This is a genomic window from Sphingobium sp. (genome assembly GCF_035511395.1).
Lineage (GTDB): Bacteria > Pseudomonadota > Alphaproteobacteria > Sphingomonadales > Sphingomonadaceae > Sphingobium.
This window is the reverse complement of sequence record NZ_DATKFP010000102.1, coordinates 1-49,068: the sequence shown is the minus strand read 5'-3', so window position 1 is coordinate 49,068 and position 49,068 is coordinate 1. Positions and strand designations below refer to the sequence as shown.

The 49,068-nt window shown below is 62.8% G+C and carries 56 protein-coding genes; 29 read left to right on the top strand and 27 right to left on the bottom strand.

Going from position 1 to position 49,068, the window contains the following annotated elements; all coding sequences use genetic code 11:
- The 3 genes from rplI to rpsF all read right to left on the bottom strand — a co-directional run.
- Positions 1-437: 50S ribosomal protein L9 (rplI, locus tag VMR39_RS06795; RefSeq protein ID WP_325415226.1), on the bottom strand; the 437-nt coding region annotated here is incomplete at its 3' end.
- 12 nt (positions 438-449) lie between these two features.
- The gene (gene rpsR / locus VMR39_RS06790) at positions 450-674 is read right to left on the bottom strand and encodes a 30S ribosomal protein S18 (RefSeq protein ID WP_009821298.1); all 225 of its coding nucleotides are present in this window, start codon (positions 672-674) and stop codon (positions 450-452) included.
- A gap of 13 nt (positions 675-687) precedes the next feature.
- Positions 688-1,134 (bottom strand): 30S ribosomal protein S6, encoded by a 447-nt coding sequence (gene rpsF, locus VMR39_RS06785; RefSeq protein ID WP_325415225.1) that lies wholly within the window; start codon positions 1,132-1,134, stop codon positions 688-690.
- A gap of 258 nt (positions 1,135-1,392) precedes the next feature.
- Here rpsF and VMR39_RS06780 point away from each other — a divergent pair, with 258 nt between their 5' ends.
- Complete coding sequence (locus VMR39_RS06780) at positions 1,393-2,793, top strand: GntP family permease (protein WP_325415224.1); 1,401 nt, start codon at positions 1,393-1,395, stop codon at positions 2,791-2,793.
- A gap of 54 nt (positions 2,794-2,847) precedes the next feature.
- Here VMR39_RS06780 and VMR39_RS06775 read toward each other — a convergent pair whose 3' ends face one another.
- The 7 genes from VMR39_RS06775 to VMR39_RS06745 all read right to left on the bottom strand — a co-directional run bounded on the left by VMR39_RS06775 (position 2,848) and on the right by VMR39_RS06745 (position 9,633).
- Positions 2,848-3,225 carry an RcnB family protein gene (locus VMR39_RS06775; protein WP_325415223.1) on the bottom strand — a complete coding sequence of 126 codons (378 nt, stop codon included), beginning with the start codon at positions 3,223-3,225 and terminating at the stop codon, positions 2,848-2,850.
- A 350-nt stretch (positions 3,226-3,575) separates the two neighbouring features.
- Positions 3,576-3,743, bottom strand: a complete 168-nt coding sequence (locus tag VMR39_RS06770; protein ID WP_325415222.1) for a hypothetical protein — start codon at positions 3,741-3,743, stop codon at positions 3,576-3,578.
- Between the two features lie 161 nt (positions 3,744-3,904).
- On the bottom strand, positions 3,905-4,225 hold the full coding sequence (locus VMR39_RS06765) for a hypothetical protein (protein WP_325415221.1): 321 nt from the start codon (positions 4,223-4,225) through the stop codon (positions 3,905-3,907).
- Between the two features lie 280 nt (positions 4,226-4,505).
- Positions 4,506-5,711: an ABC transporter permease gene (locus VMR39_RS06760; protein WP_325415220.1), complete on the bottom strand. Its 1,206-nt coding sequence runs from the start codon at positions 5,709-5,711 to the stop codon at positions 4,506-4,508.
- A gap of 198 nt (positions 5,712-5,909) precedes the next feature.
- Positions 5,910-6,611, bottom strand: a complete 702-nt coding sequence (locus VMR39_RS06755; RefSeq protein ID WP_325415230.1) for an ABC transporter ATP-binding protein — start codon at positions 6,609-6,611, stop codon at positions 5,910-5,912.
- An 18-nt stretch (positions 6,612-6,629) separates the two neighbouring features.
- The gene (locus tag VMR39_RS06750; protein ID WP_325415219.1) at positions 6,630-8,171 is read right to left on the bottom strand and encodes an efflux RND transporter periplasmic adaptor subunit; all 1,542 of its coding nucleotides are present in this window, start codon (positions 8,169-8,171) and stop codon (positions 6,630-6,632) included.
- Positions 8,161-9,633 (bottom strand): efflux transporter outer membrane subunit, encoded by a 1,473-nt coding sequence (locus VMR39_RS06745; RefSeq protein ID WP_325415229.1) that lies wholly within the window; start codon positions 9,631-9,633, stop codon positions 8,161-8,163. The genes VMR39_RS06750 and VMR39_RS06745 overlap by 11 nt, the downstream gene beginning before the upstream one ends.
- 160 nt (positions 9,634-9,793) lie before the next feature.
- Between VMR39_RS06745 and fabD the strand changes: the two genes are divergently transcribed.
- From fabD to fabG, 3 genes are read left to right on the top strand one after another with little or no spacing between them, the layout of a single operon-like run.
- On the top strand, positions 9,794-10,729 hold the full coding sequence (gene fabD / locus VMR39_RS06740; RefSeq protein WP_325415218.1) for an ACP S-malonyltransferase: 936 nt from the start codon (positions 9,794-9,796) through the stop codon (positions 10,727-10,729).
- Positions 10,730-10,768: 39 nt separating this feature from the next.
- The gene (locus tag VMR39_RS06735) at positions 10,769-11,200 is read left to right on the top strand and encodes a GxxExxY protein (RefSeq protein WP_325415217.1); all 432 of its coding nucleotides are present in this window, start codon (positions 10,769-10,771) and stop codon (positions 11,198-11,200) included.
- A gap of 2 nt (positions 11,201-11,202) precedes the next feature.
- Entirely contained in the window at positions 11,203-11,955 is a 753-nt protein-coding gene (gene fabG, locus VMR39_RS06730; protein WP_325415216.1) for a 3-oxoacyl-[acyl-carrier-protein] reductase, read from the top strand.
- A gap of 56 nt (positions 11,956-12,011) precedes the next feature.
- Here the strand turns inward: fabG and VMR39_RS06725 are convergent, their stop codons facing one another.
- Together VMR39_RS06725 and VMR39_RS06720 are read right to left on the bottom strand one after the other, a co-directional pair.
- Complete coding sequence (locus VMR39_RS06725) at positions 12,012-12,596, bottom strand: hypothetical protein (protein ID WP_325415215.1); 585 nt, start codon at positions 12,594-12,596, stop codon at positions 12,012-12,014.
- The gene (locus tag VMR39_RS06720) at positions 12,593-12,928 is read right to left on the bottom strand and encodes a metalloregulator ArsR/SmtB family transcription factor (protein WP_325415214.1); all 336 of its coding nucleotides are present in this window, start codon (positions 12,926-12,928) and stop codon (positions 12,593-12,595) included. Before VMR39_RS06720 ends, VMR39_RS06725 begins: the two co-directional genes overlap by 4 nt.
- A gap of 291 nt (positions 12,929-13,219) precedes the next feature.
- Here VMR39_RS06720 and VMR39_RS06715 point away from each other — a divergent pair, with 291 nt between their 5' ends.
- The 5 genes from VMR39_RS06715 to VMR39_RS06695 all read left to right on the top strand — a co-directional run bounded on the left by VMR39_RS06715 (position 13,220) and on the right by VMR39_RS06695 (position 17,148).
- Entirely contained in the window at positions 13,220-14,347 is a 1,128-nt protein-coding gene (locus VMR39_RS06715) for a site-specific DNA-methyltransferase (protein WP_325415213.1), read from the top strand.
- 96 nt (positions 14,348-14,443) lie between these two features.
- A complete protein-coding gene (gene folP, locus VMR39_RS06710) occupies positions 14,444-15,565 on the top strand; it encodes a dihydropteroate synthase (protein WP_325415228.1) in 1,122 nt (373 codons plus the stop codon).
- Positions 15,566-15,816: 251 nt separating this feature from the next.
- Positions 15,817-16,296: a 50S ribosomal protein L13 gene (gene rplM, locus VMR39_RS06705; protein ID WP_084438944.1), complete on the top strand. Its 480-nt coding sequence runs from the start codon at positions 15,817-15,819 to the stop codon at positions 16,294-16,296.
- Positions 16,296-16,835, top strand: a complete 540-nt coding sequence (gene rpsI, locus VMR39_RS06700; RefSeq protein ID WP_325415212.1) for a 30S ribosomal protein S9 — start codon at positions 16,296-16,298, stop codon at positions 16,833-16,835. Before rplM ends, rpsI begins: the two co-directional genes overlap by 1 nt.
- Before the next feature lie 130 nt (positions 16,836-16,965).
- Positions 16,966-17,148 (top strand): CsbD family protein, encoded by a 183-nt coding sequence (locus tag VMR39_RS06695; RefSeq protein ID WP_325415211.1) that lies wholly within the window; start codon positions 16,966-16,968, stop codon positions 17,146-17,148.
- Between the two features lie 184 nt (positions 17,149-17,332).
- Here VMR39_RS06695 and VMR39_RS06690 read toward each other — a convergent pair whose 3' ends face one another.
- The gene (locus VMR39_RS06690; RefSeq protein WP_325415227.1) at positions 17,333-18,700 is read right to left on the bottom strand and encodes an amino acid carrier protein; all 1,368 of its coding nucleotides are present in this window, start codon (positions 18,698-18,700) and stop codon (positions 17,333-17,335) included.
- 134 nt (positions 18,701-18,834) lie between these two features.
- Between VMR39_RS06690 and glmM the strand changes: the two genes are divergently transcribed.
- From glmM to VMR39_RS06660, 6 genes are all read left to right on the top strand, one after another.
- Positions 18,835-20,175 (top strand): phosphoglucosamine mutase, encoded by a 1,341-nt coding sequence (glmM, locus tag VMR39_RS06685; RefSeq protein WP_325415210.1) that lies wholly within the window; start codon positions 18,835-18,837, stop codon positions 20,173-20,175.
- A 39-nt stretch (positions 20,176-20,214) separates the two neighbouring features.
- Entirely contained in the window at positions 20,215-20,439 is a 225-nt protein-coding gene (locus VMR39_RS06680) for a DUF1272 domain-containing protein (RefSeq protein WP_325415209.1), read from the top strand.
- A complete protein-coding gene (gene thiD, locus VMR39_RS06675) occupies positions 20,436-21,323 on the top strand; it encodes a bifunctional hydroxymethylpyrimidine kinase/phosphomethylpyrimidine kinase (protein ID WP_325415208.1) in 888 nt (295 codons plus the stop codon). Before VMR39_RS06680 ends, thiD begins: the two co-directional genes overlap by 4 nt.
- The gene (locus VMR39_RS06670) at positions 21,316-21,915 is read left to right on the top strand and encodes a ribonuclease HII (protein WP_325415207.1); all 600 of its coding nucleotides are present in this window, start codon (positions 21,316-21,318) and stop codon (positions 21,913-21,915) included. The genes thiD and VMR39_RS06670 overlap by 8 nt, the downstream gene beginning before the upstream one ends.
- A gap of 101 nt (positions 21,916-22,016) precedes the next feature.
- Positions 22,017-22,667 (top strand): L,D-transpeptidase family protein, encoded by a 651-nt coding sequence (locus VMR39_RS06665; protein WP_325415206.1) that lies wholly within the window; start codon positions 22,017-22,019, stop codon positions 22,665-22,667.
- Positions 22,668-22,734: 67 nt separating this feature from the next.
- Positions 22,735-24,003, top strand: a complete 1,269-nt coding sequence (locus VMR39_RS06660; RefSeq protein WP_325415205.1) for an MFS transporter — start codon at positions 22,735-22,737, stop codon at positions 24,001-24,003.
- Between the two features lie 56 nt (positions 24,004-24,059).
- Here VMR39_RS06660 and VMR39_RS06655 read toward each other — a convergent pair whose 3' ends face one another.
- The 5 genes from VMR39_RS06655 to VMR39_RS06635 all read right to left on the bottom strand — a co-directional run bounded on the left by VMR39_RS06655 (position 24,060) and on the right by VMR39_RS06635 (position 29,173).
- Positions 24,060-24,608 carry an rRNA large subunit pseudouridine synthase E gene (locus VMR39_RS06655; protein WP_325415204.1) on the bottom strand — a complete coding sequence of 183 codons (549 nt, stop codon included), beginning with the start codon at positions 24,606-24,608 and terminating at the stop codon, positions 24,060-24,062.
- A 4-nt stretch (positions 24,609-24,612) separates the two neighbouring features.
- Positions 24,613-25,758, bottom strand: coding sequence for a cupin domain-containing protein (locus VMR39_RS06650; RefSeq protein WP_325415203.1), 1,146 nt, complete (start codon positions 25,756-25,758; stop codon positions 24,613-24,615).
- A 225-nt stretch (positions 25,759-25,983) separates the two neighbouring features.
- Positions 25,984-27,564 (bottom strand): alkyl hydroperoxide reductase subunit F, encoded by a 1,581-nt coding sequence (gene ahpF, locus VMR39_RS06645; protein ID WP_325415202.1) that lies wholly within the window; start codon positions 27,562-27,564, stop codon positions 25,984-25,986.
- A gap of 264 nt (positions 27,565-27,828) precedes the next feature.
- The gene (gene ahpC / locus VMR39_RS06640) at positions 27,829-28,392 is read right to left on the bottom strand and encodes an alkyl hydroperoxide reductase subunit C (RefSeq protein WP_325415201.1); all 564 of its coding nucleotides are present in this window, start codon (positions 28,390-28,392) and stop codon (positions 27,829-27,831) included.
- 142 nt (positions 28,393-28,534) lie between these two features.
- Complete coding sequence (locus VMR39_RS06635) at positions 28,535-29,173, bottom strand: TetR family transcriptional regulator C-terminal domain-containing protein (RefSeq protein WP_325415200.1); 639 nt, start codon at positions 29,171-29,173, stop codon at positions 28,535-28,537.
- Between the two features lie 137 nt (positions 29,174-29,310).
- On the opposite strand from VMR39_RS06635, the gene VMR39_RS06630 reads away from it, so the two are divergent.
- The 4 genes from VMR39_RS06630 (at position 29,311) to mltG (ending at position 32,910) form a co-directional block, all read left to right on the top strand.
- Positions 29,311-29,784, top strand: coding sequence for a hypothetical protein (locus VMR39_RS06630; RefSeq protein WP_325415199.1), 474 nt, complete (start codon positions 29,311-29,313; stop codon positions 29,782-29,784).
- Between the two features lie 474 nt (positions 29,785-30,258).
- A complete protein-coding gene (locus VMR39_RS06625; RefSeq protein WP_007689016.1) occupies positions 30,259-30,492 on the top strand; it encodes an acyl carrier protein in 234 nt (77 codons plus the stop codon).
- Positions 30,493-30,668: 176 nt separating this feature from the next.
- A complete protein-coding gene (gene fabF, locus VMR39_RS06620; protein WP_325415198.1) occupies positions 30,669-31,928 on the top strand; it encodes a beta-ketoacyl-ACP synthase II in 1,260 nt (419 codons plus the stop codon).
- A 10-nt stretch (positions 31,929-31,938) separates the two neighbouring features.
- Positions 31,939-32,910 carry an endolytic transglycosylase MltG gene (gene mltG, locus VMR39_RS06615; RefSeq protein ID WP_325415197.1) on the top strand — a complete coding sequence of 324 codons (972 nt, stop codon included), beginning with the start codon at positions 31,939-31,941 and terminating at the stop codon, positions 32,908-32,910.
- Between the two features lie 222 nt (positions 32,911-33,132).
- On the opposite strand, the gene VMR39_RS06610 is transcribed toward mltG, so the two are convergent.
- Positions 33,133-33,555, bottom strand: a complete 423-nt coding sequence (locus VMR39_RS06610; protein WP_325415196.1) for a sugar transporter — start codon at positions 33,553-33,555, stop codon at positions 33,133-33,135.
- A 123-nt stretch (positions 33,556-33,678) separates the two neighbouring features.
- Between VMR39_RS06610 and VMR39_RS06605 the strand changes: the two genes are divergently transcribed.
- Both VMR39_RS06605 and VMR39_RS06600 read left to right on the top strand, forming a co-directional pair.
- Positions 33,679-34,182: a 2'-5' RNA ligase family protein gene (locus tag VMR39_RS06605; protein ID WP_325415195.1), complete on the top strand. Its 504-nt coding sequence runs from the start codon at positions 33,679-33,681 to the stop codon at positions 34,180-34,182.
- Positions 34,183-34,300: 118 nt separating this feature from the next.
- Complete coding sequence (locus tag VMR39_RS06600; RefSeq protein ID WP_325415194.1) at positions 34,301-34,909, top strand: hypothetical protein; 609 nt, start codon at positions 34,301-34,303, stop codon at positions 34,907-34,909.
- 96 nt (positions 34,910-35,005) lie between these two features.
- On the opposite strand, the gene VMR39_RS06595 is transcribed toward VMR39_RS06600, so the two are convergent.
- A complete protein-coding gene (locus tag VMR39_RS06595) occupies positions 35,006-36,232 on the bottom strand; it encodes an FAD/NAD(P)-binding oxidoreductase (protein WP_325415193.1) in 1,227 nt (408 codons plus the stop codon).
- 224 nt (positions 36,233-36,456) lie between these two features.
- Between VMR39_RS06595 and VMR39_RS06590 the strand changes: the two genes are divergently transcribed.
- The 6 genes from VMR39_RS06590 to VMR39_RS06565 all read left to right on the top strand — a co-directional run bounded on the left by VMR39_RS06590 (position 36,457) and on the right by VMR39_RS06565 (position 41,297).
- Complete coding sequence (locus tag VMR39_RS06590) at positions 36,457-37,932, top strand: S41 family peptidase (RefSeq protein WP_325415192.1); 1,476 nt, start codon at positions 36,457-36,459, stop codon at positions 37,930-37,932.
- Between the two features lie 382 nt (positions 37,933-38,314).
- Positions 38,315-38,536, top strand: coding sequence for a hypothetical protein (locus tag VMR39_RS06585; protein WP_325415191.1), 222 nt, complete (start codon positions 38,315-38,317; stop codon positions 38,534-38,536).
- Positions 38,537-38,667: 131 nt separating this feature from the next.
- Positions 38,668-38,889 carry a hypothetical protein gene (locus VMR39_RS06580; RefSeq protein WP_325415190.1) on the top strand — a complete coding sequence of 74 codons (222 nt, stop codon included), beginning with the start codon at positions 38,668-38,670 and terminating at the stop codon, positions 38,887-38,889.
- A gap of 449 nt (positions 38,890-39,338) precedes the next feature.
- Entirely contained in the window at positions 39,339-39,812 is a 474-nt protein-coding gene (locus VMR39_RS06575; protein WP_325415189.1) for a hypothetical protein, read from the top strand.
- Positions 39,812-40,543 (top strand): hypothetical protein, encoded by a 732-nt coding sequence (locus VMR39_RS06570; protein ID WP_325415188.1) that lies wholly within the window; start codon positions 39,812-39,814, stop codon positions 40,541-40,543. Before VMR39_RS06575 ends, VMR39_RS06570 begins: the two co-directional genes overlap by 1 nt.
- Positions 40,544-40,700: 157 nt before the next feature.
- On the top strand, positions 40,701-41,297 hold the full coding sequence (locus VMR39_RS06565; RefSeq protein ID WP_325415187.1) for a hypothetical protein: 597 nt from the start codon (positions 40,701-40,703) through the stop codon (positions 41,295-41,297).
- Between the two features lie 52 nt (positions 41,298-41,349).
- On the opposite strand, the gene VMR39_RS06560 is transcribed toward VMR39_RS06565, so the two are convergent.
- Positions 41,350-41,802: a hypothetical protein gene (locus VMR39_RS06560; RefSeq protein ID WP_325415186.1), complete on the bottom strand. Its 453-nt coding sequence runs from the start codon at positions 41,800-41,802 to the stop codon at positions 41,350-41,352.
- 812 nt (positions 41,803-42,614) lie between these two features.
- Between VMR39_RS06560 and VMR39_RS06555 the strand changes: the two genes are divergently transcribed.
- Complete coding sequence (locus VMR39_RS06555; RefSeq protein WP_325415185.1) at positions 42,615-42,797, top strand: hypothetical protein; 183 nt, start codon at positions 42,615-42,617, stop codon at positions 42,795-42,797.
- Positions 42,794-43,054 carry a hypothetical protein gene (locus VMR39_RS06550; protein ID WP_325415184.1) on the top strand — a complete coding sequence of 87 codons (261 nt, stop codon included), beginning with the start codon at positions 42,794-42,796 and terminating at the stop codon, positions 43,052-43,054. Before VMR39_RS06555 ends, VMR39_RS06550 begins: the two co-directional genes overlap by 4 nt.
- A gap of 844 nt (positions 43,055-43,898) precedes the next feature.
- Here VMR39_RS06550 and VMR39_RS06545 read toward each other — a convergent pair.
- From VMR39_RS06545 to VMR39_RS06520, 6 genes are all read right to left on the bottom strand, one after another.
- On the bottom strand, positions 43,899-44,942 hold the full coding sequence (locus VMR39_RS06545) for an SGNH/GDSL hydrolase family protein (protein ID WP_325415183.1): 1,044 nt from the start codon (positions 44,940-44,942) through the stop codon (positions 43,899-43,901).
- Between the two features lie 270 nt (positions 44,943-45,212).
- Positions 45,213-45,431 carry a hypothetical protein gene (locus VMR39_RS06540; RefSeq protein ID WP_325415182.1) on the bottom strand — a complete coding sequence of 73 codons (219 nt, stop codon included), beginning with the start codon at positions 45,429-45,431 and terminating at the stop codon, positions 45,213-45,215.
- A gap of 23 nt (positions 45,432-45,454) precedes the next feature.
- Positions 45,455-46,120, bottom strand: coding sequence for an HK97 family phage prohead protease (locus VMR39_RS06535; protein ID WP_325415181.1), 666 nt, complete (start codon positions 46,118-46,120; stop codon positions 45,455-45,457).
- On the bottom strand, positions 46,113-47,030 hold the full coding sequence (locus tag VMR39_RS06530; RefSeq protein ID WP_325415180.1) for a phage portal protein: 918 nt from the start codon (positions 47,028-47,030) through the stop codon (positions 46,113-46,115). The genes VMR39_RS06535 and VMR39_RS06530 overlap by 8 nt, the downstream gene beginning before the upstream one ends.
- Positions 47,027-48,580, bottom strand: coding sequence for a terminase large subunit (locus VMR39_RS06525; protein WP_325415179.1), 1,554 nt, complete (start codon positions 48,578-48,580; stop codon positions 47,027-47,029). The genes VMR39_RS06530 and VMR39_RS06525 overlap by 4 nt, the downstream gene beginning before the upstream one ends.
- On the bottom strand, positions 48,525-48,950 hold the full coding sequence (locus VMR39_RS06520) for a hypothetical protein (protein ID WP_325415178.1): 426 nt from the start codon (positions 48,948-48,950) through the stop codon (positions 48,525-48,527). The genes VMR39_RS06525 and VMR39_RS06520 overlap by 56 nt, the downstream gene beginning before the upstream one ends.
- Positions 48,951-49,068: the final 118 nt, after the last annotated feature.

The window sequence follows — 49,068 nt, the reverse complement described above, 5'->3', positions numbered from 1 at the left end:
GCGACGTTCACCGTGATGGTGACGGCCACTTCCGGGTGCAGCGCGACCTTGACGTCGAAGACGCCCAGGGTCTTGATCGGGCGTTCCAGCACGACCATCGCCTTGGTGACGTTGGTGATGCCTTCGGCGTGCAGCGCTTCCACGACGTCGCGGACGGCGACCGAACCATAGAGGTGGCCGGCGTTCGACGACTGGCGGATCAGGACGATCTGCTTGCCGTTAACGTCTTCGGCAGCCTTTTCGGCGTCCGTGCGACGAGCGGCGTTGTCGGCCTCGATCTTCGCGCGGTTGGCTTCGAAGACCTTCTTGTTGGCGTTGTTGGAGCGCAGTGCCTTCTTGTTGGGCAGCAGATAGTTACGTGCGTAACCGTCCTTGACGGTGACGACGTCGCCGATCGCGCCCAGCTTCTCGATGCGTTCGAGGAGAATGATTTCCATGGGTCTTTCCCCTTACTTCACGATGTAGGGCAGCAGGCCCAGGTGACGGGCGCGCTTGATGGCCGAAGCCAGCTCACGCTGCTTCTTGGCGGAAACGGCGGTGATGCGGCTGGGGACGATCTTGCCGCGTTCGGACACGAAGCCCTGGAGCAGACGAACATCCTTGTAATCGATCTTCGGCGCATCCTTGGCGGCGAAGGGGCAGCTCTTGCGGCGGCGGAAAAACGGGCGTGCCATGTTTCAGATCTCCTTATTCAGCAGCCGGGGCTTCTTCGCGGTCGCGGCGCGGGCCACGATCTTCACGCGAACCGCCTTCGCGATCGCCACGGGGGCCACGATCGCCACGGGGACCACGGTCGCCACGTTCCGAACGCTCCTGCTTGCGCATCATCACCGACGGACCGGCTTCCAGCTCATCGACCTTGACGGTCATGTAGCGGATGATGTCTTCGTTGATCTGGGTCTGGCGCTCCAGTTCCGCAACGACGCCGGCGGGGGCATCGATGTTCAGCATCACATAGTGAGCCTTGCGGTTCTTGGCGATCTTGTACGCGAGCGAACGCAGGCCCCAGGTCTCGACCTTGGTCACCTTGCCGTTGTTTTCCTCGACGATCTTGGTGGCGGTTTCCGCCAGGGCGTCCACCTGCGCCTGTGCCAGATCCTGGCGCGCAAGGAACACATGCTCGTAAAGAGCCATGGGTAAGCCTCATCATGTTGGCCGATCGCTGACGCCCACCCCATGTGGAACGCCCCTCCGGCTGTCGTCTCAATGCTTCGCGGTGACGCCGAGTCACCCCGGAGCCGATGCGAAGGCGCGCCTATGACGGAAAAGCGTGAGGAAAGCAAGGACGCATCGGTGCGTCGCGGACGGGCAATAATGCCGCGCGGCCCCTGCTTGTCGCAGCCCTGTTTTTCTTCTTAAATCAGGCAAGACAAGAATAGTCCAGGAGAGTTCATGGCCGTAGCGATCGCCGCCCTGTCGCTGATATTGCTGATGATCGCCGCCTATCGTGGCATGAGCGTCATCGTCATGGCGCCGCTGCTCGCCATGCTGGCCGTGTTCCTGACCGACCCGGCCGCCGTGCCCGCCGCCTTTTCCGGCCTGTTCATGGAAAGGGTCGCGAGTTTCCTTAAGCTCTATTTCCCGGTCTTCCTGCTTGGCGCGCTGTTCGGTAAGCTCGTGGAGATTTCCGGTTTTTCCCGCGCGATCGTGACGGCGGTGATCGGCTTCATCGGCGCGAGCCGGGCGATCCCGGCGATCATGATCGTGACCGCATTGCTGACCTATGGCGGCGTGTCGGTATTTGTCGCCGTGTTCGCCGTCTATCCCTTCGCGGCCGAGATGTTCCGTCGCGCCGACATCCCCAAGCGGCTGGTGCCCGCGACCATCGGCCTTGGCGCGCTGACCTTCACCATGGATGCGCTGCCCGGCACGCCGCAGATCCAGAATATCATCCCGACCAGCTTCTTCGGCACGACGACATGGGCCGCGCCGCTGCTGGGGCTGGTCGGATCGGCCTGTATCGTGACGGTGGGCCTCGCCTATCTCGGCTGGCGACGGCGCAAGCTGATGGCGGCGGGGGAGGGCTATGGCGCGCCCGAAACGCTGGTCAACGAACCGGAGCGTCATGAGGAGGACGCGCGCATCCATCCGATGATCGCGCTGCTGCCGCTGGTGGTGGTGGGCCTCGGCAATCTGTTCCTGACGCTGGCGATCCCGCGCTGGGTGAACGGCCGGGAGGTGACGCTTTCGCTGCCCGGCATGGCCGAGCCGGTTGCGGTCAAGGTGGCGCAGGTGTCCGCGCTCTGGGCGGTCGAGGGCGCATTGCTGCTGGGTATCGGGACGATCCTGCTCTTCGCCTTCCCGACCGTGGCGAGGCGCTTTGCCGACGGGTCGAAGGCAGCGGTCGGCGGTGCTTTGTTGGCGGGGATGAATACGGCGGTCGAATATGGCTTCGGCGCGGTGATCGCGGCACTGCCGGGCTTTCTGGTGGTCAAGGAAGCGCTGCGCGCCATTCCCAACCCGCTGGTCAACGAAGCGATCACGGTGACGTCACTCGCTGGTATCACCGGATCGGCGTCGGGCGGCCTGTCGATCGCGCTGGCGGCGATGGCAGAGCAGTTTGCGGCGGCGGGCGACGCGGCGGGCATCCCGCGCGAGGTGTTGCACCGCGTCGCCTCCATGGCTTCGGGGGGCATGGACAGCCTGCCCCACAATGGCGCGGTCATCACCTTGCTTGCGGTGACGGGGCTGACCCACCGGCAGGCCTATAAGGACATATTCGCACTGACGCTGATCAAGACGATGACCGTATTCGTCGTGATCGCCGTCTATTATATGACTGGCCTTGTTTGAACGCGAAACGCCCCCGGAGGCGAACCTTCGGGGGCGTTTCGTCGATGTTGTCACTTAACGGATCGCGCTGCCGATCACTGCGCCGATGATGCCGCTGGTGATCGCGATCAGCACCGCGTCATTGCCCGAGCGGACCCACTGATAGCCGCGCGGCGGAGCGGACAGGCGATAGTCGCGATAATTGTTCACCACCCGATAGTTGCTGGCATAGCGACGGTCGAAGCGCTGGCCCTTGGCCCAGCGGCGGCCCGTGTCCTTGCGCACGACGGTCTGCTTCTTCACGACGGTGCGGCCATTCGGCTTGTGCTGGACGGTGGTGCGGGTGACTTCATGACGGCCCGAATTATAGGGCGCGGCCTGGGCCTGCGCGGTGACGATGGGGCTGGCGACCAGGGTGGTGGTGGCCAGGGCCATGATGATCTTCTTGAACATGTCTTGCTCCTTTGCCTGTGTATCTGGCGCCGTTCCGTGGCGTCGAAGACAGAGATAGGCGGCACTTGTCGCAAGCCTGTGCCAGCCGGCGGGCTAGATTGTCGGAAATTGTAACAGGATCCGATTTAGTCTGAATGCATGTTCAGAAATGTCTGCATTTCAGTGGTTTATGGTTTACCCGGAGACGTGGAGAAGGAATGGCGAGCGATGAACCCATGCCGATTGCCATCCAGCGCTGCTGACGCCCGGAGAGCAACCCTGACTTCGGCACAACTACTCCGCGCCTGCGCGCGAACAAAAAGGCCCCGCAGCAAAAGCTTCGACGCACGATATGCTCCCAAGAGCGGTGATCAGTTGGGCAGCGAAGTCGCGCTCACCACCATGCGCTGAGGCAGGATCGGCCTGTCCTTACCCTCAATGATTGGGATGGGCGTTGCGGCGGGTGCGCCGGCCAGCGCCGACAGGCTGACGCCAGGGGCCAGCGCACTGCTGGCGATGCTGAGGGCAATGGTCTTCACGGACTGATCCTTCCGGCGCCAAGGCGGGGCATGGAAGGAGCTTTGGCGCGCGATGTCACAGGACTGCGCCAAGCGAAATCCGCTTTTATCTGAAGTGTATCAGGCAGATTTGGTGGGGGGGCGGACTGGCGGCTTTTGGATCGTTTCGATGGGGAAGCGGACTATGCGCAGACGAGCGCGAACCCCTTTTCCGTCTCCATCGCGTTCCCCTCATCACGGAGTTCGCTGGCCAACTCTTGGGCCAGGACAGCGCCATAGACGTTGATCCGTGACCAATCCGGGTAATGCTCCTGAACGTTCCAGATGGACCGCAGTATCGCATCGCGCCCGATCTCCCCACCCTCCGGGAAGAATATGGCGCTTCCAGCATCAAGATCGGACTGCTTATCAAACCATCGGCGGTTTTCGTCGCTCTGAACGATCCAGACCGCGCCTGCCGCCTGGCCCTGAAATGCGGTGTCGAAGATGATAGAGATTTCCATATTGGCAATCTGCTCGATGGACGGGTGGTTCGCAACGGCAAGTATCAGGGGGGTGACGGGTCGCTATTGGGAACGGCAAAAACTGGTCTTTAGCTGCCTTTCCTCATCGTCACCCCAGCAAAAGCTGGGATCAGGCCGCGTAGCGCTTCGTCGCCTGCGACCCCAGCTTTTGCTGGGATGACGAATTATGGTCGCCTATTGCCACCCCCCTTGTCATGCCGGATTCTGAGCGGGGCGAAGGGACCGGTATGAAGCCGGCCAGATATCGCATCGCTATCCTCTATTCATGTCGCAAGGCGTCGATCGGATTGAGCGCCGCCGCCCGCCGTGCCGGGAAATAGCCGAACACCACGCCGATCGCCGCCGAGAAGAGGAAGGCGATCGCATTCACCTTCACGTCGAACAGGAAGGGCACCTGCATCAGCGGGGCGATGGCGACGGACGCGATCAACGCCAAGAACAGGCCGATCAGGCCGCCGAGGCAGGACAGCACGATCGCCTCGACCAGGAACTGCATCAGCACCTCGCGCGCGACCGCGCCGATGGCGAGGCGGATGCCGATCTCCCGCGTCCGCTCCGTCACCGACACCAGCATGATGTTCATGATGCCGATGCCGCCGACCAGCAGCGATATCGCCGCCACCGCGCCTACGATCTGGGTCAGGATGGTGGTCGTGCCGGTCAGCGTGTCGCTGATCTGCTTGGTGTCGAAGACGTTGAAATTGTCCTGATCGCCCGCCTTGATCTTGCGCCGCTCGCGCATCAGTTCCTCAAGGCTGTTCTGCACGGTGGCGCTGTCATAGGCGTCGTCCACCGCAACCATGATCTGGCTGATGTCGCGGTCGCCGGTGAAGCGACGCTGCACGAACTTGATCGGCATGACGACGACATCGTCCTGATCGCCGAAGCCGCCCTGCCCACGCGTCGCCAGCACGCCCACGACCTGGCAGGATACGCCCTTGATCCGCATCCGCTTGCCCGTCGGCTCGGCGCCCTGAAACAGGTTTGTGCGCACCGTATTGCCGATGATGCAGACGGATTTGCCGGCTTCCTCTTCCTCGGGCAGGAACAGGCGGCCGTCCTGCACCTTCCACTGCTGAACCTCCGAATAGGCGGAGGTCGTGCCATAGACGGTGGTCGACCAGTTATTGCCTTCATAGATGGCGGTGCCGCTCGACTGCACCACCGGGGCGACGGCGCGCACGCCGGTCAGCTGGTTTTCGATGGCGGTCAGGTCGGCCGGCTTGAAGTCGGGCGGACGCGGACCGCCGCCGCCCCGGCCGAAGCCTTGTCCGGGCCGCAGTTGCAGCACATTGGCGCCGAGCGAACTGATCTGCTCGCGTACGGCCGCCGTCGCGCCATTGCCCAGCGTCACCATGGTGACGACCGCCGCCACGCCGATGATGATGCCCAGCGTCGTCAGGAAGCTGCGCAGCTTGTGCCGGTTGATCGCGCGAAAGGCGAGGATGACGGTAGTGCCCAGCATCTTACTGCTCCTCCCCCAGACGAGGGGGGAGGATAGGAAGCCTTGCCTCTTTAGCGGCTAGGCGAACTTGGAGAGGGGTGATGAGCGCCGACATCCGGTCAAGGCGCTTCCCCCTCTTCCAATTACGCCTAGGCTCGTTCCTCGCCAAGGCTTCATATCCTTCTCCCCCATGGGGAGAAGGTTTTGGATAGGTGCCACTCACGCCTTCACCCCTTCCTCGATGCTTTCGACCAGTCCGTCGCGGAAATGGACGATGGTGCGGGCATAGGCGGCCATGTCGGGTTCATGCGTCACCATCAGCACTGTGATGCCGCTGTTCCTGTTGAGGTCGGTCAGCAATTCCATGATTTCGATCGATCGCTGGGAATCGAGGTTGCCGGTCGGCTCGTCCGCCACCAGCACGTCGGGCTGGGTGACGATGGCGCGGGCGATGGCGACGCGCTGCTGCTGGCCGCCGGACAGTTCGGCGGGCGTATGGTCCCACCAGTCCTTGAGGCCCACCTTGTCGAGCGCGGCCATGCCCATGTCGTAGCGCAGCTTCTTGTCCTCGCCGCGATAGAGCAGGGGCAGCTCCACATTCTCCAGCGCCGTCGTGCGCGACAGCAGGTTGAAGCCCTGGAACACGAAGCCGAGATAGCGACGGCGCAGCAGCGCTCGCTGGTCGCGGTCCAGCGTTTCCACATGATGGCCCTTGAACAGATAGGTGCCGCCGGTCGGCACGTCGAGGCAGCCGAGAATGTTCATCGTGGTCGACTTGCCTGAACCCGACGGTCCCATGACGGCGACGAAATCGCCTTGCTGGATGTCGAGGTCCACGCCCTTCAGCGCCTGGAACGCGGTCGGCCCCTCGCCATAGACTTTCGTCACGCCCTTCAAGGAAATAATGGGCGACGAGATGATGGGATTGGCGGCCACGGATCAGCTTCCGTTCTGGCGGCCGGTGCCGCGCGTTTCGGACGGGGCGGGCTGGCCGTTGCTGGGGGCGACGGGCGCGGTTTCGGGCGCGGCATCGCCCGAATTGCCGAGCTTGCCGACCGTTGCGGGCGTGCCGTCGGCGGACGGATTGCGCTGGCGGTCGCGCGCGCCCTGATCCTTCTTCGCATCGCCATTCTGGTCTTCGGCCGGCGCCTGCTGCCCCTTGGCGAGCTGGCCGGTGATGACGCGCATGCCGGCCTTCAGGTCGCCGCCGGTGATGACCGTCCGCGATCCGTCGCTGGCGCCGACCGTCACCTGAACCGCCCTGGGATTGCCATCCTCGCCCACGACATAGACGGTCTGGCTGCTGCCCGCGCCGAAGCTGACCTGACGATTGCCGCTGCCGCGCCGCATCCGGCCGGGGCCGGGCAGAACGCTGGTGATGCCGCCGCCCTGTGCCTGCGTGCTCGGCTTGAAGCGCAGCGCACTGTTGGGAACCAGCAGCACGTCATGCAGCTCCTGCGTGATGATGTCGGCCGTCGCGGTCATGCCGGGGCGCAGCGTCTCGTCCTTGTTGTCGACCGACAGCACGGCCGTATAGGCGACGACCGTCCCCGACGAGCTGCTGGTCGTGCTGCTGCTGGAGGAGGAAGAGGAAGAACTGCTGCTCGATGCGTTCGACCCCACATTCACCCGCGTGACCTTCGCCGGGAATGTGCGGCCGGGGAAGGCGTCGACGGCGAAATTGGCGGTCTGGCCTTCCTTCACCTGACCGACATCCGCCTCGTCCACCGATACCTCGACCTCCATCTGCGTCAGGTCTTCGGCCAGCGTGAAGAGTACCGGGGCGTTGAGCGACGCCGCGACCGTCTGCCCCGGCTCGATATCGCGGGACAGGACGACGCCGTTCACGGGCGACACGATCTGCGCGATCGACAGGTTGGTCTGCGCCGTGGACAGCCCCGCCTGCGACACGCGCACCTGCGCCTGCGCCGACCGCAGATTGGCGACCGCGCTCTGATAGTCGGCGCGGGCCGAATCCAGTTCGGTCTTCGCCGGCACGCGGCCACCCGAGAGTTTGAACACATTTTCCTGCCGGTCGAGCGTCGCCTTGGCCAGCGCGACCTGCGCCTGCGCCTGCGCGATGCTGGCCTGCGAAGAAGCGACCTGCGCCTGATTCTGGTTCACCGTGTCGACCAGACGGCGGGTGTCCAGTTCGGCCAGCTTCTGCCCCTTGGTCACGCGGTCGTTCACGTCGACATACACGGCAGTGATCTTGCCCGACTGTTCGGAACCGACATCGACCTGGTTGATCGGCTTCAGATTGCCGGTCGCCGACACGCTGACCGTCAGGTCGCCCTGCCGCACTTCGCGCGTCGCATAATTGGCCTTGTCCTCGCCCGAAAAGCAACGGGCGACGAGCAGTATCAGGATCAGCAGGACCACGCCGATGCCGCCACGGATAGCCCATTTGCGCCAGGGCTTCTGCGGCTTCTCGCCGAGGAAGTCGCTCAGATCCTTATCAGGGGTAACATCATTGCTCATTTGGGCGATTGTCCATGCTCTGCCAGCCGCCACCCAGCGCATTGTAAAGCTGGGCAATGGCCAGAACCTCGTCGGACTGTGCCGAAGCGAGGCTGTTGCGGGCGTTCAAGAGGGTGGTTTCGCTGGTCGACAGCGTCTGGAAGTCGGTCAGGCCTGCCTGATACTGGCTGCGTGCCAGAATCGCGGCGTTGTTCGACGCCTCATAGGCGGTGGTGAACTCGGCCTTGCGCGTGCGGGCGCTGACGAGCGCGGCCATCGCATTCTCGACATCCTCCAACGCGGTCAGCACGCTCTGCTTGTAGGCGGCGAAGGCGGCGTCGGTCGCGGCCTTCTGCGACCGGACCTGCGAGGCGAGGCGACCGCCGTCGAAGATGGTCTGCGCCACATTGGCGAAGATACCGCCGGTGATCAGGCTGAACAGATCGTTGAAGCTGTTCGACGTGGTGCCGATGTTCCCGCTGATCCCCAGCGAGGGATAGAGCTGCGCCTGCGCCACGCCGATCCGCGCGGTGGCGGCGGCCAGCGCCCGTTCGGCGCTGCGCACGTCGGGCCGCTGGCGCAGTGTGTCGGCCGGAATGCCGGTCGCGATCTGCGTCGATGCGGTGGGGATGGGGGCAGGGGTCTCCAGCGCGCGGGTCGCCTCGCCCGGCGCTTGCCCCGTCAGCACCGCGATGCGGTTCAGGCTGCCGCGCAAGCTGGCTTCCAGCTGGGGAATGCTCGCATTGGTCTGGGCCAGTTGCGCCTTGGCCTGCTGTTCGTCCAGCGAGGAGACGAGGCCCGCCTGCAAGCGCCAGCCGGCGATGTCATAATTGTCCTTCTGGACCGCCTGCGTTTCGCGGGCGACGCGCAACTGCTCCTGCGCCAGCCGCGCCTGCACATAATTCGTCACCAGTTCGGAGACGATCGTCATCCGGACATTGGCAAGGTCATAGCCGGACGCGGCCAGATCCGCGCGCGCGGCTTCGGACGTTCGCGCCAGTTCGCCGAACAGGTCGGCCTGCCAGCTGGCATTGGCGCGGATCGAATAGCTGCTCGACCAGTTGCTGGAACCGCCGCCGATCGGGTTGCCGCTGCTGTCGAGGCGTCCGCCGGCATCCTGGCTGCTATAGTTGCGACCGCCCGTTCCCGATCCGCTCACCTGTGGCAGGAAGCTGGCATTGGCCTGGCGCAAACTCTCGCGCGCCTGTCGCAGCCGCGCCTGCGCTTGCACGATATCCAGATTGTTCGCCACCGCCGCGTCGATCAGTCCCGTCAGAGCCGGGTCATTGAGGCGCGTCCACCACTGGGCGAGGTCCGCATCGCTCAGCGCACCGCCAACACCCTGGCTGTAGGCGGCCGGTACGCCCAGTGCGGCCGTCTGCGGGGCATGATAATCGGGGCCGGCGGCGCAGGCGGACAGCATGAGCGCCGTCCCGCTGATCCAGGTTATGCGATATCGCACCTTTTCCTTGCACTCCGTCATCGTTAAAGGGACCGCCACGCGCCGTCCCCGGATGGGGAGGCAGGCGTCCATGCCCTGACTGCCGCAGGGATATGTACGTCTCAATGACATTTATGTCTCAAAGTGTAACGGTTTTGGATTTCAGCGCTTTTCGGCACGCGCTTGGGCTTGGAGTTGGATGATGCGGGCATTTCTCTTTCCGGGGCAGGGTAGCCAGTCGGTTGGCATGGGCAAGGCGCTGGCGGATGCCAGCCCGACCGCGAAGCAGCTGTTTCAGGAGGTCGACGACGCCCTGTCGCAGCATTTGTTCCGCATCATGGTGGAAGGTCCGGACAGCGACCTGACCCTGACCGAAAATGCCCAGCCCGCGATCATGGCCAACGCCATTGCCACGCTGCGTGTGATGCAGGCCGAAGGCGGCTTCTCCCTCGCCGACAAGGGCGATTATGTCGCCGGTCACTCGCTCGGCGAATATAGCGCGCTCTGCGCGGTCGAGGCGTTCGACATCGGCACCACGTCGCGCCTGCTGAAGCTGCGCGGCCAGGCGATGCAGGCGGCCGTGCCGGTAGGTGAGGGCGCGATGGCGGCGCTGCTCGGCGCCGACATCGAAAAGGCGCAGGCGCTGGCTGATGCGGCGGCCGAAGGCGAAGTCTGCACCGTCGCCAATGACAACGACCCCTCGCAGGTCGTGATCTCCGGCCATCGCGGCGCGATCGAGCGCGCGGTCGCGCTGGTCAAGGATCATGGCATCAAGCGCGGCGTTTTGCTGCCGGTGTCGGCACCCTTCCACTGTCCGCTGATGCAGCCCGCTGCCGAAGCGATGCAGGAGGCTCTGGCCAAGGCCGCGATCAGTGCGCCGCTGTTGCCGGTCTATGCCAACGTCCTCGCCGCGCCGATCGCCGACCCTGAAGAGATCAAGGCGCGCCTGGTCGAGCAGGTGACGGGCCGGGTCCGCTGGCGCGAATCCGTCGCGGCGATGTGGGACGCGGGCGTCACCGATTTCGTGGAAGTCGGCGGCAAGGTGCTCGGCCCGATGGTCAAGCGCATCGCCCCCGACGCGACCGTCCGCAGCATCGTGACGATGGACGATATCGAAGCCGCGCTGGCTTCGTTCTGATTTTTTGTTCGCGCGGAGACGCGGAGACGCGGAGGGTTATTGGTCGAGATCGATCGCATCAGTGGCGATGTCCTCAACCTGGCCCTGCGCGTGCATCGCGAACTGGGGCCGGGACTGCTGGAAAGCGTCTATGAAATGATCCTAGCGACCAAATTGGCCGCCATGGGTTATGCGGTTGAACGCCAGCGCGCGATCGATGTCGAGTATGATGGCTTACGGTTCGATGCGGCCTTTCGCATCGACCTCTTGGTGGACGGCGTTCTGCTGGTTGAAATCAAATCGACAGAGCGCCTCAACGCTGCCCATGCGAAGCAATTGCTGACCTATCTTCGGCTCACCAAACAGCCCGTAGGGCTGCTAATCAATTTCGGCGGCGCCACGCTCAAGGAAGGGGTGAAGCGCATAGTCAACGACTATGTCCCCTCCGCGTCTCCGCGCCTCCGCGTGAATCAAATAGAACAAGGAGACTGAGAATGTTCGACCTCACAGGAATGACCGCGCTGGTGACGGGCGCTTCGGGTGGCATCGGTTCGTCGATCGCCAAGGCTCTCGCCGCGCGCGGCGCGACGCTGGCGCTGTCGGGCAGCAACGAGGAAAAGCTCAAGGCCTTCGCCGCCGAACTCGGCGCCAATAATCCAGAAGCTGGGCATAAGACCATCGTTTGCAACCTCAGCGACCCGGCCTCGGTCGATGCGCTGGTGCCGCAGGCGGTCGAAGCGCTGGGCAAGATCGACATCCTGGTCAACAATGCCGGCATCACCCGCGACAACCTGATCCTGCGCATGAAGGATGAGGAATGGTCGCAGGTCATCCAGGTCAATCTGGAGGCGGCCTTCCGCCTCGTCCGCGCTGCCGCCAAGCCGATGATGAAGGCGCGCTTCGGCCGCATCATCTCGATCACCTCGGTCGTCGGCGTTACCGGCAACCCCGGCCAGGCCAATTATTGCGCGTCGAAGGCCGGCATCATCGGCATGTCGAAGTCGCTGGGCCAGGAACTGGCGAGCCGCGGCATCACCGTGAACTGCGTCGCGCCCGGCTTCATCCGCTCGGCGATGACCGATGCGTTGAACGACGCGCAGAAGGGAGCGATCCTGACCAAGATCCCGGCAGGCGATCTGGGCAGCGGCGACGATATCGGTGCGGCGGTCGTTTATCTGGCGAGCAAGGAAGCCGGTTACGTCACCGGCCAGACGCTGCACGTCAATGGCGGCATGGCGATGATCTGATCGCGCTTCGTGGCGTGAAGCGAAAACGGGCCGGGCGCTGAGCGTTCCGGCCCTTTTCAATATCCGGCGCGCCTGAGTGCCTGCTTCACCGCCGCGATCGTCTTGACCCTGGCGGTCGTATCCGGCCCGTCGCGGCGACCGCAGTCACATTCATAATGTTTGAACAGCCGCTCGGCGGCCTTCACGGGCACCAGCGCGCGCTGGCCGGGCTTCCAGTCATCCAATATCCGCACGTCGTACATGGTGCCGCTGACGTCATAATGGCGAATGTCCCAAGCGAGGATGACGATCAGTTCCTTCGCCTTGTCGCGGTCCGCATTGGCAAAGCCGATGGCGGCGATCTGCGGCGCGCCGCCTTCCTGTTCGCCGACGGTGACGCGGACCGGCGGGCCATCCATCGTCTCCGCCAGCATCACCAGTTGGCGCTCTTCCTCATCCTCTTTCCCGGTCAGATAGTCGGCGAACACCTGTCCACGCCCATTCCATGTCGCGGGCGTGACGTTCACCGCCTCCGCCGGGAGGCCGATCCGCTGCGCCGCTCGATGCTGCACGCTGGCCGCATGGGCCGCATCCTCCTGCGCGCGCGCCGGCGCCGCCAGCGGCAATGCCGCAAGCAGCAGGGTCGCAGCGATCCGCCTCACGCCTCGATCCCCTCCAGCGCGGTGAAACGTTGCGACCAGAGCGCGCCATAGACCGCCATCCACTGCACCACCGGCGCCAGCCCCTTGGACCGCGCGGAATAATAGGTTTCGCGGCCCGCACGACGCGCCGTCACGAGCTTGGCCCGCTTGAGCTTGCCCAGGTGGCGCGACACCATCGGTTGCGATACGCCCGCGACCGCCGTCAGCGCATGAACGCTCTGTTCGCCCTCGCGCACCAGATATTCGAGCAGGGCGCGGCGCGTGCCATCGGACAGCGCCTTGAACTGCGCGTCGATGGTGGGGCTGCGATCATCTTGTAATGCTTCCGTCATGGTCGCGTCATAACCATATGGTTATGAATGGGGCAAGCCTTACTGCGCCGAAACGACTTTCAGCGGGGTTAACCAAAAAAAGTCCGTCGCTCCAGAGGGCTGAGTCTTTTGAGTCACACCGCGCCATATTGAGTCCGTGCGCCTTGCGCTGACTCAACATCTTGTGGGTCCACCTTTCGTTCTCCTCTTCAGACCTTGCGACTCGCGCTGAGTCCGCGAGTCCCCTACACTTGACGCCGGACTCCGGAGGACTCATCGGTGCGTCTCAAGACAGAAGGGGGTTCAGCATTTATGGGTGTCATGACACGCGTCGCATCGCCGCGGCGGAAGAAGGTGATCGAATCGGTCGAGATCGAGGCCGATCGCCTGCTGCGTGGCGACTGCATCGCGCAGATGGCCTCGCTGCCCGACAATTGCATCGACATGATCTTCGCCGATCCGCCCTATAATCTCCAGCTGGGCGGCGACCTGTTCCGTCCCGAAGGCGCGCGCGTGGATGCGGTCGACAATGACTGGGACAAGTTCGACACGCTGGGCGCCTATGACCGCTTCACCAAGGCTTGGCTGCGCGAAGCGCGCCGCATCCTGAAGCCCAACGGCTCCATCTGGGTGATTGGCAGCTATCACAACATCTTCCGCGTTGGCGCTGCGTTGCAGGATGAAGGCTTCTGGATCCTCAACGACATCATCTGGCGCAAGGCGAACCCGATGCCCAATTTCAAGGGCACGCGCTTCACCAACGCGCATGAGACGCTGATCTGGGCCAGCCAGGGCGAGGACGCCAAATATACTTTCAACTACAAGGCGATGAAGACCCTCAACGACGAGTTGCAGATGCGCTCCGACTGGGTGCTGCCGATCTGCGGCGGTCAGGAGCGACTGAAGCGTAACGGCACCAAGGCGCATCCGACCCAGAAGCCGGAATCCTTGCTCTATCGCGTCATGCTGTCCTGCACCAAGCCGGGCGACGTCGTACTCGACCCCTTCTTCGGCACCGGCACCACCGGCGCGGTCGCCAAGCGTCTTGGCCGTCGCTGGATCGGTATCGAGCGCGAGGAGGATTATATCGAGGTCGCGCTGGAACGTATCGCCGAGGCGCTGCCGCTCGATGAATCCGCGCTCAGCATCATGCAGAGCGCCAAGAGCCAGCCCAAGGTCGCCTTCGGCACGCTGGTCGAAACCGGTTATCTGAAGCCCGGCACGGTGCTGACCGACACGAAGCGTCGCTGGCAGGCGCAGGTGCGCGCAGACGGTTCGCTGGCCGTGGGTGCCGACACTGGCTCGATCCACAAGATGGGCGCCACGCTCCAAGGCGCGCCCAGCTGCAACGGCTGGACCTTCTGGCATGTCGAGACGGAAGGGAAGCTCCAGCCGATCGACACGCTGCGCCAGACCTATCTGCTCGCCAACGAGCCTTGATCACTAACCCCCGTTCGCTTCGAGCGAAGTCGAGAAGTGTGGTGCGCCCGTATCTCGACTTCGCTCGATACGAACGGCTAAGGGGTGCTTATGTCGATGCTGCCCACCATCCCCGCCGACGCGCGCCTCTATCTCAAGCCGACCTGGTATGTGCCGACCCCGATCGGCCTTGATGATGGCGCGGCGGCGCGGATGGGCAATGGGCTGATCTGGTTCCAGGCCTATGAACTGACCGCGCTCCGCGGTGCCCAGCGGATCGCGCGTCTCACGATCCCGGTCGCCGACTTTGCGGATGCCATCGCAACCTTGCCCGACGCTCTGGCGCATCGTGCGCAGCAACTCGCCGCCAACATCTCCGCCCAGCGTCCACCGCTCGCCCTTGGCGACCGCACGATCCGTTTCGACGCGCCGCAGGTGATGGCGATCCTCAACATCACGCCCGACAGCTTTTCCGACGGCGGCAAGCATATGGACGATCCGCAGGCGGCCGCCGATGCGGGCTTCGCCATGGCATCGGCGGGGGCCGCGCTGATCGATGTCGGCGGCGAATCCACCCGGCCCAAGGCACCCCGCCTCTGGGAAGGGGATGAGATCGCGCGCATCGTGCCGGTGGTGGAGCGGCTCGCCGCGTCCGGCGTCGCCATGTCGATCGACACGCGCAAGGCGACGGTGATGGAAGCGGCGCTGGCCGCAGGCGCGCATGTCATCAATGATGTGAGCGCGCTCCGGCACGACCCGCGCGCCATGGACGTGGTCGTCGCGGCGGGTTGCCCCGTGATCCTGATGCACGCCCCCTCGGCCGGCGACGATCCGCACGACAATCCTGCCGGCTATGGCGATGTCGTCGCCGACGTCTACGACCATCTGGAGGCGCGGATCGCTGCCTGCCTCGCCGCCGGCATCCCCCGCGAAAAGATCATGGTCGATCCCGGTCTCGGTTTCGGCAAGAGCCTGGCCGACAATCTGGCGCTGGTGAACAATGTCGCGATCTTTCAGGCGCTGGGCGTCCCCTTGCTGTTTGCAGGCAGCCGCAAGCGGCTGATCGGCGCGCTCTCCAACGAAGCGCCCGCCCCCGAACGGCTGGGCGGATCGGTCGCGCTCGCCTTCCGCGCGGCGCAGCTTGGCGCGCAGATGGTGCGGGTCCATGACGTGAAGGAAAGCGTGCAGGCGCTGCACCTCTGGCGCGGTCTGGCCGACGCGGGATTGAGCGCGATTTGATCGCTCGGCCTGCTTCCTCGCCCGGCCATCCCACGCATGTATATTGTGGGCGGCCGGGTGGGGGGAGCGGGCCGGTGCGGGTCTCCAAAGATGCGCCCTTCCACGCATCTTTCAAAGAACGGGTATTATTTTACCCGTCAGGAAACCCCTGCATCTCTTGACTTCCAGCGCCCCTACCGTCATTAGCGCCCCACTTCCGGGCGTCGGCAACGGCGTCCGGTTTCATTTTTTCATTCTGGAGTATTGGCACCATGAAGGCGCTGATGAAGACCACCAAGCCGGCGACCCCGGCAACGGTCGAAAAGAAGTGGATCCTGATCGACGCCGAAGGCCTCGTCGTGGGTCGTCTCGCTTCGACCGTCGCAAATATCCTGCGCGGCAAGCACAAGACCAGCTTTACCCCCCACGTCGATTGCGGTGACAATGTCATCATCATCAACGCTGGCAAGGTGAAGTTCACCGGCCGCAAGCTGACCGACAAGGTCTATTACAAGCACACCGGTTATGCCGGCGGCATCAAGGAAACCACCCCCCAGAAGATTCTGGAAGGCCGTTTCCCCGAGCGCGTCCTGGAAAAGGCCGTCGAGCGTATGATCCCCCGTGGTCCGCTGGGCCGCCAGCAGATGCGCAACCTGCGTATCTTCGCTGGTGCCGAACACGCCCATGAAGCCCAGAACCCCGAAGTGCTCGACTTCGCGTCGCGCAACCGCAAGAACAAGGTGGGTGCATAATGACCGATAACCGCCAGTCCCTGTCCGACCTCGCGGCGATCGCCGCTGAAGCCGCTGCCGCGCCGGCCGCTGCTCCGGTTTCGGACGCCGTCGACGCGCCCGTCGCTCCGGTTCAGCCCTCGGCTCCGCTGCGCGCCCAGGAAATCGACGGCCTCGGCCGCGCCTACGCCACCGGCCGCCGCAAGGACGCCGTTGCCCGCGTGTGGGTTAAGCCCGGCACCGGCAAGATCACGGTCAACGGCCGCGATCAGGAAATCTATTTCGCCCGTCCGACCCTGCGTCTGGTGATCAACCAGCCGTTCGGTGTGACCGAGCGTGAAGGTCAGTATGACGTGATCGCCACCGTCAAGGGCGGTGGTCTGTCGGGTCAGGCCGGCGCCGTGAAGCACGGCATCGCCCAGGCTCTGTCGAAGTATGAGCCGGCGCTGCGCAGCGCGGTCAAGGCCGAAGGCTTCCTGACCCGCGACAGCCGCGTTGTCGAGCGTAAGAAGTACGGCAAGGCGAAGGCCCGCCGCAGCTTCCAGTTCTCGAAGCGCTAATCGCTTCGCGACACGCGAAATTGGAAGGGGCCGGTTTTCCGGCCCCTTTTTCGTTGCGCCTGCGTTCCGGCGGCAACCTTTGCTCCGGCTGGTTGGTTGATCCTGCAACTGCAACCACAGGAGATGTTTCATGGGTGAAGCAACCGACAAGGTGAAGGCCGCCGGCAACAAGGCGGCTGGTTCCGTCAAGGAAGGCATCGGCAAGGCGACCGACAATGAACGCCTCGAAGCCGAAGGCAAGGCGCAGAAGGCCAAGGGCACCGCGCAGGACGTTGCCGGCTCGGTAAAGGGTGCGCTCGGTGACAAGATCTGATCGTCATACCCGGACATGAAAAAGGCCTCGCTCGGCAAGAGCGGGGCCTTTTTGCTTTGCTGTCCTACAGGCCGTGATCCTGCTATCTTCCCATGAAGCTGAAACGATGCCGGAAACGCGGCCACTTTCCGATAGGATCAGCCAACTGCAATAAAATGTCCGAATCTGCGGGAAATATGCGAAGTTAAGCCTCCTCCGCCAGATAGGCCTTCACGTCCCGGCGCAACTCCCCCGCACACAGATACAGGGCGATGACATTGGGGATCGCCATCAGGAAGAAGCTGGAATCGACGATTCCGACCACCCTGCCAAGGTCGATCGCGGCGGCCGGGGGCAGGGCCACGACATAGAGAATCTTGTAGGTCCACTGCGCCTTCGGCCCGTTGCCGAACAGATAGCCCCAGGCCTGCAACCCATAGAAGCCCCACGCCACCAGCGTCGAATAGGCGAACAGGAACACCACCACCGCCAGCAGCCAGGGGAACCAGGGCGACACCTTGGCAAAAGCGGCCGACGTGATTGCGATCCCCTCCAGCCCCGTACTCCACGTCCCCGCGACCACCAGTGCCAACCCGCCCAGAGCGCAGACGATCATCGTGCCGAGCAGCGGCTCCAGCAGCGCGACCAGCCCTTCCGACACCGGATGCTTCGCGCGGGCGAGGCTGTGCGCCATCACTGCCGAACCGACGCCCGCCTCGCTGGCGAAGACCGCGCGCCGCATCCCCGCGACGAACGCGCCGATCGCGCCGCCCGTCGCGGCATTGCCCGACCATGCGCCATTCCAGATCAGCGCCAGCGCTCCCGGTATCTCGCCGATATGGAGGATCAGGATCGCCGCGACACCGCCCAGATAGACCGCGACCTTGAGCGGGGTGAGGCGCTTCGACACCTCGCCCAGCCAGGCCGCGCCGCCCAGCGTCACGAGAGCGACAGCGCTGGCCAGGAACACGCCATAGGCCCAGCCATTGGTGAGGCCGGTGACGACCTTCACCTGCGCGAAGCTCTGGTTGACCTGCACCATCGGGATCGCGCCGAACAGCGCGAAGAAGGCATAGCTGCCGCCCAGAACCAGCCCCAGCTTCGGCCAGCCCCGCGCTGCGCCCACGGCCTTCAGCACATACATCGGCCCGCCATGGACATGGCCGCGGCTGTCGAACACGCGATATTTGAGGCCCAGCGTCACTTCCGCCATCTTCACCGTCATGGCGAACCAGCCGATAATGAACATCCACAGGATCGCGCCCGGACCGCCCATGGTCAGCGCCACGGCGACGCCGGCGATATTGCCGAGGCCGATCGTGCCCGACAACGCTGTGGAAAGCGCCGCCCACTGGCTGACATCGCCCTTCGCCTCGCCCTCATGCGGCTGGGTGCGCAATATGCGGATCGCGCGGCCGACATGGCGGACATTGGGGAAGCCGAGCCACAGGGTGAAGAACAGCATCGGCAGCGCCAGATAGAGCACGATCAGTTCGATCTGCGCGCCGAACAGCGGCACCTTGAAAAAGACGGCGTTCGACAGGCCGTCGACAAAGGCATTGAAATTTTCCATCACGCCCGGATGCCGCCGAGTACGCAGATTGTCGATCAAGAAAAACTTGCCGTTACCTGCCATTCCTCTCGGACCATCGACCGGCGAAAGGTTGTGGCTTGATAGAGGCCCTTGGTCCGGTGCATGGGAGGGGCATGAGCAGGCAATATTTCGGCACCGACGGCATCCGCGGGCGCACCAACCAATGGCCGATGACGGCGGAACTGGCGATGAAGGTCGGCATGGCCGCCGGCACCCATTTCCAGCGCGGCAGCCACCGCCATCGCGTGGTGATCGGCAAGGATACGCGGCTGTCGGGCTATATGGTGGAAAATGCGCTGGTCGCGGGCTTCACCGCCGTCGGCATGGACGTGGTCCAGTTCGGCCCGATCCCGACGCCCGCCGTCGCGCTGCTCGCCCATTCGATGCGCGCCGATCTCGGCGTCATGATCTCGGCCAGCCACAATCCCTATTATGACAATGGCATCAAGCTGTTCGGCCCGGACGGCTACAAGCTGTCGGACGAGGATGAACTGAAGATTGAAGCGCTGTTGTCGCAGGATATCGCGCTCGCCGCCTCCAAGGATATCGGTCGCGCCCGCCGCGTCGAGGATGCCCGTGGCCGCTACATCCATGCGGTCAAATCCAGCTTCCCCGCCGACTTGCGCCTCGACGGTCTCAAGATCGTCGTCGACTGCGCCAATGGCGCCGCCTATCAGGTCGCGCCCTCGGCCCTGTGGGAACTGGGCGCCACCGTGGTCGCGATTGGCGTCACGCCCAATGGCACCAACATCAACGACGGCTGCGGATCGACGTCGCCCCTGCTGTTGCAGGAAACCGTGGTCTCCTCCGGCGCGGATATCGGCATTGCGCTGGATGGCGACGCCGATCGCCTGATCGTCGTGGACGAACAGGGCAAGATCGTCGACGGTGACCAGATCATGGCGCTGATCGCCGCCAATTTCGCCCGCGAAGGCACGCTGCGCGGTGGAGGTCTCGTCGCGACGATCATGTCGAATCTCGGCCTCGAACGCTTTCTTACGGCCAAGGGCATTGCCCTCGAACGCACCAAGGTCGGCGACCGCTATGTGCTGGAACGCATGCGCGAAGGCGGCTTCAATGTCGGCGGCGAACAGTCCGGCCACATGATCCTGAGCGATTATGCCACCACCGGCGACGGTACGGTCGCGGCGTTGCAGGTGCTGGCCGCGCTGGTCCGCTCCGGCAAGCCTGCCAGCGAGACGCTGCACCAGTTCGACCCGGTGCCGCAATTGCTCAAGAATGTCCGTTTCTCCGGCGGCAAGCCGCTGGAGCATGACGAAGTGAAGCGCGTCATCGCCCAGGCCGAAGCGGAACTGAACGGCGCGGGCCGCCTCGTCATCCGTCCCTCCGGCACAGAGCCGGTGATCCGCGTCATGGCCGAAGGCGACCGCGAGGATCAGGTGCGCGACGTGGTCGACCGCATCTGCGCCGCGGTGGAGAAGGCGGCGGCGTGACCGTTTTTGTTCCCACCCCCGACCGGGGAGAGATATCCCATGCTTGAAATGCGCCCCGACTGCGAACGCTGCGGTACGGATCTGCCTGCCGATGAACCCGGCGCCTTCATCTGCTCGTTCGAATGCACCTTCTGTGCGCCCTGCGCTGAGGCGCTGGACGATCGTTGCCCCAATTGCGGCGGCGAACTGATGGATCGCCCGACCCGCATGGGAAAAGCGCTGGCGAACAGCCCCGCTTCGACCGAGCGCAAATATAAGGCATGACTCCGGCCCGCATCCTCATCATCGCCGGCTCCGACAGCGGGGGCGGCGCAGGCATTCAGGCCGACCTGAAGACCGTAACCCTGCTTGGCGGCTTCGGCATGACCGCCATCACGGCGATCACCGCGCAGAACACGCTGGGCGTGCAGGGAGTCCATCCGATCCCGACCGACATGGTGCTGGCGCAGATGGAAAGCTGCATCAGCGACATCGGCGTCGACGCGGTGAAGATCGGCATGATCGGATCGGCCGATACCGCCGCTGCCGTCGCCGACCGGCTGGCGCAACTCGACAATGTGCCTATCGTCTTCGATCCAGTCATGATCGCGACCAGCGGATCGGTGCTGGCGGACGATGCGACCATTGCGGCGTTCGAACGGCTGATGCGGAGCGCGACGGTCATCACCCCCAATGTGCCGGAATTGCAGGCGCTGACGGGCAGGGTGGTAAACGATCTCGATACGCTGGAAGATGCGGCGCAGGCGCTGCGCGAGCGTGTCGGTGCGGTCATCCTCGCCAAGGGCGGACATCTGCCGCAACTGCCGGAAGATGATCGACCGCTGATCCACGACCTGTTGATCGATGAGGATATGGTCGCCGAATATTCGGTCGAACGCATCGAAACGCGCAACAGCCACGGTACCGGCTGCACGCTCGCCAGCGCCATCGCAGCCGGGTTGGGCGGCGGCCTGTCACTGGCCGATGCCGTCGACCGGGCCGAAGCGTTCGTCGCATCTGCCCTTTCGGCAGCGCCGGGCCTTGGTCGGGGCCATGGTCCGATGGGCCATGCGCTGGGCCTGACACCTTTTTATCACCTGCTGGCTGCGCAGGACCAGGCCGGCTGGGATGCTGCCGCCTTCGCCGCGCGCTATTCCGATCATGCCTGATTTCGCGCACGAACTTCTGCATCATCCCGGCCTCGTCGCCGGCGTGGACGAAGCGGGCAGGGGACCGCTGGCGGGGCCGGTGGTCGCCGCCGCCGTCATCCTGCGCGCTGAGGATTGTCCCGACGGCCTGAACGATTCCAAGCAACTGAGCGCGACCAAACGCGCCGCACTGGAAACCGAGATCAAGGCCCGCGCGCTTTGCTGGGGCGTCGGCATCGCCAGTGTCGCGGAAATCGACGAGATCAATATCCTCTGGGCGACGATGCTTGCCATGACGCGCGCCGTGGAAGCGCTCAGCCACGATTGCGCCCATATCCTGGTCGACGGCAATCGCTGTCCGAAATGGCGCTGGGCCTCCACCGCGATCGTGGAGGGCGACGCCAAATGCCTGTCGATCGCGGCCGCCTCCATCCTCGCCAAGGAAACGCGCGACCGGATGATGATCGCTGCGGCGCTCGATCACCCGCATTATGGCTGGGAAACGAACAAGGGTTATGGCAGCGCCAAGCATCTGGCGGCACTCCGCGAATATGGACCGACGCCGCTCCACCGCCGCAGCTTCGCTCCGGTGGCGCAATTGACGCTCCTGTAACCCAACACGGACAAGGGGCTCGCATGTCCCAAGCCGGGACCGCTACCACATGGCCTTGCGGACAGGCTGGCGCTGATGCAAATCATGGTTAATAAAGGCTTATGCCTAAGCTTTTGCTATCCTTGCTCGCGCCCCTGTTCGCCCTGGCCCTGCCGGTGCAGGCGGCCGTCGAGACAGAGATCGCGCTGGCGCCGGGCGGCTATCGCTGGCTGGAGGAGGGGGCAGTGAACGGCCCGCTCTACATGGTCATCAGCATCGAAAAGCAGCGGGTCCACGTCTATAGCGGCGACCGGCTGATCGGCATCGCCAGCGTATCGACCGGCATGAAGGGGCACCGCACGCCCACCGGCGATTATCCGATTCTGCAAAAGCGGCAATGGCACCGCTCCAACCTCTACAGCAATGCGCCCATGCCGTTCATGCAGCGGCTGACCTGGGACGGGATCGCGCTCCATGCCGGGCATAATCCGGGCCATCCGGCCAGCCATGGCTGTATCCGCTTGCCCTATGCCTTCGCGCGGCAACTTTTTGCGCTGACGAAGATCGGTACGCCGGTCGAGGTCACGCAGGCCCGGCTCAACGCTGCACTGAAGATCGATCCGCTGGTGCTGGGTGATCCGGGCAGCACGGTCGTGAGCTTCGACGCGGGCAAGGGGCCGGCCATGACCCTTCCGCCACCCGACGCACAGGAAGACGGTGCGCCGATGCTGGAGATCGACCCGGCCATCTTCACGCCACGCCTGCGCCGATAAGCGAAACATTTGCCCTTTCCCGGCTTTCTCCGCAGGATAGCCGAACGGAACCGGGAAGGGAGCATTGATGCAGGCCAGCCGCATGTCCAACCGGTCGCTGGCCGTGGCGACGCTTTCCACCATCGTCGAATGGTATGATTTCACCCTCTACCTCTATCTCGCGACTCTTCTGTCGCGCACCTTCTATGGCGGCGGCGCGGCGGGGCTGGGGGAGACGTTGGCGGGATTTGCGGTCGCCTATGCGATGCGGCCGCTGGGCGCGATCGTCTTCGGCCATATCGGGGATCGCCATGGCCGGCGGCTTACCATGATCCTGTCGATGGGGATGATGACCGCCGCAATGCTGGCGACGGCCTTGCTTCCCACCCATGCGCAGGCCGGTCCGGCGGCGGGCTGGATGCTGCTGGCGCTGCGCTGCCTGATGGCCTTCTCTGTCGGCGGCGAATATACCGGCGTCGTCGCCTATCTGATGGAGGGCGCGAGCGCAGGGCGGCGCGGCTTCGTCACCTCACTGGCCTCGGCGGCGAGCGAGATCGGCGCGCTGCTTGCCGCCGGGATCGCGGCGCTGACCGTCGCTTCGCTGGACAATGCTGCCCTTGAAGGCTGGGGCTGGCGCATTCCCTTCTTCGTGGGGGCGGGCATGGCGGGTCTGATCCTGCTTGCCCGCTCGACCATGGAAGAATCGCCCGACTTCCTGCGCCAGCAGGCCGCCGACAGCGTGCCCCGCAATCCGCTGCGCCAGACGCTGCGTCACCATCGCCTGCCGATCCTGCGCGGATTCGCCATTTCCGCGCTGGGGTCGATCACTTATTATGTCGGCATCACCTATGTGCCGAGTTTCCTGACCGGCACCGGCGCGATGGCAGAGGGGGCGGCGCTCTGGCTGTCGACCGTGGCGGCGCTGGCGGTGATCCTGGTGACGCCCGTCACCGGACTGCTGGCGGACCGGATCGGGCGGCGGCCGGTGCTGCTGGCGCTCAGTCTGCTGGGCGCGGCGCTGCCGATCCCGATGTTCCTGCTGATGGGACAGGGGCATGGCGCGGCCTTGCTGGGCGCGATCCTGCTCGCCTGCCTGGGCGGCGGGGTGAGCGCGGTCGGTGCCGTCACCACCGCCGAGCAGTTCCCCGGCGAGGGGCGGCTGACGGGCCTTGCATTGGGCGCAACCACCGCGACCGCGCTGTTCGGCGGCCTCACGCCCTGGCTGGCGCATCTGCTGATCGAGCGAACCGGTTGGACCCTGGTCCCCGGCGCAATGATCGCGCTGGTAGCGCTGTGTGTGCTTCCCGTGCTGCTGGCGCTGCCGGAAACGGCTCCGGGGCGGCGGTCAGGTGTTTAGTGTGGGATGTCACAATCTCCGTTCGAAACGAACGGTTCTTGTTCTAGGCCTGCTCTCTAAACCCGCACCTCGCGCCATTCGCCCGGTTGCAAGCCCTCGACGCTCCACTCTCCAATCTGCCAGCGCACCAGACGCAGCGTCGGCAGGCCGACCGCCGCTGTCATCCGCCGCACCTGCCGGTTGCGCCCCTCGCGGATGGTCAGGCTGATCCAGCAATCGGGCACCGTCTTGCGGAACCGCACTGGCGGATCGCGCGGCCACAGCGCCGGATCGTCGATCCGCTCCACCTGTGCGGGCAGGGTGGGGCCGTCCTTCAGCGTCACGCCTTGACGCAACTGCGCCAGCGCCTCCTCCTGCGCGTCGCCCTCGACCTGCGCCAGATAGGTCTTGGGCGTCTTGAAGCGCGGGTTGGAGATGCGCGCCTGCAAGCGCCCATCGTCGGTCAGCAGCATCAGCCCTTCGCTGTCGAGGTCGAGCCGCCCGGCCGGATAGACGCCGGGCACGTCGATATAGTTGGACAGGGTCAGCCGCTCCGCGCCGATGCTGCGGTCGGTGAACTGGCTCAGCACGTTGAACGGCTTGTTGAACAGGATCAGGCGGGACATGGCGTCAATCCTCCTCTTCCTCGTCGACCATCAGGCTACCCTGATTGATCAGCGCCGTGAGCAACGCCATCGCCTCGCTCAGCGACGGATCGAGGATCAGATGATCCTGCGCGCAAATCCGTTCCGCCATCGCCGCTGCTACGCCGGCGCACGGAAACGCATTGCCATCAGCGAACAGCAGCAGCCCGTCCGCCTCGCGCAGGAAGGCGAAGCGGCTTGCCGGATTGCGCAACAGCACGGCGCCGTCACCGGTCAGCGCCTGCAAATCAGCAACCGTCACCGGTTCCTCCGGCCGCCAGTCGGCCTCGGCATATTTGGGCGCGCTGTGATGCTGGCCGAACCAGCGGGCAAAGGCGTCGCGGTCCAGCAGTTTCTCGATCGTCATGGTATGCAGCCGGTCGATGGCGGCAGGCGCGATCTCGCCCGGATGGACGGCGCTGGTCAGGTCCGGATCGGCATAGCGATCATCGTCCGTCATATCCTCGACCAGCTGCTCGGTCCATTCGACTATCAGGTCGTGGCGTGAAGGCGCCCGGAAGCCGATCGAATAGGTCATGCAATCCTCGCCCACGGCAACGCCGTCATGCGCGAAGCCCGGCGGAACGTAGAGCATGTCGCCCGGTTCCAGCACCCAGTCGCCCGTTGCCTCGAAATCGGCGAGCAGGCGCAAATCGGCATGCGGCCGCAGCGGCGTCGCATCGTCGCAGCGCGGCCCCACGCGCCAACGCCGCTTGCCCAACCCCTGAATCAGAAACACGTCATATTGGTCGAAATGCGGACCGACGCCGCCGCCGTCGCTGGCATAGCTCACCATCACATCGTCGATCCGCCAGTTGGGAATGAAGCGGAACGGATCAAGCAGCGCCGCGACATCGGGCGCATAATGATCGACCGCCTGCACCAGCAGGGTCCAGGGCGCGGCGCCCAGATTGCCGAACCGATCTTCGGGGAAGGGGCCATGTTCCAGCGCCCAATTCTCGCCCGTCTGGACGACCAGCCGCGATTCGACGCCCTCTTCGCAGGCGAGGCCCGCCAGTTCGTCCGGCTCGAGCGGATTTTCCCATGCCTTCCACGGGTTGCGGATCAGCAGCGGCTTCTTCTGCCAATAATCGCGCAGGAAGAGGTCGATATCGAAATCGGAGAACTGCATGGATACTCGCGGGCAAGGGGAGAGGGCTGGGAGGGCTTTGCGCCTCGGCGGCGGCGCTGTCAAAGAGGGGGTAGGAATGGGACAGTCTCGAGCATTGTTTCAAGGCCGGGGTGACGGGCGCTGGGCGCGTCGATCATCCTCTCGTCGCACCTCGCCGTCCCACAAAAAAGCGGCCGATCCGTTCCCGGACCGGCCGCTCGATCAGTTCACCTCAATCCAGCCGGATCAGGCTGCCTGCGCAGTCTCTTCGCTCTCCGGCAGGCGGATGAGGTAGTCGAAGGCCGACAAAGCCGCCGTCGATCCCGCACCCATGGCGATCACGATCTGCTTGTAGGGCACGGTCGTGCAGTCGCCCGCCGCGAAGATACCTGGCTGGCTGGTTTCGCCACGCGCATCGATCTCGATCTCGCCACGCGGCGACAAGGCGATCGCGTCCTTCAGCCATTCGGTGTTGGGTACCAGCCCGATCTGGACGAAAATACCCTCCAGCTCGACATCATGCTCGGTGCCGTGGTTGCGGTCCTTGTAGCTGAGGCCCGTCACGCGCTCGCCATTGCCGTCCACCTTGGTCGTCAGCGCAGAGGTGATGATCTTGACGTTGGGCAGGCTGGCGAGCTTGCGCTGGAGCACGGCGTCAGCGCGCAACTGGCTGTCATATTCGATCAGCGTCACATGGGCGACGATGCCGGCCAGGTCGATGGCCGCCTCGACGCCGCTGTTGCCGCCGCCGATCACCGCCACGCGCTTGCCCTTGAACAGCGGGCCATCGCAGTGCGGGCAGTAGGCGACGCCCTTGTTGCGATATTCATCCTCGCCGGGTACGCCCATCTGCCTCCAGCGGGCGCCGGTGGACAGGATGATCGTGCGCCCCTTCAGCGACGCGCCATTTTCCAGCATGACCTCATGATAGCCGCCTTCTTGCCTTGCCGTGACCAGCTTCGCTGCCTCTTGCAGGTTCATGATTTCGACGTCATAATCCTTGACGTGGGCTTCCAGCGCCGACGCCAGCTTCGGCCCTTCGGTGCGCGATACCGAGATGAAATTCTCGATGTCCATCGTGTCGAGTACCTGACCGCCGAAGCGCTCCGCCGCCACGCCGGTACGGATGCCCTTGCGCGCCGAATAGATGGCCGCCGCCGCACCAGCGGGGCCGCCGCCGATCACCAGCACTTCGAAGGGATCCTGCGCCTTGATCTTCTCGGCGGCGCGCGCTTCGGCGCCGCTGTCGATCTTCGCGACGATCTGCTCCAGTTCCATGCGGCCCTGACCGAAGGGTTCGCCGTTCAGGAACACGGTCGGCACGGCCATGATCTTGCGCGCCTCGACCTCGTCCTTGAACAGGCCGCCGTCGATCGCGACATGGCTGATCCGGGGATTGAGCACGCTCATCAGGTTCAGCGCCTGCACCACATCCGGGCAGTTCTGGCAGGACAGCGAGAAATAGGTTTCGAAGGCGAAATCGCCGTCGATATTCTTGACCTGGCTGATCAGATCCTGCGCCGCCTTCGACGGATGACCGCCGACTTGGAGCAGCGCCAGCACCAGCGATGTGAATTCATGGCCCATCGGGATGCCGGCGAAGGTTACGCCGATATCGGTGCCCGTACGGCGGATCATGAAGCTCGGCTTGCGCTTGTCGCTGCCGGTGGTCACGCTGACCTTGTCCGACAGTTCGGCGATCTCGTTCAGCAATTCACCCAGTTCATGCGATTTCGCGCCATCGTCCAGCGACGCCACCAGCTCGATGGGCTGGGTGATGTTCGCCATATAGGCCTTGAGCTGGCCCTTGAGATTTGCGTCCAACATCTTGTCTGTCTCCATGGGTTGGGCGCGCCGGCTCGGGGCACGCGACTATGATGTCGCCGGGATGGTGCGACCCGAAGGCCCGGCGTGCAGCATAGCGATGAAAATCCGTATAAAATCCTGCCGGGCCAGGGAGTATTCTCGACCCGGCCCGGCAGGTGCCTGATCAGGATATGGGTTATGTGCCGGCTGTGCCGCCCCATAACCCATTCACCCGTCAGCGCGATTTCCGAGTCGTCAGATGTTCCATCTGACTTGAAATCGCTTTTAGATCTTGCCGACGAGGTCGAGCGACGGGGCCAGGGTGGCTTCGCCTTCTTCCCACTTGGCGGGGCAGACTTCACCCGGATGGCTGGCCCAATACTGGAGCGCCTTCACCTTGCGGAGCAGTTCGGCAGCGTTGCGGCCCACGCCCTCGGGGGTGATTTCGACCAGCTGGATCACGCCTTCGGGATCGAGCACGAAGGTGCCACGGTCCGCCAGGCCAACGCCTTCACGCAGGACATCGAACTGGGTCGCCAGCGCGTGGTTCTGGTCGCCGACCATGTAATAGTTGATCTTGCCGATCGCCGGCGAGGTGTCGTGCCAGGCCTTGTGGCTGAAATGGGTGTCGGTCGACACCGAATAGACTTCCACGCCCATGTTCTGGAGGGTCGGGTAGATGTCGGCCAGGTCTTCCAGTTCGGTCGGGCAGACGAAGGTGAAGTCGGCCGGATAGAAGAAGAAGACGGCCCACTTGCCCTTCACGTCGGCGTCGGTGATGTCGACGAACTTGCCTTCCTTGTAGGCGGTGGCCGAGAAGGGCTTCAGGGGGGTGTTGATGAGAGCCATAGGCTGTCCTTTTCCTGCTTGAGAATATTGCGGTTGCGAAGTCCCATGTAGGGATGCGGTCGATTCGAGGGAAATTGCTTTTCTCGGATGTGTTAAGTGAGAAAAGCGATCAGACAGAATCTGACTGATCGATCCTATCGTCTTAAATCTGCAATGCTTTCACCATGGCTACCTCAACCATGGCCTGGGCTTCATCGGGCGAGAAAGCCGATCTGTCGAGGCACAGTTCCAGCCACAGTCCGTCGACCAGTGCGGTAAGGCTGATCGCTGCAATCCGCGTCTGCGAAGGCGACAGCGCAGGTGCGGCAGCCTTAAGGAGTTCTTCCAGTTGCGCGCGGGTACCGCGATAAACCTCTGCATGGACGGCGGCGATTTTTGAGTCGGACTTGACCAGGCTCCAGAAGGCGATCCAGGTCGCCAGCAGATCGGGGTCCAAGATCGGTTCGCGGAAATTGGCTTGCAGGCAGGCGCGCAGCCGGTCGCGCGGATCATCGCCGGCCGCCTGAATTGCGGCGTCCAGCGCCGCCGAAACGCGCGTGCCAACATCGACGTAGGTGGCCAGGATCAGCGCATCGACGCCGTCGTAATAATGGGTGAGCAGGCCTGACGATACGCCCGCCTGCGCACAGATGGCGCGGACCGACGTGCCGCCTACGCCCTTTTCAGCGAGACAGCGCGCTGTCGCTTCAATCAACGCCTGCCGCCGCACATCCGGCGCTTCGCGTACGAACCGCGCCCTTGGCCGCGAATCGCCCCCTTTATTCCCCCTGCTTGCGTTCATTATCTTTCCCCTTGGATCGACCTTTGGCCGCAGAGTGGCCGACTGGCAAGACGTGGCGAGTCGCACTTGTGAGCTGTTAGCAGGGATCGAAGCGGCAACTCGTCGGTTCGGTTGAATGATCGAAAAGGAGATTATGGATGAAGCGCGTTTCTTCGCCCGTCATTGGCCTGTCCGGCATCGCTGCCCTGATGCTGCTGGGGGGGTGCGCCAAATCGACCGAAGATGGCAATGCTGCGAACAATGGCACTGCCGCTGTAACCACCGTTGAAAATATCGAGGAACCCGATGCAGTGGGCGCGGCCGGCAATGATGTCGGGGGCCTGCCGACGGACGACTGGGTCGGCCGCTGGACCGGGCCGGAGGGGCTGTTCCTGGACATCCAGCCTTCGCCCGACGGCAAGCCGGGCCATTATGCGATCGCCAACAAGGATAATCTCGATCGGCAGGCTGATTATGACGGCGTGGCCGAAGGATCGACCATTCGTTTCGTCCGCGATGGCAAGGATCTGGCGATCCGGCCGGGCAAAGGCGATGAAACGGGCTTCAAATATCTCGCCGGTAAGCAGGACTGCCTTATCATAGCACCGGGGCAGGAGGGGTATTGTCGTTAGGATATTCCGGCGACAGGAAGCATCGCGAGGCCCTGATCTTGCATCAGAACATGTGTCGACCAGTCCCATGTCTGGGGCGTCTGGGCTTGATCGGCCTCCAACCGGTCGCTTGGAAGGCTTAAGCGGCGGTTTCTGGCGGTGGGTTATGCGAATCCGCCATCTCATGGGCTTTTAAGCGTAGGTGGAAGGGCCCGCCGGGATCGCAAGCTGTACGCCCGACGCACAGGTCTTCACGTCGCGGCCGGGTCCATGCAAAAGCGGGCAGCGATGCCGATAGCCAGGCGCAAATGGCTGAAATTTCGGTTTCTGGCGTATTATCCACCTTGTTCCGGCCTGCTTTTGTTGCATAATCCACGTTACGACCGAACGAAGGGGCTTGGCGGCCTTGCCTCTTGCCTCTATCGGGGCTTGGCACTAGGGCTGCCTTAACGGTTGTTCAGAACCATCAACGATACCCAGTAAGAAGGACCACTCATGAGTGAGACCGCGGATCGCGTAAAGAAAATCGTCGTCGAGCATCTGGGCGTCGAAGCCGAGAAGGTGACCGAGGACGCCAGCTTCATCGACGATCTGGGCGCGGACAGCCTGGACATCGTCGAACTGGTCATGGCGTTCGAAGAAGAATTCGGCGTTGAAATCCCTGACGATGCGGCTGAAAAGATCGCCACCGTCAAGGATGCCATCGATTATATCGACAGCAAGCAGTAAGGCGCTTTCCGGCCTGATCCCTCCAGGGAAAGGCTGCGCTTACGCATAAGAGACGGCTCCTCCTGTCCGGCCTTTGCCGAGCGTGGGGAGCCTTTTCGTATCTGGCGCGCCGTTCACAAGCGCGTTTCAAATGGCTACATGGGCGGCACAAAGCCCATATATTTCGGAGCTAGGATATGCGTCGTGTCGTCGTAACCGGCCTTGGCATGGTGAGCCCACTGGGCGGGAATGTCGAAACCAGCTGGAAGAACATCATCGCGTCCAAATCGGGCGCGGCCACGATCCAGCGTTTCGACGCCAGCGAGTATAAGTGCCGCATCGCCTGCGAAGTGAAGCCCGCCGACCATGAATATGGCTATGATGCATCGCTGGATGTCGATCACAAGATCCAGCGTCAGGTCGATCCCTTCATCGTCTACGGCATCTCTGCTGCCAGCGAAGCGCTGCGCGACGCGGGTCTCGACAACATGTCGGAAGAAGAGCGTCTGCGCGCCGGCTGCTCGATCGGTTCGGGCATCGGTGGCCTGCCGGGCATCGAAAGCGAATCGCTGGTGCTGGCGAACAAGGGGCCGAACCGCGTGTCGCCGCACTTCGTCCATGGCCGCCTGATCAACCTGATCTCAGGGCAAGTGTCGATCAAATACGGCCTGATGGGTCCGAACCACGCGGTCGTGACCGCCTGCTCGACCGGCGCTCACTCGATTGGCGATGCCGCGCGCATGATCGCGATGGACGATGCCGACGTCATGCTGGCGGGCGGCGCGGAAAGCGCGATCTGCCCGATCGGCATCGCCGGCTTCGCCCAGGCACGCGCGCTGTCGACCGGCTTCAACGACACGCCGGAAAAGGCGTCGCGTCCCTATGACGTCAACCGCGACGGCTTCGTCATGGGTGAAGGCGCGGGCGTGGTCGTGCTTGAAGAATATGAGCATGCCAAGAAGCGTGGCGCGAAAATCTATGCCGAAGTTATCGGCTATGGCCTGTCGGGCGACGCCTACCACGTCACCGCTCCCCATCCGGAGGGTAATGGCGGATTCCGCTCGATGCAGATGGCGCTCAAGAAGTCTGGCCTTAGCCTCGAAGACATTGACTATGTGAACGCGCACGGCACCTCGACCCCGCTGGGCGACGAGTTGGAACTGGGTGCGGTGAAGCGCCTGTTCGGCGACAACCTCAGCACTATGTCGATGTCGTCGACCAAGTCGGCCATCGGCCATCTTCTGGGCGGCGCGGGCGCGGTGGAGAGCATCTTCTGCATCCTCGCCATGCGCGACCAGATCGTGCCGCCGACGCTGAACCTCGATGAGCCGAGCGAAAGCTGCAAGGGCGTGGACCTCGTCCCGCACGTCGCCAAGGAGCGCAAGGTACGGGCGGTGCTGAACAACTCGTTCGGCTTCGGCGGCACCAACGCCTCGCTCATCATGAAGGCGATCTGAGGACATCCTCATGCGGCGGCTTGGCTGTATCATTCTCCTGATCGGCCTGGCCGTCGCCGCCTTCGTCGCCTTCCGTTTCGTCCATGGCTGGACGGAGCAGGGGCCGGCCACCGACAAGATCGCGATTACAGTGCCCGAAGGGGCGACCCTGTCCGACGCGGCGGTGCTGCTGAAACAGGCAGGCGCAGTGCGTTCGGCCGACGCCTTCCTCACTCGCGCCAAGGTCTTCGGCGCAGGCAAGTCGATCAAGGCAGGCGAATTCATCATTCCCGCCGGCGCCAGCAACAGCGACATCCTCGCCATCCTTCAGGGCGGCAAGACGCTCACCCGGCTCGTGACCATACCCGAAGGCATGCCTTCCATTCTGGTCTATGAGCGGCTGATGGCGAATGAAGAGCTGACGGGCGATATCCAGGTGCCTGAAGAAGGCAGCGTGTTGCCAGACAGCTATGCCTTCGAAAAGGGTGAGCCGCGCGCTGCCGTGCTCCGGCGCATGCAGGGCGCGATGGACAAGCTGCTGGCCCAGCTCTGGGCCGATCGCGCCTCCAAAACGATCGCGAAGACGCCGAAGGAAGCGATCATCCTTGCCAGCATCGTGGAGAAGGAAACCGGCGTCGCGTCGGAACGGCCGGCGGTGGCGGGCGTCTACAGCAACCGCCTGCGCAAGAACATGATGCTTCAGGCCGATCCGACCATCATCTATCCGATCACCAAGGGCAAGCCGCTGGGGCGCCGCATCCGCAAGTCGGAAATCGCGGCGGTGAACGATTACAATACCTATGCCATGACCGGCCTGCCCAAGGGGCCGATCGCCAATCCGGGCCGACTTTCCATCCTCGCTGTGCTGCACCCCGCAGAGACGAACGCGCTGTATTTTGTCGCGGACGGGAAGGGTGGCCATATCTTTGCCGACACCTACCAGCAGCATAATGAAAACGTGCGCAAATGGTTCGAGATCAGGCGCGCCCGCGGCGAGCTGTGACCGCCATTCTCCGTTCGATCGGGCGCATCGAGAAATGAGGCAAGGCCGGGTCCGGCGCAGCTGAACATCAAGCGCTGCGCCAGCCGTTTTGTCGACGCGCACGAAGCGGACGGATGGGGTTTGGAGTGTTTTCCAAGCAGGTGGAATTACCCGCTGACCCGGAAAACGCGGCAAAACAAAGATCTGGAGTAGCCGAGTCGATGCAATCGGATCGTTCCTGCTCTAACGGATAATCCCCTTGGTGGCCTGCGCGGTCGCATAGCGCCACTGGATGATCGCGATCACGAAGATGACGATCGGGAAGGCCGTCGCCACCACTATGCCCTTGGCCGCGATCAGATCGGTCACCAGGAAGACAAAGCCGAACTGAACCACCACCGCGATCAGCGAGAGCAGGAAGAGCGGAACCGCGCTGCGCCGACGGAGCAGCAGGGCGATGGCCCCGGCCGTGCCGCTCAGCACCGCGAAGGCATAGACCAGCCACAACCATGTGGGCATGGATGCGAAAGCCTTGGCGCCCGCCGGATCGGTCTTCGCCAATTCGTTGATGTCCATTGTATATTGCATGATGAAGGACGCGACCCCCATCAGGTTCCAGAGCAGGAACAATATGGCGATGACAATGAAGGATCGCGGTGCCGACATGATGTTTCCCTCCCATAGAGACGGCCCGGCATGGCGTGGCCGTCTTGCCGGGATGATACAGGCTGTTGATCCGGAGCGAAAGCGGGGCCGCGCGCGCCTGTGGCCTGTCGCGGGACGGGGCGGATGACTGCGCCGATCATCGTGACCGCGCTGATGGGAGCATCCGACTTCGCCTGGGCTGACGGGCTGCGGCGCGCCCATTTCCCGCCCGAGCGCAATGTCCTGCCGGCGCATGTCACGCTCTTCCACCATCTGCCCCCATCGGTGCTGGCGGAGTTGGCGGCGCGGCTGAAACGGCTCTGTGCCGGCGGGCCGCCGGATGCCCGGCTGACGGAAGTCGTGTTGCTGGGGCGGGGCGTAGCCTATCGCATCGACAGCCCGGCGCTGCTGGCGATGCGGGATGAACTGGCCGACGCCTTTTCCAGGCTGCTGACGCCGCAGGACCAGGCGAGGCCGCGCCTCCACATCACCGTCCAGAACAAGGTCACGCCGGAAGAGGCGAAGGTGTTGGCGGCAATGCTACGCCGCGACTTCCGCCCACGCCCCCTTGCGATCGCCGGTCTCGCCGCCTGGTACTATCGTGGCGGGCCGTGGGAACTCGCGACGAAGATGATGTTCCGGGGATAGCCCGGCGACGGCGGCAGAGACGTCGATACGGGCGGGGGAGAGCGGACAGTCCGGTTTGGGCGCAATCCTCGCCAATCGGTTAGGAGCGTGGTAACTCGCTCTAATGTAAGCTTTCGGCATGCTTGCTTCCATCCTGGCCATTACAATCGTCCCCGCAGTTTTCGGAGGCGGCTTTGCGCTGGCTGTATTCAGATTCGTTCGCGAGACGCGGAAGATCAATACCGATGAACTCAGTCATCGCTTTTCTTTGACGAAGCAACATCGATTAGTCATTACGCCGCGCAAGAGCACATATGTTGCTGGCGCACTGCTTGGGTTCGCCATTGCTGCACCTTTGGCGGCGCTCGTTGCCCAAGGTGTCAGTGATTACTCAGCAGTTGCGATTATGCTGCTGCTCGGCATCACCTATTTCATGGCCCACAATGTAAGAATGTTCCTTTGGAAAGGTCCATTCCTGCAAATTGATAAAAACGGCATCCAATATCGGCTTTGGTCTGACGCCGTTATTCCTTGGCAAGCTATCATCGGGCTGAAACGATACGAATACAAAGAGGGCGAGAGGATCATGATATATGTTGATCCCGCCTACCAACCCCAGACTATGACGCGTAGATTTCTCCCCGAAAGCGCAGTGGGTCGCCTGTATTTGAACCTCTCAGGCACCAGTCATCGGTTAGGCCATTTACTGGCGGCGTTTCGCCTCTACCGACCGGACCTCTACCACTAACAGCGACGCGAGACGGCAGCTTGCGGGATAAGTGACAGCGGTCTTGAACGGCAACAAATGGTCGATACCGGATCGCCCCATATCGACCTTGTCGCCTCAAGCCAGTCCCACTTCCTTGAGCGGCACGTTGGCGTCAGCCAATTGCGCCACGTCCAGCGCCGCGCCCGACAACACATGCGCGCGGCCCTGCACATAATCCTTCACCGCATTGACGCAGTCGAGCGCGATCACCTTGCCGCCCTTCAGGTAGACGACTGAAAAGCTGCGGTTGGCCGGGTCGCCGCGCAGCACCGTCTGGTCGAAACCGGTCGACAGGCCGACGGTCTGGAGCTTCAGGTCATATTGGTTCGACCAGAACCATGGCACGGCGTCATAGGCCTCTTCCTTGCCCAGAATATGGGCGACCGCGACCTTCGCCTGGTCATTGGCGTTCTGCACCGATTCCAGCCGCATCTGCGCGCCGCCGGCAAAGCGGTTGGCATGGGATGCGCAATCGCCCACGGCGTAGATATCGGGCAGCGAGGTGCGGCAATATTCGTCGACGTCGACGCCATTGCCGCCCGCTGCGCCCGCAGCGATCAGCGGGCCGGTTTCCGGAACGATGCCGATGCCCACGATCACCATGTCGGTCTCGATCCGCTCGCCGTCCGCCATCAGTACGGCCGTCGCCTTGCCGTCCTTCACCTCGATGCAGTCCATCTTCGTGCCGGTGCGCAGGTCCACGCCATGGGCACGATGCTCGGCCTCGTAGAAGCGCGACAGTTCCTCGCCCGCGACGCGTGCCAAAACCCGGTCAAGCGCCTCCAGCAGCACGACTTTCTTGCCGAATTTGGACAGCACGGCGGCCGCTTCCAGCCCGATATAGCCGCCGCCGATGATGGTGACATGGTCGATGCTGTCGATCTTGGCCATCATCGCGTCGACATCGTCGCGGCGGCGCACGGCATGGACATTATGCGCGTCCGCGCCATTGCAGGTCAGCATCCGCGGGCTGCCGCCGGTACACCAGATCAGCTTGCCATAGCCGATCTCTTCCTCGCCGACGGCGACGAACTTGCCTTCGGGATCGACGCTCTTCACGCGCTTGCCCAGCAGCATGTCGACCTTGCGTTCATCCCAGAAGGCGGCAGGACGGATCAGGATGCGGTCAAAGCTCTTGTCGCCCGCGAAATATTCCTTGGACAGGGGCGGGCGCTCATAGGGCGGATCCTTTTCGTCGCCGATCATGCCGACCGTGCCGTCGAACCCCAGTTGGCGCAGTGAAATCGCCGCCTGCGCCCCCGCATGGCCCGCGCCCACGATCAGAACGTCATAATAGCTCATCCGTCCGATATCCTCATTATGGCTTTGCCGGGTGATTGGCCCGCTTTGTCCTGATGGGCAAGCGGATATTCAACAGTTCTCCGAGGCGATGCCGGCGGGAAGGCGGTGATATTCGCGTAGGTCGCGCCAGTCCGGCGGGATATGAGCCGTTGCCCGTCTCTTCTGAAATAAACTTGTCGTCGATTTATGCTCCTGATATCCGAAGAGAAATATTGGGGGGTTTGATGAAATACAAAGTTGCGCGCATGGCGTTGCTGGCTGGAGCGCTGGCGACGATGGCAGCCTGTGGCGGGGGCGGTGATGGCAGTGCGGGCAGCGCCACTGGCGGCACGTCAGCCCCGACGCCTGCGCCGACCCCGACGCCGTCCGCTGCCTGTTCCTTGCGGGAGCGGCAGGATTGGGCGGCGGCTACGCTCAAGGAATGGTATCTTTTCCCTGACACATTGCCGGCATCGCTCGATCCCACGCCCTATGCCAGTGTGGACAGCTATATCGATGCGTTGACTCAGGGTGCGCGAACGCAGGGCCGCGACCGCTATTTCACCTATCGGACGTCGATCGCGGAAGAAAATGCCTATTATGAATCCGGCTCCAGCGCGGGTCTGGGCGTCCGCTTCGCCACGGATTCCAGCCAGACCCGGCTTTTCGTCATCGAAGCTTTCGAAAATGGCGCAGCACTCGACGCCGGCATCGATCGTGGTGCCGAAATCTTGGCGATCGGCACGGGCAGCAGCAATTTGCGCACCGTCTCCTCGCTCTTCGCGGCCGGCGGGTCCGACGCCGTGGTCGATGCCCTGGGACCGGACACGGCGGGCACGACGCGCGTCCTGCGCGTTGCCGACGCGACGGGCACGCGCAATGTGACGGTGACGAAGAAGGCGTTCGACCTGATGCCGGTGTCCAGCCGCTATGGCGCGCGAGTCATCGAGGATGGCGGCCGCCGGGTCGGCTATGTGAACCTGCGCAGCTTCATCTTCCCGGCCGAGCAGCCCCTGCGCGACGCCTTCGCCATGTTCAAGACGCAGGGCGTCACCGACATCATCCTGGATTTCCGCTACAATGGCGGCGGCCTCCTCGCGACGTCGGAACTGCTTGGCGACTTGCTCGGTGCGAACCGGGCCACGACGGACGTAATGACCCGCCTAACCTTCCGGCCGGAAAAGAGCGCGGAGAATGAGACGCGATATTTTGCGCCGCAACCCGAATCCATTGAGCCGACCCGCATCGCTTTCATTGGTGGCGGTGCGACCGCATCGGCAAGCGAACTCCTCATGAACGCCTTCATCCCCTATCTGGACGCGCGCGCCGCGCTGATCGGTGCCAACACCTATGGCAAGCCGGTAGGGCAGATCGCAGTCGATCGCTCGGCGTGCGACGACCGGCTGCGCGTGGTGGCCTTCGCGACGCAGAACAGCGCGGGCAATGCCGACTATTATGGCGGCCTGGCGACGAGCATGAAGACGACGTGCCAGGCGACCGACGATATCAGCTATCCGCTCGGCGACCCGCGCGAGTCCTCCGTCCGCCAGGCGCTCGATTTCATTGCGGGGCGGAGTTGCACCCCCATTGGCCGCGCTTCCGCAGGCGCCAGTGTCTCGACCGCGTCCACGCGGGTCGCGGCACCCGCCGGCAATGCGCGCATGCTGCTTTCGCCCGCACGGCCCAGCCCGGCCCAGAGCGAAGTCCCCGGCCTTTTCTGAGGCGGGCAGTGTCAGGGGTTGAAGCGTGACCGCGCGCCACCATCGCGCATGGTCACGCTGACGGCGAAGGGCCTTGGCCCGCGCAAAAGCCAGATGTAGGAATATTGGAAAAAGGGATGCCTGATCGCGCGCCTTGCGCTTCAGGGCATCGATCCTTTGGTAGCGGAGGAGCCTATCAATCTATCCAATTTTAGGATTGATATTGCACCATAAATTATCGAGTTATTGACGAAATACCATGGATTTTACCATGGCATAAAAATTTACCCTGCTGCGGTCTCAGAATGGGATTTGAGCAGCGGGTGCTATCCGGGGTGGTCGGGCCAGTGCGACGTGATAGCGTAGCGAATCGGATCAGCCGTTATGGGGAAGGGCGCCTCGGATGCAGACGAATGAGCAAGGCCAGACGTTCGCGGAATGGCTGCTGAAGCAAACCGGGCGTGACGACTGGATCGGCACGCTAGCCAAGCAGGCGAAGGCTGATCCGCGCTTCACCTTCAAGAGCACTCCCGACGAACTGCGCAAGCGGCTTCAGGAAGCGGGCGCGGAGGGTGACAGCTTCGAGGCGTTGGACGACGCCGAGGTCGATTGGCTGAGCGAATAGCGCCGAGCGCGAGCTGGAGGATCGGGAGCTACGCGCCTGCACGTATAGGCGGAAGGTTGAACGAGGTTGGAACCCTCGACTTCCTTGGCGAGATGACTGCATAATCAGCCGATCGAATCAGGGGGTAAGATTTGACGCCGGACCAGAAGGCCGCCGCAAAAAGATTGAACGAGCAGTTCAAGGCCGCTTCATCGTTCCTATATAATGCTTCGCTCGCCTGTTTTGTCGCGGGCTTCGGTTTGTGGTACAGTGATAATGCCGATCCATATTGGATCGTGGCAGGCGCTCTTGGCGGGATCGTTTTCGGAGGATTCGCCATTGGCATACTGCAAGAAATGAGGTCGGAAGAGTGATGGACGTGCCATCTGCAATTCAGATCGCCTTACCGCTCGTTGCTGTGGTGGTGGGAGGTATAGCTTTGTCCCTCGCTAAGCGAGCGGGCAGAGGCTTCGATCTATCGCTGGCTCATGGGAACCCTGGTGACGGCGGCGATGATCAAGGTGGCACTGCGCCCGTAGCGAACCATGACTTTGACATTATGTCCGAACGAGACGGAATGTTTGCGCTGCATGACGTCCAGATAATTTATCCGCAGTCATCCACCTACACCGGAAGTAGGGTCACGCGAGATCCAAAGACCGGCCGATTGGTACGGCAAAAGCCGAAAACTCAACAAGACTGATCGTTCATGCTTCCATGTCCCATAGACGATTGGGAGCCACGGCTTGCGCGCAGCAGCCAAGTCAATAAAGCCGGTGGCGGAAATTTCCTATCGTAGCTGTGGATAAGTGGGGGCATTCGGTTGACGGCTGAGGAAATCGAGGCGTTCTTTTCCGATCGGGCAAAGCGCCTTCCAGCATCTCCTGTCTGGCGCGATCATTCGTCGCGCGTCGGAGAACAGAAAGCGCGCCTTCCTATCGAAGCAAACGGCGTCGTTTCGCAGATCGAGTTGGAGATGACGCTGAAGTTTTCCGACCCTGATTATCTCGTTGCCGTTCTCATCGCCCCTCCCTGCATAGCCAGGATGTGCATTGGCGTGGAGGCGGAGCATAACAACCGCGTGACTGGAGAAGCCATCGAAGGGCCGCATTTTCACGATTGGTCAATGAATAGGCATCTACCAAAGCGCGAGGCGTTCAGCCTTCCTTACTGCATCCCACTACCGAGCGAAATCGTCGGCAAAGATGCCGCATTTTCTTGGTTTCTGAGCCGAGTTGGAATAGAATCGCCGGATTGGCTTCCGGTCAAATGGCCGACCCAAGGAGGTATGTTCTAATGGATTGGCAGGAGATCAGGCAGGCGCTTTGCGATGCCCGCGGCTTCAAGCCCGTCCATGATGGGCATAGCGTTCGCGCTGATACAATGATGCCGTCTGGCGCCGTGATACGTCTCCACATACAGTTCCGTGACGGAAAGATTTCTGTCCATGACAACGGCGCATCATTCGATGAACTGGCGAGGCACGGCGGCGAGTTGAAATCGAATGTAGGTGTTAAGCGGATGCTCGCGGAAACGAATTTCGAGCTGATGCCCACTGGCGAAATATTCCGTCATGGCTTCGAACCCAAACAGGTGGGCCTAGCCGTCGCCCTGGTCGCTGACGCATCGTTGCGAGCCGCCAACTTCATGCTCGCTCACGCCAAGGTGAAGACTGGCTTGCCGCTCGATGTCAGGCTGAAGAACACGATGTTGAGACGGTATCCCGCCGGTCGCGCGGATTTCAAAGTCGATGGCAAGGCCCGGCTGCAGAAGTTCGACTTTGGGCTTCAGACCGAGAACGAAGTTGTCGTATTGGAAGCCGTCAGCCCTGATCTATCATCTGTGAACGCGGCGATCGTTAAGAGCCTGGACGTTCGGCAGTCGGTAGAGGTCCGCGCCCGACCGATCATGGTGTATGACGATAGTCAGGATCATTGGCCGGCAGATGCCATGAACCTTCTGGCTATGGCTGGCGAGCGCGTATCGTTCCGTTCGCTCGATGCGGGGCAGTTTCTTCTAGCCGCCTAGTCGACATGACCTATCCGAGATGACCCCGCCCGACCAGTTCGCGGCGGGTATTATTTTGCATCACAATGCGTGATCTTGATCACGAACAGCCAGAGGAACAGCTTGATATCCTTAGCGCTGGGAAGCTATCGTTTCTTGGGGACATTCTGGGGGTTTCATGATTCGAGTAATGATTTGCGCGGCCACTGCGGTCGCGTCGACCGGGGTCTATGCTCAGACGGGAACTGCATTGCCCGCCAGCACGCTTATTACGGTGACGCCAAACGACGAGATCACGTCAAAGAAAATTGAAGTGGGAACGCAAGTCGCCTTTTCAGTGGTCAACGACATCGTGGAAGATGGCGTTGTGGCTATCCCGCGCGGATCCCAGGTTGCTGGCACCATCACATGGAAGACTGGCAAGGCGATTGGTGGGAAGTCTGGCAAATTCGAGGTGAAATTCGATAGCGTGAATGTGCGTGGCCGGGCTTACGCCCTGCGCGGCGTTCATCGCCAGGAGGGCAAAGGTAATACGGCTGCGGCGCTGCTGGGTTCGATCCTCGTCAGCGGGCGGTCAGCTCAAATGCTGCCGGGACAGATGGCCAATGCTTTCACCGCCGAGCCTATCCCATTCACCGTAGCCCGCGCCGTACCTGCCGCTGCCGAGGCATCGGTCGCTGCCGCGCCCGTTGCAGTGGCGGCGCCAGCACGTGCCACTGGGCCCGCCACTTCAAAATCGATGGTAGACTCTTCGCTGGAAATTAATCCGCGCTAAAAAACTCGCGTCGCGAGAGATGCGGCTCCGCCCGCGGGGCGGGGCCAATTATCTAGTGCCAAGTTGCACCCATTTCCTCAAGCCAATCGCTTGCGGATTCATCGGTTAGTAGGTCGACGCCCCGTAGTCCATCAGTGCCCGCGATATCTTCGTCCAGCGAGCGCTGCCGGAAGGAGTTGGCATATAGATCGAGCGCCCGGCTACCGAACTTTCTGCCGTGCTTCTCGATCTCATCAAGCGGCACCTGCCCTTCAATAACCGCGAGCATCAGCTCGGCAGCGGCATCTGCTGCAATATCGAACGGGAGGCGTGTGCCGATCGCCTGCACGACGCGATTCTGGAGAACCTCGAAATCGCGCCTCTGGTCTTTCTGACTCACCTTGCGCCGGCGAGTTCGATCCATCCCCTTACTGCTCAGCCACTGGCGGACTGTTGTGACCGACACGCCCTGATAGCGCGCGATGCTCGCCGTACTCCAATCCATGTCATAAAGCAGGTGTCGCATAGGGCCTTGAGGTGCATAGTCACCGGCGTGTTTTGCGTTTGGCGGAAGTCCCCACGTTTGACGCCATGAACGTATCGCGCTTCGATCAAGCCCAGCGCCTTAGCTATTTGAGTATCATTCAGGCCGGCGTCGTACATTTCCTGTCGATTGTCGGTCACTCGCATAATCCATCTCCTTTCGGTCGGTTGCCGGCGCAGATGCATGCGCCCCCGACGTGGAGATTGCTCGGCTCTTGTGGCCATGCGTGAACAGCAAAAGGCAAGTCGGCCCACTCGTCGCGGCGACGAGTTGATGGTGCGGCGAACGGTGAGTTGCCAGTATCGTGCGGTAGCTCTGCTTGACCAATTCACGCCGATCTGGTCATTTCATCGAGATCCCGGCGGTTAGCGCCCACCCCCCAATTCGGACTTTTCGGCCGGGATCAACCATGATGCAATGGCTTGGCAGGCATAGCCACCGAACGCTACCTGTAGCCCTCTGATACACAGCTTATGAAGCCGATCCCCGACCAACAGAGGAGATCGGCATATGCACCCCGAACAGACGCCCGACCGCGATATCGCTCAGCGGTCGCGGGAAAACCGGCTTACGCGATTGAGGCGTGCCTCGCCGTCGTCAACGTGGACCCGTGAAAATAGCCCGACCTCCTCGCGGGGGCGTTGCTAGTGGGAAGACATTCGGAACGCCGCCGGGTCGCGACAGAGAGCTACCCCTTTCCAGCGGCCGAGCGGCCTGGGGTTCACCCGCTACTGGGACCAAATTTTAACCCGTATAAGCTATGCTCGCCCTGCGTCTGACAATGAGGATATGCCATGCCCCATGATGACAGTGCCGCCCAAGTGATTTACGGCATCAAACGCGCTTCGCTTGCCACCATAGAAATGGCCGAAACGCTGCGCGACGTGTCTGATACACTCCTGCGTCTCGATGCGGCTCTGGAATGCATGGAGATGGATCTGCGCGTTGAGCCGCTTGGTCAGGATGTCGCAGTATGACGCCGCTTGAGCGGGCAGCCCGCGCCCTCGCGCGCCTACATGTATCGGGAAATGGCCGGCGCTCGGAAGAGATGATCCAACAATGGGAGGATCAACGTTGGCCGACATATCTAGACGACGTGCGCGCGGTTTTAAGCGCGATCAGAACTCCAAGCGCCTTCATGTGCGACGCAGGCTGGTCCGACCTTGTCCGTGACAAGGGCTCAATGGACATTTGGCCAGCCATGCTGGATGCTTTGCTAGAAGAAGGGGAGTGAACGGCGCTGGCCTGCGCCCCTATATTCGAGCAGATTGAGCCCTCCCAGGCACGAAGGCGAGAGCTAACCCGACCTTGCCGCACGCGACGGCGACATTTTTTCGTATCTTGTCGAATCACTTCCCAGAATATTAAATATCGTCTGTCCCTTGGGGCGCTCCCCAGGGATGGCGACCTCTCAAGGCGGTCGCCTTTGTTCAACTCAAGGAGGAGCAAAGTGCGCGATATTTCCGAGAAGGCGTATTACGAACGCCGGGCCAGAGCAGAAATCCGGAAAGCTAACCTAACCAGCGATCCAACTGCTAAGCGCGTCCATCTCGCTTTAGCGACCAGCTATTTGAGACACGTTCAGCAGATAGCCGAGGGAGCCGAGCCAGAAGCCGCCTGATACATAGGTGATCCACTTTAGTGCCGGGCAATTTACCATGAATGTCGGGAACCAGCGGGCCAGCCGCGCGTAATGGCGCTTGCGACCTTTCAGTTCGCCCTTCGATAGCCTCACCTCTCATCCCCCACAGGGAGGTGAGGCGATTCGAATTTGGAGGCACATATGTCGGTGTCCGCTGCGCTGGTTTTCAGCCTGATGATTTGGACCTTGCTGTTCATCGCTATGTCATTCGCTGCCTGGAACTTGCCAGTGTGATCGGTCGTGCCAGGAGCGACCACGAGCAGTTGCGAGCGATTCTTTAACCCCGCAATGCGATAGGACTACGCCCCGCACTCACAAAAATAGCCCGACCTTCGTCAGAGGGCCGGGCTAGTGGGAGGACATCTGCAAGGCCTCCGGGTCGCGCTGGTGGATTACTCCTGTCTCCGCGAGTCGGCGCGTGATCAGGATCACGCCATCAAGCTGCCACCAGTACGCTCGCCAAGGCCTGCGCCGCGTCCAGATAGCCCACGTCCCGGAGATGTACGAAGTCGCTGTAATAGCCTAGCGGGCTGCTCGCCGCATAGGATACGAAGCGCTTATCCAGCTCGACCAGAACGCAGCCGTTGGAGGCGGCCAGCTTCCGGATGATGTTATTGTACTCTTCCTGGTTGGTGACAGGCGTGCCGTCCGTCCGCGCGTCGGCGTGGAAGGTGCAACACACCACATCTCCCGTTGTTTTGGCAGCCGTGATCAACTGCTGATATCCTGTTTCGAACGCAGCCAGCGACTTTCCGCCCCACCAGTCATTGGTGCCGTCCATGATGATCGTCAGATCAGGCGCGACCACCGGCAGCGCGTTGATGTGGTTCCAGCCGGGCGTCGGTGTGGTAGCCACCTTGTCTGTGACGCTGCTGCTGCCCCAGCCGAGGTTGAGGACCGAGACTTTTCGTGCCGTAGTGTCGTAGCAGTCGAAGCCCATGAAACAGAGGCGGTTGGTCTGGGCGATGGCCTTGCGCGCCGCGATCGTCAGCTTCCCCGGTGTGGACAGGGATGCGAAGTCCGTCACGGTGAACGTCTTCTTATACAGCGCCTGCGTCGCCTGGTTGAGGTCGAACGTCCCGGTCGATGCGGCAACGCCGTTCACCAGAACTTCCGCTGGGGAACCGCCGCCAGTCGGCGTCTGGAGGAAATAGGCGTCGAAGGCGTTATAATTGATCAGCGGCGTGAACGTGATCGCCTCTTGGCTGGCGACCTGATGCTGGAAATAGCGCCCGCCGACGGTCCCCTGGTTGAACGCGCCTTCCGTCCAGTTCGCACCGACCACGACGCGAGGATCCATGCTGTTGACACTGGACAGGTAGCCGCCCGTGCCGATGGCGTTATTCTGCTCGGCAGGCACGCCCATGGCATTTAGGATTTCCGCCAGCCGCGTGGGGATCGATCGGGCAATCATGCCAACGTTGCTGGGTGCGGCGCCAGTGCCACCACCAAGCCCGCGCATGGTCGAAGGGCCGACCATGGCTATTTTCGCTCGCGCAGATCCATTGCGAACGCGCGCCTTGGCCGCCCGCCACTTGGGCAATAGGACGGGTGCGGGCACGCCGAGATCACTCTGAATCTGTGCCAATTGCGTGGCAACAGTCAGTTCATAGGCCATATCAGCGAACCTTCGTTATCGGTTGCGACGATCGAGTGACTGGCTGCCCATTGCGGGTCAGTCCGATCGCGAAGAGGAGGGCGGCACCACTGCCACCGGGCGAAAGGCTAAGGCCCATGCCGAGCGCGGGCATCAGGCATCCTTGACGGCGATCTTCTCGCCGACAGTCGTGACAGAGAAATCCCGCGCCTGTCCGGCAAGGATCAGATGCCCCCACCCGGCACCGGCTACAGGGTCCGGCCCAAAATTGACGAACACATTGCCGCTGGAAACGACCGTCCAGACCAAGCCATCTGCCTTGGCAAGCGCAAACACGCCGTGGGCGGCGCCCACGAACATCGTCTTCTTCATCGTCATATCCTTGGATTGGGGGCTTATTCGCCCGTGAGATCTTCGATCGGCGCGCTGCGCATTGCTGCCCAAAGCGCCGTCATCGGGTCTGCCGTGGCGTCAGGCTCCCCCTGACCCTTCTTGAAGTGGAGACGCACGGCGCGTTCCGCCTCTGCATTGGAAAGCCCAAAGCTCTTTTTGAACAGGGCTTCCATCTGCCGCTCGGTCAGCCGATCCCCGGCTGCAAGGCGAGCCTGCAAATCCTCTATTTCCTTGACGCTGGTAACCCGCGTCCGGTCGTTCATGGCGATGGTCACCAGCGAAATTTCATGCAGGGCGACTTCGATTAGCTGGCGCGCCTTGCCCTCGATCCGGTGGCGGAGCGTATTATAACCCATCGAAAGCCCGCCGAGCGCGCCGCACTTGGCATCCTCGCGCGCTTCGCGGCCTGCGCTCGTGGGTGAGAAACGGCCCTTAACCCGCAGACCATCGCTCGTTTCTTGGAAGCTGGTCCACACGCCGACCGGGCGCTGCTGATCGTGATAGAGCAACATAGGGATGGTGGCGCGCCCGGCAATCGATTTCGTGATGGCGCCAGGCATGACGATATCGCCGCCATGGTCGAGATTGCCATAGCCGACAGCAAGGCCTTCGATATCGCCGTGATCGTTGATGCTCTTCACATCAAGCGCAAAATCCAGTTCATCCATTTGGGATTTCCCTTGTGTCGCTGGGCTTAGAGCCAAGCGGCTCGTCCTGCATCTGACGGTAGATCTGATCCCCGCCAGCAACAGGCCCCCAGCCCTCCAGAGCGCGGACTTCGTTGATGGTCATGAAGGGCTTCATCTTATCGTAGAACTCCGCACGGCCTTGGCTGTCGCCGCGTAGGAATCCCTCGATATTGAACTCGATCGACACGCCCGCCTCGATATCGGCGCGGGTCAGCAGCTGCATTTCCACGGCGCCCTCGATGCGCTTCAGACGCTTACGCATCTTGAACTTGATGAAGCCCTGCGTCTGTTCCTTGATGCTGCTCCCGAGCTGGGTATTACCCTCGGTGTGTCCCACCAGATGCGGTGGCACATCGAAAATGCGGCAGATTTCCTCGACACCGAACTTGCGGCTCTCCAGCATTTCAGCATCGCCGGGATCGATCGACAGCGCTTGCCACGACAGCCCGCCATCCAACAGCATAGGGCGACCGGCGTTTATGGCGCCGATATACTTCTCTTGAAGCAATCGCTCCAGTTCGGTGCGCTGTTCTGGCCTCAACGGCGCGCCATCCTTCGTCAGCACGCCGCTCGACATTACGCCGTTCGCAAAGATCTTAGCGGCGGCACTCTCGACGGCGGAAGCGGAAGAGAAAGAACGCCGGCAGACCGACAGGGGAGAAAGGCCGCCCAGAGGGGAGCCGCCAAAGCCGCGGATGTGGAGCATCCTCTCTTGGGTTACGACTCGGGCTTTGCCGTCAGCGCTCCAGCTGTATTGGATGTCACCGCTGGCGAGGCGCTTCACAGACACGATGTCGGGGCGGACAAACTGGACGTCCTTCCGCTCAACCGGCGTCCGCCAGCGCTGTTCGACCGCCGCTGCGCGCGCGGAAAGCCTGTAACCTGTCATGCAGCGTAGCTCGCAATCCAGTCATCAACATCGACGCTGTCATCCGGGAGCAGCATCGGAGCGGTAGCGTTGATCATAGCGTCCACTCCGTCGATCTTGTTGGGGCTGTTCGCCGTTTCCTTCTTGGGCAGAAGGCTGCCATCGGTGCGGCGGTCGACCACGGCATTGCCGATCATCCACGTCATCACCGGGTTGTCGTCGTGGCAGAGCCGGTGCGGACCTGCCTTCACCCGCGCCTCGATCTTCTTGGCCGGGTCGGTGGCGTTCCGCGCGTTCTTCGCCATCTGCACCGCGAACGGATTATCCGGCTCGCCGAAATCCTCATTGAGCCGGCTCGCCATGGCGAGGCCGCTGTTCCACTGATCGAACGTTGCCTTCCGGGCCGCCAGGGCATCTTTCAGCTGGCGGATCTGGTCCTCGATCTTCCGATGGTCGATGAAGTCGCCGTCGGTCGGGGTCACATGACCATCGGCAGCCCAGCGCTTGTAGAGTTCGGTGATCTGCTTGACGTTGGTGTCTTCGGACTTCAGCCGCGCTTCCGGTACATAAAACCACGTTTTGATGAGCAGCCGATCGTCACCATCGACGGCGGCCAGAACAATGGCGGAAAGGTCATCGACGTTGGAAAGGTCAGCGCCGATCCAGCAATCCAGTCCCTCGAAATCCTCCAGCGCCAGTTCGCGGTTGCCACATTTGGTCCACTGGGTGACGTTCAGCCAGGCGGAGAGGGCACCCGTCCAGACGTTCAGGCGCTTCGTCTTGAACTCGCCTTCCGCCGCCGGGTTATTCTTCGCCTCGATCGCATAGAGGCCGCGATCCTTATGGGCGTGGAACTCGTCCAGTGTCACGAGGTGCGGGTTATGTCCGTCCTGGCTTTTCGACTTGGCATGCAGCGGCTGCATGTACCCGCCATTTTCGCCACAGGTGATCGACTTGGCCCATGGGATGATGCCGAACGCATCTTGCAGCGCCGGCAGTTTCTCCACCATCCGCTTGGCCGGATGGAAAACCTTCTTCGCCTGATCGAACGTCGTGGCCACGGTCAGGATTTGGGGGCCTGTCTCACTCTCGCAGCACAGGCAATAGAGCGACACGCCCGCCGTCTTGGTCGATTTCGCGTTTTTGCGGGCGACCTCCTCGTACACCATGGTGAATCGGCGGAGCCCATTATCCTTGCGGCGCCAGCCGAACACGGTGGAGAGGATGAAGATCTGCGCCGGTTCCAGATCGATGCATCCGCACCGATCATCGTGATAGCCTTCAGCGGCGTCGGGGCATTTGCACCAATTGCCCTCGATGTGCGGCAGCTTCTCGATGAAGTCGCAGACGTCGTTCCCGTGCCAAGGGGAATAGGTGTAAGGAAAGTCCTTCGTCTTCGCGCGCTTCAGATCGTCCAGATGGCGCTGGCAGGCCTGGCGGACCATCTTGCAATGGCGCTTCTGCTTCTTGTCCGCCACCGCCGCCTTGGCATAGGCGATGGCGATGGCGACATAATCACGCTCGTGCCCGGTGTCCGTTGCGCTTGAACGGGTTGCCCGGCTTTGCGCCATCCGCATTTCCTCCATTGCCGATACGGCTTTTTGGCCCGGCGATGCGGAGCAATTCTTCGTGCTGGCGGAGCACCGTGAGGTAGGCTGCTGGGGGCGGCTCACCGGCTGGGTCGTTGAACGCCTGCCGGACCAGAGCCTCCAGTGCGCAGTAACGGGCGAGCATGGCGCTATCGATCTCGGTCACGCCCGCCGACATCACGCGGGGCAGGACTTCCTGCCAGACGTCGACAGCGGGGGCGGTGAGATAGTCCGGCATCACGGGCGGATCGCCGGGAACGACGATTTCCGTTTTCACGCCATCGCGAACAGGTTGGAAAGTGCCGCGTGCCAACTTCGATGACGGCGTCTCGGCCTTCGGGCCTCGCTTCATGGCCGCCTCCGAAATTTAATTCGGACCGAAAATTTAATTCGCATGTGCGGAAAAAGACCCCACACATCGGTCCCAGGCGGAAGGGGGCCTGATTTTCGACTACCCCCCCCCCCCCCCC

Bases quoted from the DNA above. Each gene is read 5' to 3' on its own strand.
- mltG (WP_325415197.1), top strand. From the start codon at position 31,939: ATGCGGCGGCTTGGCTGTATCATTCTCCTGATCGGCCTGGCCGTCGCC.
- VMR39_RS06665 (WP_325415206.1), top strand. From the start codon at position 22,017: ATGCCTAAGCTTTTGCTATCCTTGCTCGCGCCCCTGTTCGCCCTGGCC.
- VMR39_RS06775 (WP_325415223.1), bottom strand. From the start codon at position 3,225: ATGTTCAAGAAGATCATCATGGCCCTGGCCACCACCACCCTGGTCGCC.
- thiD (WP_325415208.1), top strand. From the start codon at position 20,436: ATGACTCCGGCCCGCATCCTCATCATCGCCGGCTCCGACAGCGGGGGC.
- VMR39_RS06650 (WP_325415203.1), bottom strand. From the start codon at position 25,758: ATGCAGTTCTCCGATTTCGATATCGACCTCTTCCTGCGCGATTATTGG.
- VMR39_RS06520 (WP_325415178.1), bottom strand. From the start codon at position 48,950: ATGAAGCGAGGCCCGAAGGCCGAGACGCCGTCATCGAAGTTGGCACGC.
- fabF (WP_325415198.1), top strand. From the start codon at position 30,669: ATGCGTCGTGTCGTCGTAACCGGCCTTGGCATGGTGAGCCCACTGGGC.
- rpsR (WP_009821298.1), bottom strand. From the start codon at position 674: ATGGCACGCCCGTTTTTCCGCCGCCGCAAGAGCTGCCCCTTCGCCGCC.
- VMR39_RS06525 (WP_325415179.1), bottom strand. From the start codon at position 48,580: ATGGCGCAAAGCCGGGCAACCCGTTCAAGCGCAACGGACACCGGGCAC.
- VMR39_RS06720 (WP_325415214.1), bottom strand. From the start codon at position 12,928: ATGACGGAAGCATTACAAGATGATCGCAGCCCCACCATCGACGCGCAG.
- VMR39_RS06760 (WP_325415220.1), bottom strand. From the start codon at position 5,711: ATGCTGGGCACTACCGTCATCCTCGCCTTTCGCGCGATCAACCGGCAC.
- glmM (WP_325415210.1), top strand. From the start codon at position 18,835: ATGAGCAGGCAATATTTCGGCACCGACGGCATCCGCGGGCGCACCAAC.
- VMR39_RS06535 (WP_325415181.1), bottom strand. From the start codon at position 46,120: ATGGATGAACTGGATTTTGCGCTTGATGTGAAGAGCATCAACGATCAC.
- ahpC (WP_325415201.1), bottom strand. From the start codon at position 28,392: ATGGCTCTCATCAACACCCCCCTGAAGCCCTTCTCGGCCACCGCCTAC.
- VMR39_RS06540 (WP_325415182.1), bottom strand. From the start codon at position 45,431: ATGAAGAAGACGATGTTCGTGGGCGCCGCCCACGGCGTGTTTGCGCTT.
- VMR39_RS06550 (WP_325415184.1), top strand. From the start codon at position 42,794: ATGACGCCGCTTGAGCGGGCAGCCCGCGCCCTCGCGCGCCTACATGTA.
- rpsF (WP_325415225.1), bottom strand. From the start codon at position 1,134: ATGGCTCTTTACGAGCATGTGTTCCTTGCGCGCCAGGATCTGGCACAG.
- VMR39_RS06765 (WP_325415221.1), bottom strand. From the start codon at position 4,225: ATGGAAATCTCTATCATCTTCGACACCGCATTTCAGGGCCAGGCGGCA.
- VMR39_RS06600 (WP_325415194.1), top strand. From the start codon at position 34,301: ATGCTTGCTTCCATCCTGGCCATTACAATCGTCCCCGCAGTTTTCGGA.
- VMR39_RS06635 (WP_325415200.1), bottom strand. From the start codon at position 29,173: ATGAACGCAAGCAGGGGGAATAAAGGGGGCGATTCGCGGCCAAGGGCG.
- VMR39_RS06605 (WP_325415195.1), top strand. From the start codon at position 33,679: ATGACTGCGCCGATCATCGTGACCGCGCTGATGGGAGCATCCGACTTC.
- VMR39_RS06745 (WP_325415229.1), bottom strand. From the start codon at position 9,633: ATGACGGAGTGCAAGGAAAAGGTGCGATATCGCATAACCTGGATCAGC.
- VMR39_RS06780 (WP_325415224.1), top strand. From the start codon at position 1,393: ATGGCCGTAGCGATCGCCGCCCTGTCGCTGATATTGCTGATGATCGCC.
- VMR39_RS06570 (WP_325415188.1), top strand. From the start codon at position 39,812: ATGGATTGGCAGGAGATCAGGCAGGCGCTTTGCGATGCCCGCGGCTTC.
- VMR39_RS06565 (WP_325415187.1), top strand. From the start codon at position 40,701: ATGATTCGAGTAATGATTTGCGCGGCCACTGCGGTCGCGTCGACCGGG.
- VMR39_RS06555 (WP_325415185.1), top strand. From the start codon at position 42,615: ATGCCCCATGATGACAGTGCCGCCCAAGTGATTTACGGCATCAAACGC.
- rpsI (WP_325415212.1), top strand. From the start codon at position 16,296: ATGACCGATAACCGCCAGTCCCTGTCCGACCTCGCGGCGATCGCCGCT.
- VMR39_RS06695 (WP_325415211.1), top strand. From the start codon at position 16,966: ATGGGTGAAGCAACCGACAAGGTGAAGGCCGCCGGCAACAAGGCGGCT.
- VMR39_RS06625 (WP_007689016.1), top strand. From the start codon at position 30,259: ATGAGTGAGACCGCGGATCGCGTAAAGAAAATCGTCGTCGAGCATCTG.
- folP (WP_325415228.1), top strand. From the start codon at position 14,444: ATGCTGCCCACCATCCCCGCCGACGCGCGCCTCTATCTCAAGCCGACC.
- VMR39_RS06680 (WP_325415209.1), top strand. From the start codon at position 20,215: ATGCTTGAAATGCGCCCCGACTGCGAACGCTGCGGTACGGATCTGCCT.
- fabD (WP_325415218.1), top strand. From the start codon at position 9,794: ATGCGGGCATTTCTCTTTCCGGGGCAGGGTAGCCAGTCGGTTGGCATG.
- ahpF (WP_325415202.1), bottom strand. From the start codon at position 27,564: ATGTTGGACGCAAATCTCAAGGGCCAGCTCAAGGCCTATATGGCGAAC.
- VMR39_RS06545 (WP_325415183.1), bottom strand. From the start codon at position 44,942: ATGGTCGGCCCTTCGACCATGCGCGGGCTTGGTGGTGGCACTGGCGCC.
- VMR39_RS06670 (WP_325415207.1), top strand. From the start codon at position 21,316: ATGCCTGATTTCGCGCACGAACTTCTGCATCATCCCGGCCTCGTCGCC.
- rplM (WP_084438944.1), top strand. From the start codon at position 15,817: ATGAAGGCGCTGATGAAGACCACCAAGCCGGCGACCCCGGCAACGGTC.
- VMR39_RS06560 (WP_325415186.1), bottom strand. From the start codon at position 41,802: ATGCGACACCTGCTTTATGACATGGATTGGAGTACGGCGAGCATCGCG.
- VMR39_RS06595 (WP_325415193.1), bottom strand. From the start codon at position 36,232: ATGAGCTATTATGACGTTCTGATCGTGGGCGCGGGCCATGCGGGGGCG.
- VMR39_RS06530 (WP_325415180.1), bottom strand. From the start codon at position 47,030: ATGACAGGTTACAGGCTTTCCGCGCGCGCAGCGGCGGTCGAACAGCGC.
- VMR39_RS06655 (WP_325415204.1), bottom strand. From the start codon at position 24,608: ATGTCCCGCCTGATCCTGTTCAACAAGCCGTTCAACGTGCTGAGCCAG.
- VMR39_RS06590 (WP_325415192.1), top strand. From the start codon at position 36,457: ATGAAATACAAAGTTGCGCGCATGGCGTTGCTGGCTGGAGCGCTGGCG.
- fabG (WP_325415216.1), top strand. From the start codon at position 11,203: ATGTTCGACCTCACAGGAATGACCGCGCTGGTGACGGGCGCTTCGGGT.
- VMR39_RS06610 (WP_325415196.1), bottom strand. From the start codon at position 33,555: ATGTCGGCACCGCGATCCTTCATTGTCATCGCCATATTGTTCCTGCTC.
- VMR39_RS06715 (WP_325415213.1), top strand. From the start codon at position 13,220: ATGGGTGTCATGACACGCGTCGCATCGCCGCGGCGGAAGAAGGTGATC.
- VMR39_RS06630 (WP_325415199.1), top strand. From the start codon at position 29,311: ATGAAGCGCGTTTCTTCGCCCGTCATTGGCCTGTCCGGCATCGCTGCC.
- VMR39_RS06660 (WP_325415205.1), top strand. From the start codon at position 22,735: ATGCAGGCCAGCCGCATGTCCAACCGGTCGCTGGCCGTGGCGACGCTT.
- VMR39_RS06690 (WP_325415227.1), bottom strand. From the start codon at position 18,700: ATGGAAAATTTCAATGCCTTTGTCGACGGCCTGTCGAACGCCGTCTTT.
- VMR39_RS06750 (WP_325415219.1), bottom strand. From the start codon at position 8,171: ATGAGCAATGATGTTACCCCTGATAAGGATCTGAGCGACTTCCTCGGC.
- VMR39_RS06585 (WP_325415191.1), top strand. From the start codon at position 38,315: ATGCAGACGAATGAGCAAGGCCAGACGTTCGCGGAATGGCTGCTGAAG.